Annotated in this window: 53 protein-coding genes and 1 tRNA gene (2 of these 54 running past the window's edge); 36 read left to right on the forward strand and 18 right to left on the reverse strand. The window is 59.2% G+C overall.

All coding sequences use genetic code 11. From position 1 onward, the window contains the following. Window positions 1–1,776, forward strand: partial view of a DNA topoisomerase I gene (locus tag DW029_RS05385; protein WP_118345490.1) — the 3' portion only. 819 nt of this gene lie to the left of the window's left edge; only the last 1,776 of its 2,595 coding nucleotides appear in the window; the start codon falls outside the window, past its left edge; it ends in the stop codon at window positions 1,774–1,776. A 144-nt stretch (window positions 1,777–1,920) separates the two neighbouring features. On the opposite strand, the gene DW029_RS05390 is transcribed toward DW029_RS05385, so the two are convergent. After that, window positions 1,921–2,904, reverse strand: coding sequence for a zinc-ribbon domain-containing protein (locus DW029_RS05390; RefSeq protein ID WP_118345491.1), 984 nt, complete (start codon window positions 2,902–2,904; stop codon window positions 1,921–1,923). Window positions 2,905–3,117: 213 nt separating this feature from the next. Between DW029_RS05390 and tmk the strand changes: the two genes are divergently transcribed. From tmk to DW029_RS05455, 13 genes are all read left to right on the forward strand, one after another. Further along, a complete protein-coding gene (gene tmk / locus DW029_RS05395; RefSeq protein ID WP_118345492.1) occupies window positions 3,118–3,801 on the forward strand; it encodes a dTMP kinase in 684 nt (227 codons plus the stop codon). A 1-nt stretch (window position 3,802) separates the two neighbouring features. After that, window positions 3,803–4,930, forward strand: a complete 1,128-nt coding sequence (locus DW029_RS05400) for an ATP-binding protein (protein WP_117735508.1) — start codon at window positions 3,803–3,805, stop codon at window positions 4,928–4,930. Next, complete coding sequence (locus tag DW029_RS05405; protein ID WP_118345493.1) at window positions 4,921–6,621, forward strand: regulatory iron-sulfur-containing complex subunit RicT; 1,701 nt, start codon at window positions 4,921–4,923, stop codon at window positions 6,619–6,621. Before DW029_RS05400 ends, DW029_RS05405 begins: the two co-directional genes overlap by 10 nt. A 102-nt stretch (window positions 6,622–6,723) precedes the next feature. Beyond that, complete coding sequence (locus tag DW029_RS05410) at window positions 6,724–7,530, forward strand: ComF family protein (protein WP_233543811.1); 807 nt, start codon at window positions 6,724–6,726, stop codon at window positions 7,528–7,530. 10 nt (window positions 7,531–7,540) lie between these two features. Further along, window positions 7,541–8,650 (forward strand): hypothetical protein, encoded by a 1,110-nt coding sequence (locus tag DW029_RS05415; RefSeq protein WP_118345494.1) that lies wholly within the window; start codon window positions 7,541–7,543, stop codon window positions 8,648–8,650. Between the two features lie 731 nt (window positions 8,651–9,381). After that, the gene (locus DW029_RS05420; RefSeq protein ID WP_233543814.1) at window positions 9,382–10,407 is read left to right on the forward strand and encodes an ABC transporter substrate-binding protein; all 1,026 of its coding nucleotides are present in this window, start codon (window positions 9,382–9,384) and stop codon (window positions 10,405–10,407) included. Between the two features lie 317 nt (window positions 10,408–10,724). Then, on the forward strand, window positions 10,725–11,309 hold the full coding sequence (gene hpf, locus DW029_RS05425; RefSeq protein ID WP_035137685.1) for a ribosome hibernation-promoting factor, HPF/YfiA family: 585 nt from the start codon (window positions 10,725–10,727) through the stop codon (window positions 11,307–11,309). An 80-nt stretch (window positions 11,310–11,389) separates the two neighbouring features. Continuing rightward, a complete protein-coding gene (locus tag DW029_RS05430) occupies window positions 11,390–12,343 on the forward strand; it encodes a DegV family protein (RefSeq protein ID WP_117763426.1) in 954 nt (317 codons plus the stop codon). Between the two features lie 98 nt (window positions 12,344–12,441). Continuing rightward, the gene (locus tag DW029_RS05435) at window positions 12,442–13,521 is read left to right on the forward strand and encodes an NAD(P)-dependent oxidoreductase (RefSeq protein ID WP_118273001.1); all 1,080 of its coding nucleotides are present in this window, start codon (window positions 12,442–12,444) and stop codon (window positions 13,519–13,521) included. Between the two features lie 5 nt (window positions 13,522–13,526). Then, window positions 13,527–13,955 (forward strand): hypothetical protein, encoded by a 429-nt coding sequence (locus DW029_RS05440; RefSeq protein WP_118206488.1) that lies wholly within the window; start codon window positions 13,527–13,529, stop codon window positions 13,953–13,955. 15 nt (window positions 13,956–13,970) lie between these two features. Then, complete coding sequence (locus DW029_RS05445; protein WP_118273000.1) at window positions 13,971–14,669, forward strand: hypothetical protein; 699 nt, start codon at window positions 13,971–13,973, stop codon at window positions 14,667–14,669. Between the two features lie 6 nt (window positions 14,670–14,675). After that, complete coding sequence (locus tag DW029_RS05450; RefSeq protein ID WP_118272999.1) at window positions 14,676–15,761, forward strand: isocitrate/isopropylmalate dehydrogenase family protein; 1,086 nt, start codon at window positions 14,676–14,678, stop codon at window positions 15,759–15,761. Between the two features lie 126 nt (window positions 15,762–15,887). After that, on the forward strand, window positions 15,888–16,982 hold the full coding sequence (locus DW029_RS05455; RefSeq protein ID WP_118272998.1) for a hypothetical protein: 1,095 nt from the start codon (window positions 15,888–15,890) through the stop codon (window positions 16,980–16,982). A 112-nt stretch (window positions 16,983–17,094) separates the two neighbouring features. Here the strand turns inward: DW029_RS05455 and DW029_RS05460 are convergent, their stop codons facing one another. Together DW029_RS05460 and DW029_RS05465 are read right to left on the reverse strand one after the other, a co-directional pair. Then, window positions 17,095–17,331, reverse strand: a complete 237-nt coding sequence (locus DW029_RS05460; RefSeq protein WP_118272997.1) for a helix-turn-helix transcriptional regulator — start codon at window positions 17,329–17,331, stop codon at window positions 17,095–17,097. A 9-nt stretch (window positions 17,332–17,340) separates the two neighbouring features. Next, a complete protein-coding gene (locus DW029_RS05465; RefSeq protein WP_118272996.1) occupies window positions 17,341–17,979 on the reverse strand; it encodes a DUF2975 domain-containing protein in 639 nt (212 codons plus the stop codon). A gap of 703 nt (window positions 17,980–18,682) precedes the next feature. On the opposite strand from DW029_RS05465, the gene DW029_RS05470 reads away from it, so the two are divergent. From DW029_RS05470 to nagA, 8 genes are all read left to right on the forward strand, one after another. Beyond that, complete coding sequence (locus DW029_RS05470; protein WP_117735498.1) at window positions 18,683–19,126, forward strand: PTS fructose transporter subunit IIA; 444 nt, start codon at window positions 18,683–18,685, stop codon at window positions 19,124–19,126. Beyond that, window positions 19,126–19,407 (forward strand): preprotein translocase subunit YajC, encoded by a 282-nt coding sequence (gene yajC, locus DW029_RS05475; protein WP_117735497.1) that lies wholly within the window; start codon window positions 19,126–19,128, stop codon window positions 19,405–19,407. The genes DW029_RS05470 and yajC overlap by 1 nt, the downstream gene beginning before the upstream one ends. Before the next feature lie 36 nt (window positions 19,408–19,443). Continuing rightward, window positions 19,444–19,926: a PTS N-acetylgalactosamine transporter subunit IIB gene (agaV, locus tag DW029_RS05480; protein WP_089572404.1), complete on the forward strand. Its 483-nt coding sequence runs from the start codon at window positions 19,444–19,446 to the stop codon at window positions 19,924–19,926. A gap of 90 nt (window positions 19,927–20,016) precedes the next feature. Next, window positions 20,017–20,817 carry a PTS sugar transporter subunit IIC gene (locus tag DW029_RS05485; RefSeq protein ID WP_117735496.1) on the forward strand — a complete coding sequence of 267 codons (801 nt, stop codon included), beginning with the start codon at window positions 20,017–20,019 and terminating at the stop codon, window positions 20,815–20,817. After that, complete coding sequence (locus DW029_RS05490) at window positions 20,807–21,889, forward strand: PTS system mannose/fructose/sorbose family transporter subunit IID (RefSeq protein WP_055251210.1); 1,083 nt, start codon at window positions 20,807–20,809, stop codon at window positions 21,887–21,889. The genes DW029_RS05485 and DW029_RS05490 overlap by 11 nt, the downstream gene beginning before the upstream one ends. Before the next feature lie 185 nt (window positions 21,890–22,074). Beyond that, window positions 22,075–22,806 carry a GntR family transcriptional regulator gene (locus tag DW029_RS05495; RefSeq protein ID WP_022094608.1) on the forward strand — a complete coding sequence of 244 codons (732 nt, stop codon included), beginning with the start codon at window positions 22,075–22,077 and terminating at the stop codon, window positions 22,804–22,806. A 114-nt stretch (window positions 22,807–22,920) separates the two neighbouring features. Continuing rightward, entirely contained in the window at window positions 22,921–24,087 is a 1,167-nt protein-coding gene (locus tag DW029_RS05500) for an SIS domain-containing protein (RefSeq protein ID WP_117743270.1), read from the forward strand. Between the two features lie 119 nt (window positions 24,088–24,206). Next, window positions 24,207–25,376 carry an N-acetylglucosamine-6-phosphate deacetylase gene (nagA, locus tag DW029_RS05505; RefSeq protein WP_117735494.1) on the forward strand — a complete coding sequence of 390 codons (1,170 nt, stop codon included), beginning with the start codon at window positions 24,207–24,209 and terminating at the stop codon, window positions 25,374–25,376. Window positions 25,377–25,451: 75 nt separating this feature from the next. On the opposite strand, the gene DW029_RS05510 is transcribed toward nagA, so the two are convergent. Further along, window positions 25,452–26,036, reverse strand: coding sequence for a flavodoxin domain-containing protein (locus tag DW029_RS05510; RefSeq protein ID WP_233505087.1), 585 nt, complete (start codon window positions 26,034–26,036; stop codon window positions 25,452–25,454). A 156-nt stretch (window positions 26,037–26,192) separates the two neighbouring features. Between DW029_RS05510 and DW029_RS05515 the strand changes: the two genes are divergently transcribed. The 3 genes from DW029_RS05515 (at window position 26,193) to DW029_RS05530 (ending at window position 28,740) form a co-directional block, all read left to right on the forward strand. Then, a complete protein-coding gene (locus tag DW029_RS05515; protein ID WP_118345496.1) occupies window positions 26,193–27,074 on the forward strand; it encodes an aldose 1-epimerase family protein in 882 nt (293 codons plus the stop codon). A 59-nt stretch (window positions 27,075–27,133) separates the two neighbouring features. Then, window positions 27,134–28,069, forward strand: coding sequence for a hexose kinase (locus tag DW029_RS05520; protein WP_118345497.1), 936 nt, complete (start codon window positions 27,134–27,136; stop codon window positions 28,067–28,069). A gap of 197 nt (window positions 28,070–28,266) precedes the next feature. Continuing rightward, window positions 28,267–28,740, forward strand: a complete 474-nt coding sequence (locus DW029_RS05530; protein WP_117716293.1) for a YhcH/YjgK/YiaL family protein — start codon at window positions 28,267–28,269, stop codon at window positions 28,738–28,740. 196 nt (window positions 28,741–28,936) lie between these two features. Here DW029_RS05530 and DW029_RS05535 read toward each other — a convergent pair. Next, window positions 28,937–29,012: transfer RNA gene (locus DW029_RS05535), tRNA-Thr, on the reverse strand. 157 nt (window positions 29,013–29,169) lie between these two features. Here DW029_RS05535 and DW029_RS05540 point away from each other — a divergent pair. Then, a complete protein-coding gene (locus DW029_RS05540; protein WP_118345498.1) occupies window positions 29,170–29,652 on the forward strand; it encodes a PTS sugar transporter subunit IIB in 483 nt (160 codons plus the stop codon). Between the two features lie 308 nt (window positions 29,653–29,960). On the opposite strand, the gene DW029_RS05545 is transcribed toward DW029_RS05540, so the two are convergent. The 4 genes from DW029_RS05545 to DW029_RS05560 form a co-directional block, all read right to left on the reverse strand. Beyond that, window positions 29,961–31,013 (reverse strand): aldose epimerase family protein, encoded by a 1,053-nt coding sequence (locus DW029_RS05545; protein WP_118345499.1) that lies wholly within the window; start codon window positions 31,011–31,013, stop codon window positions 29,961–29,963. Between the two features lie 182 nt (window positions 31,014–31,195). Further along, window positions 31,196–32,719 (reverse strand): PTS transporter subunit IIC, encoded by a 1,524-nt coding sequence (locus tag DW029_RS05550; protein WP_118345500.1) that lies wholly within the window; start codon window positions 32,717–32,719, stop codon window positions 31,196–31,198. Window positions 32,720–32,840: 121 nt separating this feature from the next. After that, window positions 32,841–33,146: a PTS sugar transporter subunit IIB gene (locus DW029_RS05555; RefSeq protein WP_117716300.1), complete on the reverse strand. Its 306-nt coding sequence runs from the start codon at window positions 33,144–33,146 to the stop codon at window positions 32,841–32,843. Between the two features lie 53 nt (window positions 33,147–33,199). Further along, window positions 33,200–33,691, reverse strand: a complete 492-nt coding sequence (locus DW029_RS05560; protein ID WP_118345501.1) for a PTS sugar transporter subunit IIA — start codon at window positions 33,689–33,691, stop codon at window positions 33,200–33,202. Between the two features lie 336 nt (window positions 33,692–34,027). On the opposite strand from DW029_RS05560, the gene DW029_RS05565 reads away from it, so the two are divergent. After that, complete coding sequence (locus tag DW029_RS05565; protein ID WP_118345502.1) at window positions 34,028–34,792, forward strand: DeoR/GlpR family DNA-binding transcription regulator; 765 nt, start codon at window positions 34,028–34,030, stop codon at window positions 34,790–34,792. Window positions 34,793–34,902: 110 nt separating this feature from the next. On the opposite strand, the gene DW029_RS05570 is transcribed toward DW029_RS05565, so the two are convergent. The 4 genes from DW029_RS05570 to DW029_RS05585 form a co-directional block, all read right to left on the reverse strand. Then, window positions 34,903–35,208: a type II toxin-antitoxin system RelE/ParE family toxin gene (locus DW029_RS05570; protein ID WP_117583553.1), complete on the reverse strand. Its 306-nt coding sequence runs from the start codon at window positions 35,206–35,208 to the stop codon at window positions 34,903–34,905. Next, on the reverse strand, window positions 35,198–35,464 hold the full coding sequence (locus DW029_RS05575; RefSeq protein ID WP_117735487.1) for a type II toxin-antitoxin system Phd/YefM family antitoxin: 267 nt from the start codon (window positions 35,462–35,464) through the stop codon (window positions 35,198–35,200). The genes DW029_RS05570 and DW029_RS05575 overlap by 11 nt, the downstream gene beginning before the upstream one ends. A 293-nt stretch (window positions 35,465–35,757) precedes the next feature. Then, on the reverse strand, window positions 35,758–37,179 hold the full coding sequence (gene lacG, locus DW029_RS05580) for a 6-phospho-beta-galactosidase (RefSeq protein ID WP_199582551.1): 1,422 nt from the start codon (window positions 37,177–37,179) through the stop codon (window positions 35,758–35,760). 76 nt (window positions 37,180–37,255) lie between these two features. Continuing rightward, complete coding sequence (locus tag DW029_RS05585) at window positions 37,256–39,040, reverse strand: PTS lactose transporter subunit IIBC (RefSeq protein WP_118345503.1); 1,785 nt, start codon at window positions 39,038–39,040, stop codon at window positions 37,256–37,258. Window positions 39,041–39,324: 284 nt separating this feature from the next. On the opposite strand from DW029_RS05585, the gene DW029_RS05590 reads away from it, so the two are divergent. Then, window positions 39,325–40,326, forward strand: coding sequence for a LacI family DNA-binding transcriptional regulator (locus tag DW029_RS05590; RefSeq protein WP_147351878.1), 1,002 nt, complete (start codon window positions 39,325–39,327; stop codon window positions 40,324–40,326). A gap of 337 nt (window positions 40,327–40,663) precedes the next feature. On the opposite strand, the gene DW029_RS05595 is transcribed toward DW029_RS05590, so the two are convergent. Further along, entirely contained in the window at window positions 40,664–42,424 is a 1,761-nt protein-coding gene (locus tag DW029_RS05595) for a PTS lactose transporter subunit IIBC (protein ID WP_022094682.1), read from the reverse strand. A 176-nt stretch (window positions 42,425–42,600) separates the two neighbouring features. Next, window positions 42,601–44,049: a 6-phospho-beta-galactosidase gene (gene lacG / locus DW029_RS05600; RefSeq protein WP_006234822.1), complete on the reverse strand. Its 1,449-nt coding sequence runs from the start codon at window positions 44,047–44,049 to the stop codon at window positions 42,601–42,603. Window positions 44,050–44,393: 344 nt separating this feature from the next. On the opposite strand from lacG (DW029_RS05600), the gene DW029_RS05605 reads away from it, so the two are divergent. Beyond that, on the forward strand, window positions 44,394–45,422 hold the full coding sequence (locus tag DW029_RS05605; protein ID WP_233539395.1) for a LacI family DNA-binding transcriptional regulator: 1,029 nt from the start codon (window positions 44,394–44,396) through the stop codon (window positions 45,420–45,422). A 270-nt stretch (window positions 45,423–45,692) separates the two neighbouring features. Here DW029_RS05605 and lacG (DW029_RS05610) read toward each other — a convergent pair whose 3' ends face one another. Both lacG (DW029_RS05610) and DW029_RS05615 read right to left on the reverse strand, forming a co-directional pair. Further along, on the reverse strand, window positions 45,693–47,132 hold the full coding sequence (gene lacG / locus DW029_RS05610; protein ID WP_022094685.1) for a 6-phospho-beta-galactosidase: 1,440 nt from the start codon (window positions 47,130–47,132) through the stop codon (window positions 45,693–45,695). Between the two features lie 66 nt (window positions 47,133–47,198). After that, window positions 47,199–48,965, reverse strand: a complete 1,767-nt coding sequence (locus tag DW029_RS05615; RefSeq protein ID WP_118345505.1) for a PTS transporter subunit EIIC — start codon at window positions 48,963–48,965, stop codon at window positions 47,199–47,201. Window positions 48,966–49,322: 357 nt separating this feature from the next. Here DW029_RS05615 and DW029_RS05620 point away from each other — a divergent pair, with 357 nt between their 5' ends. The 7 genes from DW029_RS05620 to DW029_RS05650 all read left to right on the forward strand — a co-directional run bounded on the left by DW029_RS05620 (window position 49,323) and on the right by DW029_RS05650 (window position 55,493). Then, window positions 49,323–50,327 carry a LacI family DNA-binding transcriptional regulator gene (locus DW029_RS05620; RefSeq protein ID WP_006234826.1) on the forward strand — a complete coding sequence of 335 codons (1,005 nt, stop codon included), beginning with the start codon at window positions 49,323–49,325 and terminating at the stop codon, window positions 50,325–50,327. 214 nt (window positions 50,328–50,541) lie between these two features. Next, window positions 50,542–50,880, forward strand: coding sequence for a PTS lactose/cellobiose transporter subunit IIA (locus tag DW029_RS05625; RefSeq protein WP_055252615.1), 339 nt, complete (start codon window positions 50,542–50,544; stop codon window positions 50,878–50,880). Between the two features lie 285 nt (window positions 50,881–51,165). Beyond that, entirely contained in the window at window positions 51,166–52,179 is a 1,014-nt protein-coding gene (locus tag DW029_RS05630; protein ID WP_118345506.1) for a hypothetical protein, read from the forward strand. A gap of 307 nt (window positions 52,180–52,486) precedes the next feature. After that, a complete protein-coding gene (lacA, locus tag DW029_RS05635; protein ID WP_006234830.1) occupies window positions 52,487–52,915 on the forward strand; it encodes a galactose-6-phosphate isomerase subunit LacA in 429 nt (142 codons plus the stop codon). A gap of 63 nt (window positions 52,916–52,978) precedes the next feature. Further along, complete coding sequence (gene lacB, locus DW029_RS05640) at window positions 52,979–53,503, forward strand: galactose-6-phosphate isomerase subunit LacB (RefSeq protein WP_117583544.1); 525 nt, start codon at window positions 52,979–52,981, stop codon at window positions 53,501–53,503. 119 nt (window positions 53,504–53,622) lie between these two features. Next, entirely contained in the window at window positions 53,623–54,504 is an 882-nt protein-coding gene (locus DW029_RS05645; RefSeq protein WP_118345507.1) for an aldose 1-epimerase family protein, read from the forward strand. A gap of 53 nt (window positions 54,505–54,557) precedes the next feature. After that, window positions 54,558–55,493 carry a hexose kinase gene (locus DW029_RS05650; RefSeq protein ID WP_118273032.1) on the forward strand — a complete coding sequence of 312 codons (936 nt, stop codon included), beginning with the start codon at window positions 54,558–54,560 and terminating at the stop codon, window positions 55,491–55,493. Window positions 55,494–55,734: 241 nt separating this feature from the next. Here the strand turns inward: DW029_RS05650 and DW029_RS05655 are convergent, their stop codons facing one another. Next, window positions 55,735–56,248, reverse strand: partial view of a UDP-glucose--hexose-1-phosphate uridylyltransferase gene (locus DW029_RS05655; RefSeq protein WP_199582553.1) — the final stretch only. Its footprint extends 1,115 nt past the window's final position; the window shows 514 of its 1,629 coding nt (coding positions 1,116–1,629); its start codon lies beyond the right edge, outside the window — the gene reads right to left on this strand; its stop codon occupies window positions 55,735–55,737.

Raw genomic sequence — 56,248 nt, forward strand, 5'->3', positions numbered from 1 at the left:
GCGCAGGGCACTGCCGAGGACGATCGCTTTAAGATCGCGCACAAGACAGCGCGCTTTACCGACAAGGATGCTGCCGAGACGGCGTATGGTCACGTCGACGGCGTCAAGACGGCGACCGTCGCCGCGGTGACCAAGCGCTCGCGCAAGCAGCAGCCGCCCACGCCGTTCGCTACGACCTCGCTACAGGCTGCCGCTGCGGCCGAGGGCATCTCGCCTGCGCGTACCATGCGCATCGCCGAGTCCCTCTACATGGCGGGCCTCATCAGCTACCCGCGCGTCGACAATACCGTGTACCCCGCGACGCTCGATTTGGGTGCTGTGGTGAGCGATCTGGCAAAGATCAACCCGGCGCTGGCGCCTGTGTGCAAAAAGGTGCTTGCCGGACCTATGAAGCCCACGCGTGGCAAGGTCGAGACCACCGACCACCCGCCAATCTATCCTACGGGCGAAGGCGACCCGTCCACGCTCGACGGCGGGCAGCGCAAACTCTACGACCTCATCGCCCGCCGTTTCCTGGCGACGCTCATGGGTCCCGCGACCATCGAGAACACCAAGCTCGAGCTCGATGTGAACGGCGAGCCGTTCGTGGCTTCGGGCGATGTGCTCGTGACCCCGGGTTTCCGCGAGGCGTACCCGTATGGACTCAAGCGCGACGAGCAGATGCCGCCGCTGGAGCAGGGCGATACGGTCGACGTGTTCGACATTAAGCTCGAGGCCAAGCAGACCGAGCCGCCCGCGCGCTACAGCCAGGGCAAGCTCGTACAGGAGATGGAGAAGCGCGGCCTGGGCACCAAGTCCACGCGTGCGAGCATCATCGAGCGCCTGTACGCCGTGCGCTACCTCAAAAACGATCCCGTGGAGCCGAGCCAGCTGGGCATCGCCATCATCGATGCGCTGTCGCAGTTCGCCCCGCGCATCACGAGCCCCGATATGACCAGCGAGCTCGACGGCGACATGACCCGCGTGGAGCGCGGCGAGGACACCGAAGAGCATGTCGTGACGCACTCGCGCGCGCTGCTGGCCGGCGTGCTCGACGAGCTGCTCAAGCATACGCAGGAGCTGGGCGACGCCATCAGCGACGCCGTCACGGCTGATGCGCGCGTGGGCGCCTGCCCCAAGTGTGGCAAGGACCTGGTTATGAAGACGAGTGCCAAGACTCGCGGCAGCTTTATCGGCTGCATGGGATGGCCCGACTGCGACGTGACCTATCCGGTGCCGAGTGGCGTCAAGGTGAGTCCGCTCGAGGGCGAGGCCGCCGTGTGCCCCGAGTGCGGTGCGCCGCGCATTAAGTGTCAGCCGTTCCGCCAGAAGGCCTTCGAGATTTGCGTGAATCCGACGTGTCCCACCAACTACGAGCCCGACCTTAAGGTGGGCGAGTGCAAGGTGTGCGCGGAGGCCGGGCGTCACGGCGACCTGATTGCGCACAAGAGCGAGAAAAGCGGCAAGCGCTTTATCCGCTGCACCAACTACGACGACTGTGGCGTGAGCTATCCGCTGCCGGCGCGTGGCAAGCTTGAGGCGACGGGCGAGACCTGCCCCGAGTGCGGCGCTCCCATCGTGGTGGTCAACACGGCGCGCGGCCCGTGGCGCATCTGCGTGAACATGGACTGCCCGACCAAGGAGAAGAAGCCCGCCCGCGGCCGCAAGACTGCGACCAAGGCGAGCACGGCAAAGAAGACCACGGCAGCAAAGAAGACTTCGACCGCCAAGAAGTCGACTGCCAAGAAGGCTGCCGCGAAAAAGACGACCACCAAGAAGCCAGCTACCGACAAGTAGCGGTGCAGCCGAAACATTACCCAAACCAAAAACGAGCGAGGGTCTCATGATCCTCGCTCGTTATTTATCCGGCAGTTAGGGACGTTCCTTTTCTGCCGGCAGTTTAGGAACGTCCCTAACTGCCGACTCGGGAACGACAAAGCTCTAGTTCACTTCGACGGGTTTGGCGCCGGGATAGCGCTCCTCAAAGTCTAGGCGGTACTTATTGTCATTGGTGCCCGCCACGTTGTCGTGTGACAGCGGCGCCACGATCTCATTCTTATGGTCCGCAGGCTTGGCGTATTTCAGGCTGATCTCCCAGGCATCACAGATTGCGTCGATGCGGTGATCCAGGTCGTCGTACAGGGCAACGATGTCCTTCCAGGAGCTGTAGTTCCTGGAGCTCGTCGGGACGTCCAGATCCTCGACGATGTCGTAATACTGCTCGATGGTGTCCTCCGTGCGCTCGGCGACGTCGGCGAGATTTTGGCGGGCGGTGCGATCTTCTTCCAGATAGCTACCATTGAAGGCCTGCGCGCAGGCGCGGACCTGGCTGTCGAGGTCTTCGAGCAGGTCGTAGTATTCGCTCAGTCGGCGGTAGAGGTTCTGCTCGGAGAGCGTTGCTTCGCCGCCATCCTCGTCATCATCGTCATCATCGTCGTACAGGCTGTTGGGATCGCCGAGGGGCTTTAGGTCATCGTCGTCGACGTCATGGTGCAGCTTAGCTACCTCGGCAGTCGTCTGCGTGGCGGCGTTGTCGAACGGTCTGATTGCAAAGAAGATGACCAGAGCGATGATGATCGCCACCAGCACAACGATAACGGCGATAAGCGGCCCGGTGCCGCTCTTTTTGGGAGCGGGGGTCTGTGGCGAAGCGGGCGCGTATGAGGGAGTCGGCTGCTGTTGGGGCGAGCCGCTCGCGACGGGTATGCGCTGCGTGGTCTCGACGGCCGCGGGGCTTGCGGCGGGGTCGGGGCGATAGGCGAGGGGGTCGTCTGCCTTGGCTTGCGGCATATCAAGGGAGCCGGTCTGCTCAAAAGCGGGCTGGCTATCGCTCGCGGCTGTTTGCTCAACGGGTGCACCGCACGAGGTGCAGAACTTGGCATTATCTGCAAGAAGCTTGCCGCACGAGGCGCAGTACCGAGACATTGCCACTCCTTTCGCCACATTTCAATGCAATACGACGATTATACCCATCGTCCAAAATTCCCCATCATGACAGTTGGGGACGTTCCTTTTCGGCCGGCAGTTTGGGAACGTCCCTAACTGCCGCCTGGTGGTTGGGGCGCGCCTGCCCCTGGGGTATCATGGCTTGGTTGCTATAACTTGCATTTTCGCGCCTTGTAGGAAGGGGCTGCGCCCATGGCTTTTGAGCCCGCTCAACATAGCTTTATCACGCTCGAGGGCGTCGACGGCGCCGGCAAGTCCACGCAGGCGCGCCTGCTTGCCCGTGCGCTCGATCTTGCCGGCTACCAGGTGGTGAGTCTGCGCGAGCCGGGCGGTACCGCCATCAGCGAAAAGATTCGCGCCCTGCTGCTCGACCCCGCCAACACGGCGATGGGCGATACCTGCGAGCTGTTGCTCTACGAGGCTGCGCGTGCCCAGCTGGTGCACGAGGTCATAGCCCCCGCTCTCGCGGCCGGTAAGGTGGTCCTGTGCGACCGCTTCTACGATTCCACGACCTGCTACCAAGCGTTTGCCGACGGCCTCGATCGCCAGATGGTACGCGATGCCAATAACCTCGCCGTCGCGGGAACGCATCCGGCGCTCACGCTCGTCTACCACATCACACCCGAGCAGGCGGCGCTGCGTATGGCCGCCCGTGGCGCGGCAGATCGCATGGAGGCAAAGGGCATGGCGTTCCAAGAGCGCGTTTACCAGGGATTTTGCAGCATTGCCGCCGAGGAACCCGCCCGCGTAAAGCTCATCGACGCCACCGCGCCCATCGAGGAAGTCTTTGCGAAGACGGTCGAGCAGGTCCGCGCGCACGGTCTCGATATCTCCCAAGACGCCGTTGCCGCCGCGCTTGCCCAGGAGGCCGAGTAACATGGCCCCCGCTCAGACAAGCCTGTTGGCCAAGCTCGACACCCAAGAGCGCGTGCGCGACTTTTTGACCAATGCCGTCGCCGGCGGCCGCGCATCGCACGCTTACCTGTTTTTGGGTGCTCCCGGCGCCGGCAAGCTCGACGCTGCATGGGCGCTCGCCCAGGCCTTCCTGTGCGAGCAGGATGGCTGCGGCGCATGCGACAGCTGCGTGCGCGTTGCTCGGCATACGCATCCCGACGTGCACTATTACACGCCCGAGAGCGCCACGGGCTACCTCATTGCCCAGACCCGCGAGTTGCTCGATGACGTGCCGCTGGCGCCCATCCGCGCCAAGGCCAAGGTCTACATCATCGACCGCGCCGAGCAGCTGCGCGCCAACACCGCCAACGCGCTGCTCAAAACACTCGAGGAGCCGCCCGAGGGCGTTATGTTCATTTTGCTGGGCACCTCGGCAGACGTGATGCTGCCCACCATCGTGAGCCGCTGTCAGTGCGTGCCGTTTCGGCTGGTGTCGCCCGCCGTGGCCGCGCAGGCCGTGAGCCGCGCCACCGGCCAGGACCTCGCGCGTTGTCGCATGGCGGTCGCCGTGGCGGGGAGCCCCACGCGCGGCATCGAGTTCCTTAAGAGCGCCGAGCGCCAGGACGCTCGCCGCCAGATGGTTCGCGCCATCGATTCGCTTATCGCCGCCGACGAGGCTGATGTGCTCAGCCTCGCCAAGTCACTCATCGTCGCCGTTAAGGCGCCGCTCGCCGAGGTCAAGTCCACGCAGGAAAAGGTGCTTGAGCAAAACGCCGACTACCTGTCGCGTGGAGCATTGAAGCAGCTTGAGGACCGCAACAAGCGCGAACTCAACGCGCGCGAGCGTTCGGGTATCATGGAAGCGCTGGCGAGCGCGCGGACGCTCATGCGCGATGTGCTGTTGACGCTTCAGGATGAGGCGGCCGACGTGGTGAACGAAGACGTGCGCGACACGATCGGTCGGCTTGCCGCCGCGACCAATGTTGCGGGTGCCACCCAGGCGCTCGAGGCGGTCGCAACCGCCGAGCGCAACATCGCCAGAAACGTTACTCCCCAGCTGGCCATCGAGGTCATGCTGTTCGATATCAGGAAGGCACTGAAATGCCGTTAGTCGTACCCGTTAAGTTTACCTACGCCTCGCGCGACCTGTGGTTCGATCCGCAGGATCTGGATATCCTCGAGGCCGATTACGCCATTTGCTCGACCGAGCGCGGAACCGAGATTGGCCTGGTCACGGCCGACCCCTTCGAGGTGCCGCAAGACGAGATCGGTCAGCCACTCAAACCCGTGCTGCGCGTGGCGAGCGACATCGACCTGCAGCTTGCCGACGACCTGGCTATCCAGGGCGACGAGGCCATGGTTGATTTCCGCCGTCTGGTCAAGGAACTCGACCTCGAGATGAAGCCGGTCGGCGTCGAGTACCTGTTTGGCGGCGAGAAGGCCGTGTTCTACTTTGCGGCCGAGGAGCGCGTCGATTTTCGCCAGCTCGTCAAGGACCTGTCCTCGACGCTGCACATTCGCGTCGACATGCGCCAAATCGGCGTGCGCGACGAGACCCGCCTGGTGGGCGGCTATGCCCAGTGCGGACAGGAACTCTGCTGCACGCGTTTTGGCGGACAGTTTGAGCCCGTCTCGATTCGCATGGCAAAAGAGCAGGACCTGCCGCTCAACTCGTCCAAGATTAGCGGTGTTTGCGGCCGCCTGATGTGCTGCCTGCGCTATGAGTTCGAGGCGTACAAGGACTTTAAGAGCCGCGCGCCCAAAAAGAAGACGCTTATCGACACGCCGCTCGGCAAGGCGCGCATCCAGGAATATGACACGCCGCGCGAGCAGCTTGTGCTGCGTCTGGAGAACGGCAAGGTCTTCAAGGTCAATCTGGCCGACATGACGTGCTCGGAGGGCTGCAAAAAGAAGGCCGCCGAGCAGGGCTGCAACTGTCGCCCCGACTGCGTGACGCGCGACGTGCTCGAGCGCATCGAGTCGCCTGAGATGCGCCTGGCGCTCATGGAGCTCGACCGTGAGAACGGCGTCGACGTGGGTGATGGTCTGTCGAGTGCCGACCGTCTGGCCGGTACGTCGATGCCCAAGCGCCGTCGTCGCGATGCTGAATCCGATGCTCGCGCCGGTCAAGGCCAGGGCGAGGGTCGTGGCCGCGGAAAGGGTCGCGGCAAGGCCGAGGCACCCGAGGTCGAGGAGGCGGCCGGCGGCCGTCGCCGCCGCAAGCGCGCAGGCTCGGGCGATGCCGCCGAGGCCGCAGCCGCAGGCAAGAACGCTTCACGCGAGCGCGAGGCTCAGCAGCCCCAGCAGCAAAACCGCGGCGGTGGCATGAACCCCACGCGCCGTCGCCGTCGTCACCTGTCGAGCGAGGAGCGCGAGGACGCCTTCCGCGCCGCAGCTGCTCGCGAGGCTGGTGCCGCTTCCAAGGGCCCCTCGACCTCCGATACGCCTGCCGACAAGGGTGGCAAGCAACGTAACGATGACGAGCGCGCGCCGCGTCCGCGCCGTCGCCATTCCTCGGGCGCGCAACAGAAGCCCTCAGTGCCCTCCGTGGCCGATCAGGTCTCGGATGGCGAGGTCAAGGTCACGCGCCGTCGTCCCGGAGATGGCGGGGGAGCGGCTGCCAAGGCTTCGCGTGGCGCCGCTCGCGACGAGCGCGAGCTGCGCGAGGATCGCGGTGGCGAGGGCTCGGCCGACCAGGGTCAAAAGCGCCGTCGCCGTCGCCGTTCCCGCAAGCCGCGCCAGGATGGTGGCGAGGGCTCGACCCCGTCTTCGTCTGCACCACAACCGCCCGCCGGCGAATAACGCCTGCGAGCGGATTTAGCCCGCCTTGACCCGAGCGCATCGGGGTATCATAGCGCTGAATCAACAACCCTCCCTGCGACCGAACGTAGGGAGGGTTGTGTCTTGAAGAGCCATCTGAACATATTGAGCCGTCTGCAGGGAGCCGGCGCCCTACCGTTTGCGGACGAATTGCGACCGTTTGCCGAGCGGGCGGCACGCGAGGCGCTTGAGGCATTGTCGCCAACACGATGTGCCGGCTGCGAGCGCGCCGGTACGCTTATTTGCCAAGACTGCCTGGCTGCGCTCACGCTTATCGACCCATGTCATAGCTGCACCCGATGCGGCGCCCCGTTTGGGGATTTGCTGTGCACTGAGTGTTCGGTCGAGGGCACGTCCTCGGCAATGTCGGAGGCGCTCGACCGCTGCCTGGCGTGCGCCGTCTATGCGCATCCGCTGCCGCGCATCATTAAAGCTTACAAGGACGCGGGCGAGCGACGTCTGGCTCCGTATCTGGCGGAGTTGCTCTACGACACCGCCCTGCATGCCCAGATCGTAGCGCCCGAACGCTTAGGAGGCGTGCTGTCCGGTGCGGATGCGGTGGTGTTTGTGCCTGCGACGGCGGCAGCGTTTCGGCGGCGCGGTTTCGATCATATGGAGGCCATTGCGCGCCCATTTTGCGAGCTGTCGGGTGTCCCTCTGCTCGATGCCCTCGTCAAGTACGGCCATGGCGACCAGCGCGAACTCGGTCGTGAGGAGCGCCGCGAGCGTGCCCAAGGCATGTACGAGACGGTTGAGGACGTGTACGGCCGCCGCCTGCTGCTTATCGATGACGTTATCACTACGGGCGCGACGATGGCCGCGGCTTCGGCGGAACTCAAGCGCGCCGGCGCTGCGGCAGTCGATGGCCTTGCTATCGCACGTGTTTGGTAGGGGTGGTTTTGTGGCAGTAAAGATTGAGCGGCGCAACGAGCCGACAGGCGAACAGCTAGCGGCTTCCGTAATCCTAACAGGCGCCTCGGCGCTGCGCACGATGCGCGCCGAGCGCCGGCAGATGGGCTATATCAGCTGGAAGGACCTTGATCCCGATGAGGAGCGCCGTGTGCTGCGCACGTCGTCGCCCTCGACCGAGGACATCTATCTTCCCGACTTGGTGCGGATTGGGGCCGCAAGCGGCGAGGTGCAAGAGAATTTGTGTTTGCTGGTAGGGTCTGCAGCGCAGCGCCGCCGCATTCTTGGCGTGAGTTGGTCCGTATGCTCCGAGTTGCCTGCCGGCTCGATTCTAGAGGTGGAACCGGGGGTGTACGGCCTATCTCCCGAGGCCCTTTGTGTTGCCGTTGCACGCGAGGTTGGCTGCATCCAGGCGTTTGCCCTAACCCAGGAACTGTGCTCTAAGATTTCACTGAGCGACCGCGGGAAGTATCTGCCTCCCTACACCTCGCCCGTTGCGAACAAACTTGCAAAGGACAAGGACCAACCGACAGACGTGGGCTACTTTGAAGTCGAGCCAGTGCTGACGCTCGATCGCTTGGCAGATTACCTCGCGGTATGCAAGGGAAACGCGGCCAAACAATTGCAGCGTCTGTGTCCCTACTTGTCAGAAAACCTGCGCTCGCCCATGGAGTGCATCATGCTCGCCCTGTTTTCGCTTCCGTTTTCCTATGGAGGATTTGCCTGCGGTCCCTTTAAGACCGACTACAAGATCGAGTTCGATGATCGCGCGCAGGCAATCTCGGGGATGCCCCATGCAGTTTGCGATGCATATCAGGAGGCAGCCCGGTTTGACCTGGAATACAACGGTGAGCTGGGCCATTCCTCCCGGAGGGGACGTACCCATGATGAAAAACGCAACACGGGCTTGATTACTATGGGAATCGAGGTCGCAACGGTCAACAACGAAATGCTTTGCGACATGGAAGCGATGGAAGCGCTCGCATGGCGCATCCACCAGCGTATGCGAAAGCGGTACCGGAATCGTGTCGATGCCCGCAGAAAGAAGCAAGAGGCGTTGCTTAACACGCTGCGGGTGTGTTTTGGGCTTAAGCCGGTCTAATTCGCGTCGAAAATAGGGGGTTAATCATATGCCCTGGCCAAAATATGGCAAATATGAGTACTGTCACTAAATCAGTAACAGCAAAATCAAAGAATTTAGGACTCGGAGGCGGCGTAAAGTAAGAAGATAATAAACAAATGTAGAATAACTAAGCATCAGGTTGGCGACACTGAGCGCGAAATCTGTCCGAGAGGCCAAAACTGCCTGTTACTAAATTGGTGACAGTACTCATATTTGCCATTTTTTGGTCACGGCACCCTAAGAAGGGTGCCCCGGAGCTCCCCACAGGGGAGCTTCGGGCTTCATAGGGGCACGAATAGCCCACTCCGACCTGCAAATCTGTACTCGCGATGCGAATGACGCCCCTAACCTTAAACTTTAGCTTGAACTTAGCTATAATGCACTTCGTTCCTACCAGGCTGTGGTTGCGGACGGACGAAATGCCCGTCCTAGTCCAAGACAGACGCGGTCAAAGGGATCCACGTAAGCGACCGCGTGCGCGCGGCGCGATCATGGCGCGTCCTAGATGTAAGCCGCACCGTCCGTTCTACTTTCTTTGGGGCAATACCGCCTCGCGGGCGAGCGGGTCAGTCGTGAAGGTGGCTGCGGCCTCCCGAGCAAACACCCCGGTGCGCAAGTGTGGGGTCAAATACCAGGTCAGCTGGTGGGAACAACCTGGTATTCCGCGCAACGCACGGATCGTATACGACACAGAAGGCAGGGTAGTGGACATGGTGAGGGGCAGCTTGATGCACACGGCTCGGTTAGGTGCTGGGACTGCAGCGGTCATCGCCGTTTTGGGCCTGAGCGGATGCGCGTTCAACCCGCTGTCTACGTTCACGACTCCCACGATCGACCAGATCGAGTACGAGACCGTCACGCCGGCGGTGTCGGATGATGCCCTGGTCACTCCCGGAACCCTGACGGTCGCCCTCGATACTTCCGATGCGCCACAGGCAATGCAGGGCGCCGACGGCGAGCTCACGGGGTATGCAGTCGACGCTGCCCGCGCCCTCGCAAGCCGCATGGGCCTTAAGGTCGCCTTTGTCGATGCGTCCTCGGCAGGTTCCGCGCTTGGCGACAAAAAGGCCGATATTTTTATCGGCGAGATCAACTCCACGGACGGGGACATTAGCTCGCTCGGCACCTGCCTGTACGATGCCGCTTCTGTGTTCGGTAAAACTAGCGATGGTGGGTCGCTCAGCGTTTCCACCGATACCCTTAACACGTCCACCCTGGGCGTTCAGATGTCCTCGGCCTCGCAGGAGGCGCTTGCTAAGCAGAGCATCACCGCCAACCAAAAGACCTATTCCAACATCAACGAGTGCTTTGAGGCCCTCGAGTCCGGCGAGGTCGACTATGTGATCTGCGACTCTACGGCCGGCGGCTACCTTGCACGCCTGATGAGCGAGGTCTCCTATGTCGGTTCGCTCGAGGCGTCCTCGACGCTTAGTGTTGCGGGCCTCTCGTCCAATGACGAACTGTGCCATGCCGTGAGCGATGCCCTCGACGGTATTACGGCCGACGGCACGCTCGAGGCGGTCCACTGCGTCTGGTACGGCACGATGCCCTACGACCTCACCACTAAGACGGTTTCGGGCGCTAACGTGCAGCTGGGCGATTCTGAGTCCAGTGAGACCATGTCCTCCGGCAGCGAGTCCTCCGATTCCAACAATGCGACCGCATCCTCCGAGGACAAATCGTCCAGTCAGGAAGGCGCCATCACCGACGACGACATTAACAAACTCAATAGCTAGTTATTGCTAGGGGTGGTGTCTCCTATACGTTGGAAAGGACACCTCTTCACGGTTTCAACACGCACCGCCGGGCTTCCCCAATAGGGAAGCCCGGCTTTTTTGTTTCCGTAAAACCAGCAGGTCAAGGGCAATTTCCAGGAGAAAAACCAACTCAGCCGACGCTTTCCTATAGCGCACTTTGCCACGGAAAAGTGCGAGACTTCGGTATGCGGTATCAAGCAATCGTTATTCGGGTCTTTGGGAATTCGGGTGATTAAATGCACGGCAGTGGGTACATAGCCAGTACAGTAAGTCCCCGAGGCAGATTGGAGCCACGTATGGATATCAAGGTTTCTGGACGCAAGACGACGGTAACCGATGCTCTGCGTGCGCATGTGGATGAGAAGATCGGCGAGGCGCTCAAGGTTTTCGATATCGAGCCCATGACGGTCGACGTTGTGCTTCGCTATGAGAAGAACCCCTCGAACCCCAACCCGGCAATCGTCGAGGTTACGGTTCGTGCCCGCGGTTCGGTGATTCGCGTTGCCGAGCATGGCGCAGATATGTACGCCGCCATCGACCTCTCCGCCGATAAGGTCACCCGCCAGCTGCGCAAGTTTAAGACCAAGGTCGTGGACAACCGCCAGGGCGGTGCCAGCGCAGCGGATGTCGCACCGGTCGAGCGCGTCGAGGATCTGGCCGACCTGCTGCTGCCCGAGGAGGAAGACGATCTGCTCGTCCGCGAGAAGGTCATCGATGTCACCCCGATGACTGAGGAGCAGGCGCTGGTACAGACCGATCTGCTCGGCCACGACTTCTACGTGTTCGAGAACGCGACGACTGGCCTCATCAATGTGGTGTATCACCGTAAGAATGGTGGATATGGCATCATCAAGCCCCGCATCGAAACACTTGACGAGTAAAATACGTTAACTTGCATGAGTTAACGGCCGGCGGTCATCCCATGCGGATGGCCGCCTTTTTTACGTAAGGAGTCGCTTTGATGGACAAGGCTGCATCTACCGGCCATTCTGACCGCTGCCGCATCGTCGTCGATACCTGCTGCGACTTTAGCCCCGAGGTCGCTGCGAACCTCGATGTCGATATCTTGGGCTTCCCCTTTATCATCGATGGCGAGGAGCGCACGGACGATATCTGGTCGAGCATGAGCCCCAAGGAGTTCTACGACCGCATGCGCGCCGGCGCTCGCGTGTCTACCTCCGCCGTGTCACTCGGTCGCTATATCGAGTTCTTTACCGAGTGCGCCAAAGAGGGTACGCCCACGGTCTACCTGTGCTTTACCTCGGCGCTGTCGTCGAGCTACAACTCCGCGTGCCAGGCGGCAGATGCCGTGCGCGCCGAGTATCCCGATTTTGAGCTCTACGTGGTCGACAACGCTCTGCCCTGCGCGACCGGCGAGCTCTTGGCGCTCGAGGCCGTGCGCCAGCGTTCGGCGGGACTGACTGCCAAGCAGCTGGTCGACTGGGCAAACGAGGCCAAGACCTATGTCCACGGCTACTTTACGCTCGAGAGCTTCGATGCGCTGGCTGCCGGCGGCCGCATTCCGCCCGCAGCGGCACAGCTCACGGCAAAGCTCGATGTCAAACCCGAGCTGTCTTACGACCTGGCCGGCTCGCTGTCGCTGATCGGCGTCAACCGCGGTCGCAAGAAGGCGCTCAAGTCCATCCTCAAGTCGTTTCGCGAGAACTACGTGCCCGACCGCACCATGCCCATCGCCATTATGACGGCCGATGCCGAGAAGGACGGTGACTGGCTCGAGGCCGCCATCCGCAAGGAGGAGGGCTGCGCCGACGTCACGATTATCCGCAGCTCCGTGGGCCCCACCATCGGCTCGCACGTGGGTCCTGGCATGGTGGCCTGCGCGTTTTGGGGCAAGAACCGCGCCGACAAGGCGTCGCTTTCCGACCGCATCGCCCGCCGTGTGCGCGGCCAGTAGACAGGCGCTGCGGCCGTAATCGCCCTCAACTCACAGCCCAAACGATGGCACCGAGTATTCAACCTGGTAATAACACCCAACCCAAAAGGAAAGGTTTCATGGCAAACAAGCTCTCTGTCGCATTTATTGGCACCGGAATTATGGGTGCCCCCATCGCCGGCCACATTCTGGACGCCGGCTATCCCGTCACGGTCAACAACCGTACCAAGTCCAAGGCCGCGGCGCTTATCGAGCGCGGCGCTGTCTGGGCCGATACGCCGGCCGATGCCGTGGCGAACGCCGACGTCGTCTTTACCATGGTGGGTTATCCCTCCGAGGTCGAGGAGCTCTACCTGGCGGGCGACGGCCTGCTCGCGTGCACCAAGCCCGGCGCGGTCCTGATCGACCTCACCACGAGCTCGCCCGAGCTCGCGCGCGATATTGCCGAGGCCGCCCAGGTTTCCGGCCGCATGGCGTTTGACTGCCCCGTCACCGGCGGCGAGTCCGGTGCTATCGCCGGCACGCTCACGGCCATCGTGGGCGCCACCGAGAACGACATCGCCCCGGTCCGCGACATCCTTTCCACCTTTGCGGCAACTATCTGCTGCTTCGATGGCGCCGGCAAGGGTCAGGCTGCCAAGCTCGCCAACCAGGTGTCGCTGGGCGCCTGCATGGTCGGCATGGCCGATGCGCTGGCGTTTGCCGAGCTGAGCGGCCTTGATCTTGAGAAGACCCGTCAGATGATCCTGGGCGGCACCGGCAAGTCCGGCGCCATGGAGAGCCTGGCGCCCAAGGCGCTCGACGGCGACTACAAGCCCGGCTTTATGGTCGAGCACTTCATTAAGGACCTGCGTTTGGCGCTCGCCTATGCCGACGATCGCGAGCTTGCGCTGCCCGGCGCCGACGTGGCCTTTACGCTCTACGACATGCTCGACGCCATCGGCGGCGCCAAGCTGGGCACCCAGGCCATCACGGTACTCTACAAGGAGGAGGCCGACGCCATCGCCGCCGGACTGGACTGGTCGCAGTATCGTCCCGAGGAGCATGGTGCTCACGAGGAGGGCTGCGGTTGCGGCGAGCACGGCGACGAGCATGAGTGCGGTTGTGGCCACCACCACGGCGAGGACCACGAGTGCTGCGGCGGTCACGGTCACGATGACGGCCATGAGTGCTGCTGCGGCCACCATCACGAGGAGTAGCGCCCATGAGCTGGACGTTCGTGGTGCTTGCGTTGGTGCTCTTTATCTTTGCGATCTACATTGGCTTTTTGTGCGGCCAGTGGGCCTGCGAAAAGCGCGTCATCACCAAGCGCGACTACTGGATTGCCAACTTTGCAGGAGCGGCGGCAGTCGTCCTGCTGACCTGGGTGTTCTCACTGTTCCCGCTGGTGCAGTTTGCGCCGATCGGCTGGCTCGGCGGTTTTATCGCCGGTCTTAAGATGAGCTTTGGCGAGTCCGTCGGTCCGTGGCGCAAGCACGACGAGGTCTTTAACGTCAACAAGGCCCATCGCGCCGCCGCCGACGCGGGTGACGCCGAGGAGCGCCGCCGTGCGCGTCGCAATGGTGCGGCCGACCGACAGCTCATCTCGGTCACCGATGACAGCAAGGGTGCTGGCAAGCACGCAAAGAAATAGTAAGAAGAGGTAACTATGGCAGAAAACAAAGACGAACAGCTCACCGACGAGGAGCTGGCACAGCTTCAGCTGGCAGAGGAGAACGAGAACGCCGTCGACCGACTGGTCCAGGAGCTCGGCTGCCCCACGCGCCGCATGCGCCAGTTTGCCGCCCGCGTGCTGCACCTGCTTGCCGAGCGCGATCCGCAGCGCGTCGTGCCCTGCGTGCCCGCGTTGATCGAGGCGCTCGACCGCCCCGAGGCGCAGACCCGCTGGGAGGCTCTCGATGCCCTGGCGGCGCTCGCCACCACCTGCCCCGAGCAGCTGGGCGATGCCTTTGAGGGTGCCGAGACCGCGCTGTTCGACGAGATTTCCTCCACGCTGCGCTATGCCGCCTTCCGCCTGCTGTGCGTATGGGGCGCCACGAGCGTCGAGCGTTCGCGCGAGGCTTGGCCCATCCTGGACGAGGCCATCCAGTGCTATCACGGCGACCTCGAGTATCGCGACATGCTCGGCTGCCTGTACGAGTTCGGCCAGGGCGAGATCGACGCCGAGGTCGCCGACAAGCTCGCACTGCGCCTTAAGTTCGATGCCGAGAACGGCAAGGGCAGCTATCTCAAGGCCCGTTCGAGCGAGATTTGCGAAATGCTTGTTAAACGTTTTGGCCTGGAACTCTCCAAAAAGAAGAAGCGTGCTAGCGTTAAAAAATCTGACGACGCCGAAGACGAGGAGTAACAGATTATGGCGCACGATGTAGTCCTGATTCCCGGTGACGGTATCGGTCCCGAGATTACGCAGGCCACGCGCCGCGTGGTCGAGGCCACCGGTGTCCAGATCAACTGGAACGTCCAGGAGGCCGGCGCCGGCGTCATGGACGAGTTTGGCACGCCGCTGCCCCAGCATGTGCTCGATGCGGTTGCCGAGACTAAGGTTGCCATCAAGGGCCCCATCACCACACCGGTCGGCACGGGCTTCCGCAGCGTCAACGTGGCCCTGCGCAAGCACTTCGACCTGTACGCCTGCGTGCGCCCCTGCCTGTCGCAGCCGGGCGACGGCTCGCGCTTCCGCGACGTCGATCTGGTCATCGTGCGCGAGAACACCGAGGACCTTTACGCCGGTATCGAGTTCGATGAGGGTGCTGCCGAGGTCGAGGAACTCTCGCAGCTCGTCGAGCGTTCGGGCCAAAAGACCTTCGCCGCTGATTCCGCCATCTCGATCAAGCCCATCTCCATCGCCAAGAGCCGCCGCATTGTGGAATACGCCTTTGAGTACGCCCGCCGCTGCGGCCGCAAAAAGGTGACGGCCGTGCACAAGGCCAACATCATGAAGGCGACCGACGGCCTGTTCCTGCGCGTTGCGCGCGAGGTGGCCGCCAACTATCCCGACATCGAGTTCAACGACAAGATCGTCGACGCCACCTGCATGGGCCTGGTCCAGAACCCCAACGACTTCGATGTCCTGGTGCTGCCCAACCTGTACGGCGACATCGTGAGCGACCTGTGCGCCGGCCTGGTGGGCGGCCTGGGTATGGCCCCCGGCTCCAACATCGGTGCCGACTGCGCCATCTTCGAGGCAACGCACGGCTCCGCGCCCGATATCGCCGGCCAGGATATCGCTAACCCCACGGCAGAAATTCTCTCTGCTGCCATGATGCTCGATCATCTGGGCGAGAACGATGCGGCCAATCGCATTCGTGCCGCCGTATCTGCCACGCTCGACGAGGGCGAGCAAGTTACCGGTGACGTGCGTCGTGCCCAGACCGGTTCCGTCGAGGGTGCGGTGGGTACGCAGGCCTTCGCCGATGCCGTTATCGCGCACCTGGTCTAAGGCATGCAGGCTGCAAACGCCTAAATAGTACTTAAGTGTTTGCGTATAACCTAAGAATCAATACGCCCGGCGCTCCGTCGGGCGTATTCTATTGGGGACTATGTTTCCTAACAAGGAGTAACCGATATGGGTTTGATTCAAAAGAAAGACGAGAAGGACGAGATCGACGGCATCCAGATCATCGAGCGCGGCGAAGGCCCCAATGGTGACGAGGACGAGAAGATCGATCTGGTCGCCGGTACGTCTGCCGAGCACATTGCCGCCGGTACGACGGCCGAGGAGGAGGACGCCCGTCTGGAGGCTCAGATCGCCGCAGATGCCGCTGACGAGAATCTGATGCCCGAGGCCCAGGACAAGGATGACGATATTCTGGGTTCCGAGGAAGACGACCATGCATCCAAGCACAAGAAGACGATGATCGCCGCCTTCGTGGTTACAGTTGTGATCGCTGCCGTGGTCGGCTTCTTTATTGGCAATGGCGGCTTTGGCGGCAAGGGTGTCGGTTCGGCGACCCTGACCGAGGACCAGCTCGATTCGACCGTGGCAAGCTATAGCTACAACGGCAAGAAGAGTGACATCACCGCGCGCGAGGCCATCGAGAGCCAGTACAGCCTCGACACCGTCAAGGACGGCGACGGCAACTACACGGCTCCTTCTGCCGACGTCATCCTGTCCTACGTGCGCAACAAGATTTTGCTCGATGCTGCCGAGGACGAGGGTATTACCGTCTCTTCTAAGGAAATGAAGAAGTACGCCGAGGATTCTATCGGCACCTCGGACTACGACACCATGGCCAAGCAGTATGGCGTGTCCAAGGACCAGGCCAAGCAGATCGTTCGTCAGTCCGCGACGCTGCAGAAGCTCTACAAGAAGAAGGTGGGCGACAGCTCCGCAAGCATGCCGACCGCCCCGACCGAGCCTGCTGACGGCAACGAGGAGACCGCGAGCAAGGACTACGCCGACTACATCATCAACCTTGCCGGCGACGAGTGGGATAGCTCAAAGGGCACCTGGAAGGACGCCGATAGCACCTACGCTAAGGCCTTTGCCGACGATGCCTTTACGGCCGATAGCGCTACCTATAAGCAGGCCATGACCGCCTATTACACCGCCTACCAGCAGTACTCCTCGCAGGCTTCGAGCGCCAGCTCCAAGTGGACCGAGTATGCTAACGGCCTCTACGCCAAGGCCAACATCAGCATCTACGGCCTGTTCGCATAAGATCTGCCTGAGCTACCGAGCGCGTAGCCGATATAACTGATTAAGCCCGCTAGAACGGACATCGTTCTAGCGGGCTTTTTGCGTTTGGGCGCTGGTGGTTACATTATGCCTATTAAGCTTGAAGTCCAAAGAGGTTATCGGCTTCATCGTCAGGCATATATTCCAGCACATCGCCCGGTTGGCAGTCGAGTGCCCGGCATATCGCGTCAAGAGTTGAAAAGCGCACGGCAGAAACCTTGCCCGTCTTGATACGCGACATATTGACCTGGGAGATACCCACGCGTTCCGCAAGTTCTTTGGATGAGATCTTGCGTTCGGCGAGCATGCGGTCGAGCCGCAGAATAATCATGGATTCCCCCTAGAGCAACTCGTCATCTTGTATTTGCAGGATACACCCGTACTGGAAGACGCTGGCAATCAGGCTAATAATCAGGCCTGCAAAGAGCATAGAGGCGTCGAGCAGCTGGCCGCCAAGCGCATCCGTAAAGCTGCCGCCAAATCCTGAGAGTATTAGCCCCGTGACTATGGCACCAAAAAGTTTCACGGCGGCGCCGCCGATAAGGAACAAATGTCCTATTTGACGTAGTATGCGGAGGCATTCGAGGTCAAAGGGCCTGCCCGCCTTTTCAATGGCGGAGAAAAACCTGTATGCGCTTAGCACGATGGCAAACGCAAGGCATGTCATCATGGCGGTCCCTATGACAGTATGACCGTCGTGCCCGACAAGCATAAGAGGGGTCTGTTCATTGGCGCCGACGGGAGCGAGAATTGGCCCTTCGCCAGCCTCAAGCTCTACGGATTGGAGACAAAACCCTTGGGAGAGGCTAGGCAATATGAGTAGAAGTTCGATTGCAATGACTGCGAGGAGTGCCAGAGCGAGCGCCACGATGGTGCAGATTGTGCCCCATTTGCAGTAGCGAGTGAGCTTCCTCAGCTTGGCGATTGCCTGTTCACGGTCGATGGCTTCATTCGATTTGGATACGTTCCAGCGGACCATAGCTCCTCCAACCAATGTCTTGGATGATACTTGTATCTTATATCATACTTAATGATAAACGATAAACAATTACAGATTAGAGTAAGTAATGTTTGTGAGACGAATAGTGAGAGCTATGGCATATTCAGGGAATGGGAGTTTGGAATGCGGGGGGGGTGGACAAAGAACGATATTTCCTGCAATCGCGCAAATGCTTCATCGGGTCTCCCTAATTCATATGGGAAAACGGCTGCAAACGATTGCAAATAACCGGTGAACGGTCAAAAACTACCGTTCACCGATAATTTCTAAACTGGTTCTAACTGGTATTAAGTCAAAAAGACCAATTCACAAATCTTCACAATGACCTGCATTTTTCCTACACGCTATATTTAGCCGCCCTACGTTGTTTAGACACAGAAAAAGATCCGATCTTTTGCCAACGCATTTCGAAACGGTTTCAAAACCGCAGGTAGAAGTGTTAACGAGCGGTAAACGGTCGATTTATCACCGTGAACGGTGCAAAAACGTTTTACTGTATGAATCAACGAAAGCGACCTCTTCTGTGGTGATATAGTGACAACAACACGTCACGTGGTTACTACCAGTTGAGAGACCACTGGTCTTCAAAGAACGCTTTCTAAGAAGCTTTAAGGGCGAGCGCCCGCTGGCTTCCGAACATCATCGGACTCAGATCGTACACACCTTCGGAAGGGAAATTTGAATGGTTGGCTTTATTCTTACCGGTCATGGACAGTTCGCACCCGGCCTTGCAAGTGCTATCGCTATGGTTGCCGGCGACCAGCCCGCTTTTACCGTCGTTCCTTTTGAGGGCGACCAGGCTGCTTCCTACGGTGAGGATCTCCGCGCCGCTATTACCGCCATGCGCGAGGAGTGCGATGGCGTGCTCGTCTTTACCGACCTGCTCGGTGGTACTCCGTTCAATCAGTCGATGATGATTGCCCAGGATGTCGACAACGTCGAGGTTCTGACTGGCGCCAACCTTCCCATGGTTATTGAGCTTCTGTTCCTCCGCGGTAACGCCACGCTCGCCGAGCTTGGCGAGCAGGCCGTGACTGTTGGCCAGACGGGCATCACCGCCCAGACGGTCGCATCCGTTGCCGGCTCCGATGAAGAGGATATCTTCGGCGACGAGGACGGCATCTAATGGCCGATTTCGGAGCCAGTGTTCTGAGTTCCTCGGTAGCTCTTTTGGGCCTGCTTGCCATCATGGGTGTGATTTACACCATCTGGTCGCAAATCAACATGAAGAAGAAGCAGAAGTACTTCAAGGAGCTGCACACCGAGCTCAAGCCGGGTCAGGAGGTTCTTTTCGCCGGCGGTATCTACGGAACCGTCAAGGGCATCGAAGGCGAAAAGGTCCAGATCAAAGTCCGATCCGGTGCCGTCGTAGATGTTTCGCGTTACGCGATTCAGGAGATCAAGTAACTGTCGTCAGCAAATAACGAAAGGAAGCTGATCAACATGGCAGAACCCAACATTCTTCTTACCCGCATCGATAACCGACTGGTCCATGGTCAGGTCGCTACCCAGTGGAACTCCACCCTGGGCTCCAACCTCATCCTCGTCGCCAACGACGATGTGTCGACCAACACCATGCGCCAGAACCTCATGAAGATGGCCGCTCCCGCCGGCGTCGCTACGCGTTTCTTCTCCCTGCAGAAGACCATCGACGTCATTGGCAAGGCGAGCCCGCGCCAGAAGATCTTCATCGTGGCCGAAACACCGGAAGACGTGCTTACGCTCGTCAAGGGCGGTGTGCCTATAAAGAAGGTAAACATCGGCAACATGCACATGTCGGAAGGAAAGCGCCAAGTCGCCACCTCCGTCGCAGTTAACGACGAGGATGTCGCTGCGTTTAAAGAGCTGCAGGAATTGGGGGTGGAGTTGGAGATCAGGCGCGTTCCGAGCACGCCTGTTGAGGACACGAGCAAGCTCTTCTCGTAATCCTCGTGATCCACGTTGTCAGGATTGAAACCCTGACGTTCTGTACGTGAAATCCAAAGTGCGTACATACATTTTGAAAGGAGGAGCAAGATGGAATTCTCGATCATTCAGGTCGCCTTGGTCTTCGTTGTTACGTTCATCGCGGCAATCGACCAGTTTGACTTCCTCGAGTCTCTCTATCAGCCCATCGTCACCGGCGCCGTCATCGGTCTTATCCTTGGCGACCTCAACACCGGTCTTCTCGTGGGTGGTACCTATCAGCTCATGACGATTGGCAACATGCCGATCGGAGGCGCTCAGCCGCCTAACGCCGTCATTGGCGGCATCATGGCAGCCATTCTCGCTATCGCCACGGGCCTCGAGCCCAACGCGGCAGTCGGCCTTGCCATTCCGTTCGCTCTGCTTGGTCAGCTCGGCGTTACCCTGGTCTTCACGCTTATGTCCCCGCTTATGTCCACGGCCGATAACATGGCTCATAACGCGGACACCAAGGGCATCGAGCGCCTGAACTACTTCGCCATGGCTCTGCTCGGCCTGATCTTCGCTGTCGTCGTCACCCTGTTCTTCATCGCTGGCGCTACCATTGGTCAGACCATCGCTTCCGCCATCCCGACTTGGCTGCAGACCGGTCTGTCCGCTGCAGGCGGCATGATGCGCTTCGTCGGCTTCGCCGTCCTGCTCAAGGTTATGATGAACCGCGATATGTGGGGCTTCTTCCTCATGGGCTTTGGCCTCGCGCTCATCACCGTTGCCAACGATTCGCTGGCAACCCCTGCTCTGCTCATCCTCGCTCTCATCGGCTTCGGCATCGCTTTCTGGGACTTCCAGCAGCAGACCGAGCTGAAGGGTGCAGCTGTTTCTGACGGAGGTGACTTCGAAGATGGCATCTAATGAGTATGTGATCCCGGAGCACTACGAGGATCTCACTCCTGCTCCGCAGCTCGACCAGAAGACCCTCAACAAGATGGCTTGGCGCTCCTGCTTCCTGCAGGCATCGTTCAACTACGAGCGCATGCAGGCTGCTGGCTGGCTTTACTCCATCATCCCCGGTCTGGAGAAGATCCACACCAACAAGAACGACCTCGCGGCTTCCATGAGCCACAACCTGGAGTTCTTCAACACCCACCCGTTCCTCGTCACCTTTGTTATGGGTATCGTGCTTTCGCTCGAGCAGAACAAGGTTGACATCCCCACGATCCGCGCCGTCCGCGTCGCCGCAATGGGCCCGCTCGGTGGTATCGGTGACGCCCTGTTCTGGCTGACGCTCGTGCCTATCACGGCCGGCATCACCTCCAACATGGCCATCAACGGCAACGCCGCTGCGCCGATCATCTTCCTGGTGATCTTCAACGTCGTCCAGTTCGCTCTGCGCTTCTGGCTCATGAACTGGTCCTACAAGCTTGGCACCAGCGCTATTGACGCTCTGACTGCCAACATGCAGGCCTTCACGCGTGCCGCTTCCATCATGGGCGTCTTCGTCGTCGGTTGCCTGGTCGTCACCATGGGTGGCACCCAGATCAACCTCCAGATCCCCAACGGCACCACCCGCGGCCTCTCCGCTACTACCGTGATTGTCTCCGAGAAGGAGGCCGAGAACTTCACCGGTATGGAGGGCATCGATACCGAGACCGCTGAGGCCGGTACCATCGCCATGACCGATAAGGACGGCAACGCCCTTACCGCTTCCGATGCCGACGGCAACGCTGTCGAGTGCGGCGTCACCGATCTGGGCAACGGCATGGAGTCCGTGACCTACGGCACCGTTACCGAGGATCCGGTCAACTTCTCTGTTGCCGACACCCTCAACACCATCGTCCCGAAGCTCGTCCCGCTTATGCTTACGCTGCTGCTTTACTACATGTTTGCTAAGCACAGCTGGACCCCGACCAAGGGCATTCTCCTGCTCTTCGTCCTTGGCATCCTGGGCGCTGGCCCGCTTGGTCTCTGGCCGAGCATCTGGTAAGGCTCTAGCTTGAGGGGTGTGTCCCTACGCGGCTCACACCCCGACCCCTTAAGCCATGTGTATGTTAAAAGCCGCGTGCTCGAAAGAGCGCGCGGCTTTTGTTTTCTTAATGATTCGGGTGTGGCAGACAGATAATGCATAACACCCTAGGTAGTTAGCCGAATTCGAGCAAAAGGGAGGATAGGATGGCGATCGGAGCGCGTAAGCAACCGCTGTACGATCAGCTGGTCGATATTCTGACCGAAAAGATTGACCATGAATATCGCGCCGGTGACATGATTCCTTCCGAGCGCGAACTTTCGGAGCGCTATGGTCTCTCGCGCACAACGGTACGCCTGGCTCTGCAGGAACTGGAGCGTTTAGGACTGGTGGTTCGGCAGCACGGTCGCGGTACCTTTGTGACCGACCGTTCGGCAAAGGCAACCAATCTTATGCAGTCCTACAGCTTTACCGAGCAGATGCGCGCGATGGGTCGAGAACCCGAGACCACGATTCTCGAGTTTTGCGAGATGGAGGCCGATAAGAATCTGGCCGAGCATATGGGATTGCGCATCGGTGATCGCATTTTTAAGCTCAAGCGCCTTCGTTCTGCCGACAACATGCCCATGATGGTCGAACGCAGCTATCTACCGGTTCGTCAATTTCTGTCCCTAAAGCGACCGCTGCTGGAGCGTAAGCCGCTTTACGATGTGATTGAGCAGGACTTTCAGCAAAAGATTCGCGTGGCCGAAGAGGAGTTCTATGCGAGCATAGCCCGTCCCACCGATGCCCACCTTTTGGGAATTGTCGAGGGCTCGCCTGTGCTCGATTTGGTCAGGACTACGTATAACGAGTCAAACGAGGTAGTGGAGTACACACTCTCGGTTGCTCGTGCCGATCAGTTTAAATACAAGGTTTACCACCAGCGCAGTAACTAGTGCTCGCATCGTTTCCATATGGTGATTCTTTGCATTTAACTGGTTACTACCAGATAACCAACCGAAGTGTATAATTGCACGTCAGAGGATTACTTCTAGAGAGAGGTATTAGAAATGTTCGAGAAGAGTGTCGAGGAGCTCACCGAGCTCGGCGCCCAGATCACCACGGCCGAGATTGCTCAGCAGCCCGAGCTTTGGCGTGATACGCTCAACATCTATCGCGAGAACAAGGAGGCCATCGAGGCCTTCCTGGCCGAGGCTCGCGCTATGGGCGAGGGGCGTCTGTCCGTTGTCTTCACCGGTGCCGGTACGTCCGACTACGTTGGCGATACCTGCGCCCCGTACCTGCGTCACGCTGGCAACACTGATCTCTACGACTTTAAGCCCATCGCCACGACCGACATCGTGAGCGCCCCGCGCGACTTCCTGCGCGCCGAGGATCCCACGCTCGTGGTTTCCTTTGCCCGCTCTGGCAACAGCCCCGAGAGCCTTGCCGCCGTTGCCGTTGCCAAGGAGCTCGTCCACAACGTCAAGTTCCTCAACATCACCTGCGCTCCCGAGGGCAAGCTCGCCGTCGAGTCCGCTGATGATCCCAATGCGCTGACGCTGCTCATCCCGCGCGCCAACGACAAGGGCTTCGCCATGACCGGTTCTTACACCTGCATGACCCTGCTCTCTACCCTCATCTTTGACGAGGCTTCCGACGAGCAGAAGGCCGAGTGGGTCGAGACCATCGCCAAGATGGGCGAGGAGGTCATCGATCGTGAGCCCGAGGTCGCCGATTACCTGGCTGGCGACTTCAACCGCGTGACCTACTTGGGTTCCGGCTCCTTCGGTGGCCTTGCCCAGGAGAGCCAGCTCAAGATCCTCGAGCTCGCTCACGGTCTGGTCGCTACTTCCTACGACACCTCCATGGGTTATCGTCACGGACCCAAGTCCTTCGTCGACGACAAGACCCTCGTGTTCGTGTTCGTCAACAACGATGCCTACACCCGTCAGTACGATATCGACATCCTCAACGAGATCGGTGGCGACGAGATCGCTCAGCACACCGTTGCCGTTCAGCAGGATGGTGCTACCGTCTACGAGGGCGAGTCCTTCACCTTTAAGGGCTATGAGGCACTCCCCGAGGGCTACCTTGCCCTGCCGTTCGTGATGTTTGCCCAGGCCATCAGCCTGCTCAACTCCGTGCGCGTGGGCAACACGCCCGATACGCCGAGCCCCACTGGCACGGTCAACCGCGTGGTTAAGGGCGTGACGATTCACCCCTTCACCGCTTAATCGCGTCCCCCCTGTAAGGGCGCCCGTCCGCTCATAACGGCGGGCGGGCGCTTTCTGTTTTTACTAGGACCGGGTATAAGCATCACCACAGTCAACTGCTTTAGAAGCAAGGAGTGCATATGAGCACGTACGCAATTAAGGCTGACAAGTTCTTCTTGCCGGCAGGTCCGCAGCTGGGCGGCTATCTTATGGTCGAGGATGGCGTCTTTGGCGCCTGGCAGGCCGACAAGCCCTCTTGCGAGATTAAGGACTACACGGGATCGTGGATCGCACCGGGTATGGTCGATACCCACATCCATGGCTTCTACAACCACTCAACTACTGACAACGATCCCGAGGGTATCGATATCAGCTCGACCGAGCTCGCCCGTCGCGGTACCACCAGCTGGCTGCCCACGACGTTCACCGATGGCGTCGAGCAGATCAAGGACGCCTGTGCCGCTATTGCCCAGGCTGACGAGGGCCGCGGCCCCGACTTCTGCGGTGCTCGCATTCAGGGCATCTACCTGGAGGGCCCCTTCTTTACCATGAAGCACGTGGGCGCACAGAACCCCGCTTACCTGATCGACCCCTCCGAGGAGGTCTTCGACCAGTGGCAGGAGGCTGCCGGCGGACGTATCGTTAAGAGCGCCATGGCCGCCGAGCGCGATGGTGCTGCTGCCTATGCTGCCGCCCTGAACGCTAAGGGTGTCGTGACCAGCATCGGTCACTCTGATGCCACGTATGACGAGTGCGTCGCCGCCATCAATGCCGGTGCTAGCTGCTTTACGCACACCTATAACGGCCAGCGCGGTCTGCATCACCGCGAGCCCGGTGTTGTGGGCGCTGCTATGACCACCCCCGAGACCTACGCCGAGATTATCTGCGACGGCAAGCATGTGAACCCCGCCGCTATCAAGGCACTGCTGCAGGCTAAGGGCTGGCAGCATACGGTGCTCATCACCGACTGCTTGGGCTGCGGCGGCATGCCCGAGGGCAGCTACACCAGTGGCGGTATGGACGTTATCATGAAGGACAACCTGTGCTGGCTCGCCGACGGCAAGAGCATTGCCGGCTCGGTGCTCACGCTTGCCCAGGGCGTCAAGAACATTGTCGACTGGGGCATTGCCAGCGCCGATATCGCCATTCGCATGGCAACCGAGGTGCCGGCTCGCTCCGCGCACATCGAGGATAAGTGCGGCAGCATTATGCCGGGTCGCGATGCCGACTTTGTCGTATTCGACCACGAGCTCACCCTCGTCGAGACGTATGTTGGCGGCCAGAGCGTCGGCAACGCCTTTACCGAGTAACGATAGAAAAAGACGGCGGGCCCGAATCTGCTCGGACCCGCCGTATGGGTTAAACGCTCAAAAGCACCTTCACAGTTACAGCTTGTTAGCGATCTTCTTTGCTGTGCGCTTGACGCCGGCCACAAGACCTCCCGCAGGATGCTCCTTTTCGTAGGCTAGACGCTTCTCGCGCTTGGCATACTCTTCGACGATGATATCGCCGTACTCGTCTTCGATTTTGTCGAAGAAATCGACGGCGCCCTTAATTTCCTCGGCGGTTGGGTGTCCCTTTTGGACGCCGCCGGTAATCTTGAACGGTCCCCACGTGTCAAAACCGGGACAGCCGTAGACGCCCATAAATATGGCCTGTCTCATGCGGCAGATGCCATCGATATCCTTGCCGTACCACTTGTTTTTGCCACCGTAGGTCATAAGGCCAAACACCTTGTCCTGCGGCTGCAGCACGTTGGTGAGCACGCGTGCCATATCTTTGTCGATCTCGGAGTAATAAATGCCCGTAGCGACACCGATTAGATGATATTCGTGCAGGTCGGGATACTCGTTTTTTCCGAGCGTTTTTACATCGAGGGTATCGATCTCGGGGTGCGCCTCAACGATGGCGTCCACGAGCTTTTTCGTATTGCCGTGGTGACGCGAGGCGTAGAGGATGATGGTTCGCATAAGAAGGCCTTTCAGCTGTAATGACGTCAATGTCTGTATGGTACCCCGTTGCATGGCTGGGATACCGGACGCATCGATGAACATGCGGGTTTGTCCTTTGGTTAGGGCCGAGACGGGTACTTGCGAGCAAAAAGCAGTTGTTCGAAAGGATGGGCAATGGAATACGCTCTCTCCAACGATTCGATTTCTATTAAGGTGTCCACGGCTGGCGGTTCGTTTACCTCGATTGAGGCCGACGGTCGCGAGTATTTGTGGCAGGGTGATCCCGCAGTGTGGTCCGGCCAGGCGCCGATCTGCTTCCCGATTTGCGGAGGCCTGCGCGATGGCAACGCCATGACGTTTGCCGGGCATCATGTAAAGCTCGCTCGCCACGGGTTTGCGCGCAAACAGGAGTGGAAGCTGCTGAGCCAAAGCGCAAACGAGCTGGCGATGTGCCTGGCATCCGAGGATAACGCTGCATTGCTGAGAGATTATCCGTATCCGTTCAAGCTCGTCGCCCGCTATGCGCTTGGGGACGCTGCCGTGCGTGTCTCCTATGAGGTCACCAATGAGGGCACCGAGGACATGCCGTTCTTTATCGGTGGACATCCTGGCTTTAGGTGCCCACTCGACGAGGGTGAGGCCTATACGGACTACGAGCTGCGCTTTGAGAAGGACGAGGCTGCGGAACTCTGCACCGCCGTTCCCTCGACTGGATTGATCGATGTGGACAGGCGTTCCAAGAATCCCATGGTGGGAAAGGCGCTGCCTCTGTCGCATGAGCTCTTCGATTTTGCGGAGACCATCTTTGACGTGCTCGAGAGCCGTCAGGTCACGCTTTCCAAGAAGGGCGAGGACAAGGGTGTTCGCCTGAGCTTTGAGGGCTTCCCGTATCTTATTGTGTGGAGTAAGCCCGAGGGTGATTTTGTGGCAGTTGAGCCCTGGGGTGGCCTTTCGACCTGTTCCGATGAGGACGACGTGCTTGAGCATAAGCGCGGCTGCCTTATCGCCATGCCCAAGGAGACCGTCGTTCGCTCGTTCACGATTGAGATTCTGTAATTCCGTTTTGTCGACTCGTATCGCGAGGCACAAGGAGCCTGCGAGATAAGGAGCTAAAAATGATCCTCACCGTTACGATGAACCCGTCTGTCGATACGCGCTATCAGCTCGATGAGCTCGTTATTGACGACGTCAACCGTGTGACGCCCGAAAAGACCGCCGGCGGCAAGGGCCTCAACGTGGCCCGTGTGCTGGGTCAGCTGGGCGACGACGTTGTGGCAACCGGTCTGCTCGGCGGCCACATGGGCGCCTATATGGCGGAACTCATGGATGCCAACGGTATTAAGAATGATTTTGTGCCCATCAAGGGCGAGACTCGCATTTGCCTCAACATCCTCCACGCCGGCAACCAGACCGAGCTACTCGAGAGCGGCCCGACGATTGCCCCCGAGGAGCTTGATGCCTTTACCGCCAAGTTCGCCGAGCTTGCGAGCAAGGCCGCTGTCGTTACCATCTCGGGTTCGCTGCCCCGTGGTGTCGAGGCGGACTACTACGCCAAGATCACGGGCATTGCCGAGAACGCCGGCGCCAAGGTGCTGCTCGATACCTCGGGTGCCTCGCTTGAGGCTGCGCTCAAGTCCGAGGTCAAGCCTGAGCTGGTTAAGCCTAACCTGACCGAAATTAACGGCCTTCTGGGCACGAGCTTTACCACCGACGATGTGGACGAGCTTCGCGCCGCGCTCGCCTCGGACGCCCGCTTCTCCGATATCCCCTGGGTCGTCGTGTCCATGGGTGCCGCCGGTTCTGTGGGCTTCCATAACGGCCGCGCGTTCCGCGCCAAGACCCCCGATATCCCCGCCGTTAACGCTACGGGCTCTGGCGATTCGACCATTGCCGGCTTCGCGCACGCCATCGCAGCCGGCGCGGATGATGAGACGGTGCTGCGTACCGCCAACACCTGCGGCAAGCTCAACGCCATGGATCCCATGACTGGCCACTTGGTTATGGATCGTTGGGACGAGGTCTACAACGGCGTTGTCGTGACCGAGCTGTAAAAGCCTGGGCGTCGGCCCCGGCATTGCTTGTTAGCTCATGTCGACGACAAGTGCGGTAGCATTATGCTGGGGCGCGACGCCGAGTTTGTCGTGTTCAATCCCGACCTTACCCTGGTCGAGGCGTATGTGGGTGGCAACAGCGTCGGTAACGCGTTTGCCGAGTAGCCGCCAAAGAAGCGATCCGAGAGGGGATTTAGATGATTTACGGTGCATTGGGCGATATCGAGGAGTACCGCGGAATGCTCAAGGGCCTCGACGTGCTGATTGACTGGCTCGAGGAGAACGACCCAGCAGAGCTCGAGGTCGGCAGCCATCCGATTCTGGGCGACAAGGTCTATGCGAACGTCATGGCTCCCACGACGCGTCCCGAGGCCGAGGCTCACTATGAGACGCATCAGCGCTATCACGACCTGCAGATCGATGTCGAGGGTCGCGAGGCCTTTAAGGTTGCCACGGGCAGCCTGACGCTGGTTCAGGAGTTTGACGAGAAGGACGACTACGATCTGGTCGATTCCGACGCTTCGATCGCCGGCGATCTTGCCGACGACAAGTTCGCGCTGTTTGTTGCCGGCGAGCCTCACATGCCCACGCTCGAGTTTCCGGGCGATGGCGCACAGCCGGTCAAAAAGATTTGCTTTAAGCTGCTTGCAGATGCTTACTGGGAGGAGTAGCGAGCTGCTCGTGAACTAGCGTGATTCCCCTTGGGGAGCGCGTTTGAGCCCCGCTGATCGCGGTCCCCTTGGGGATTGCGGTTGGCGGGGCTTGTTGTTGAGTAGGGGAGTTACCAGCGGCGTTGTGCTTGGGCTGGCGGATGTTCGCCAGAAATCGGCAACAAAAAAGCCGCCCGAAGGCGGCTATCTTGTGCAATGGAGCCAGCGACCGGGCTCGAACCGGTGACCCCCGCTTTACGAGAGCGGTGCTCTACCAACTGAGCTACGCTGGCGGCCATGTGGTGACGCAACTGAGGCGTCAACGGCTGTCTATGATACGGGACATCGCACATCCGCGCAAGTGTTCTGACGGCTTTTCTCACTTTAAATGCACTAATATTGGAGACGCGATGTCTTGCTCTTGCGGGTCTCAAACAGAATGGGGCAGCGATGGCTCAACCCAAGATTCTTCTCACACGCATCGATGACCGGTTTATTTACGGGCAAGACATTGAGCTGTGGAACGAGGCGACTGGTTCCAACCTCGTCCTAATCGTCAACGATGAGATCGCGGCGGATTCGCGCCAATGGGCACCCATGAGGGTGGCGGCGCCAGAAGGCGTTTGGACACGGTTTTTCTCGGTGCAAAGGACCATCGATATCATTCATACCGCAACGCCGCGTCAATGGATTCTCATCATGGTGGCGTCGCCCGCGGATGCGCTCGCGCTGGTCAAGGGCGGTGTGCCCATTACCAAGATCAGCATCGGTCACATGCAAGCAGGGGAGGGCAAGCGCCTCATAACGCCCGCGGTTGCCGTAGACGACACAGACGTCGCTGCTCTCAGAGAGCTGCAAAAGCTCGGCATTGAACTAGAAATCCGCTATCTCCCCAGTTCCGCCCCCGACCCCATCGAAGCCTTGCTCAATTGAACCCTTGGGGACGGAGGGAAAAGAATCATATTACCTTCGTAGGGGGTCTGTGTAGCGCCGTCTGCCAAAACTATGCCGGTTTACTACGATGAATTGCTTATCGCCGAGCATGTCAAATTTGCGGAGAATAAAACCGCAGGTAGACGAGTTGCTAATTTTTCATAAACCAGCGCGTGGACGGACATCGTGGGTTCATCGTAGTAATTCGGCATAGTTTTGTTATGTCACCAATTCGGTGGCATCGAAAAAAAGATTTAGGCATGAAACAGCGCCCGCCGGCGGTGGTGCCGGCGGGCGCTGTTGTGGGCTTAGTGCCTCATAAAGTGGTATTCGATCACATTGCTGTAGGGGTGACCCGGGCCCACAATGCCCTGCGGGAACAGCGGCTGGTGCGGCGTGTCGGGGTACATCTCTGCCTCGAGGGCAAAGCCGGCGCCCCAACCATAGTTGGCATCGTCCTTGGCGTGCTCGTCGCCCAGCCAGTTACCGGTGTAGAGCTGAACGCCCGGTGCGGTGGTGTAGTAATTCAGCTCGCGGCCGGTCCACATCTCCTCGACATGCAGGGCGCGACGCAGGTTGCGGCCGTACTGATAGCCATCGATGCACAGGCAGTGGTCGTAGCCGCGTGCCTGCTTAATCTGCGGGTCGTCGGCTTCCATGCCGGGCGCGACGGGGCGCAGCTCACGGAAATCAAACGGCGTGCCCTCGACCGGAGTGATCTCGCCGGTGGGGATGTTCTGCTCGTTGATGGGCAGGTAGTTGGCAGCGTTGGCAACAAAGAAGTGCTCACAGTCCATGCCGGCGTTATGGCCGGCAAGGTTAAAGTACGTGTGGTTGGTCATGGACACGTAGGTGGCGCGGTCGCTCTCGCAGCCATACTCGATGCGAAAGACGCCGGTGCGTGTAACGGTAAACACGGCCGTAAAGGTTCGGTTGCCGGGCAGGCCAAGCTCGCCATCCTTAAGCGAGGTGGTCATGCGCACAGCATTGTGGACCTCGTCGAGTTCAACATCCCATACGCGCTTGTGCAGGCCGTGCTCAAGATCGCTGTGCAGGTTGTTGATGCCTTCGTTGGTGGGCATATGCCAGTCCGTGCCGGCGATGGTGATCGTGGCGCCCGCGGTGCGGTTGGCCACGGGGCCGATGGTCGCGCCAAAGCAGGCGGGGTTGTCAAAGTAATCCTCGAGCTTATCGAAGCCCAGCACCACATCGCGCACGTTGCCGGGAATGTCGGGCACATCGATACCCAGCACGGTGGCGCCATAGTCCATAATGCGAACGCAGATCTCGGGCCCGTTGAGGGTGTAACGATGAACGGGGGTACCGCACGGCGCGGTGCCGAAAAGCTCGGAAGTGATCATTTGGTTCCTAACATCGAGATATTTCGGACAAACTGTAGCGCGAACAGGTGAGATTATCACTACACCCCACTAAAGCAGGGAGTATTTTCTCAAAAAAGTGATGATTGACTTACTGCGGACAAACAAAAAGAAACCCGCCGGGATGCGACGGGTTTCTTCCACAGGGGATATGTGGCAATTGGTTAGGCGTTTGCCTTTGCGGACTCGGCTTCCTTGGCAGCCTTGAGGTCCTCTTCGGTAAACTTGCCGGTGGTGAGCGGCGAGAGGGTGCACTTATCCTGCTTCGCGTACTCGATGTTACGAGCGATCATCTGCTTGCGATACCAAGCGAAGAGCGCGACGTACACGACGATGGCAACGACAGTGGCGATGATCATGGTCACATCGCCCGTGGTCGCCTTGCCCACGAAGAAGGCCAGGAACTTCTCGACAGGTCCTTCCATGGTGGTCTGAGAGATCAGGCCGGTAACGCCGTCGGGGAAAGCGCCGACAGTCTTAGCGGTAAAGGTGACGAAGTCGGCGACAAGGGTGCCAGCGCCCAGGAAGACGGGCAGCAGGACGGCACCGATAACGACCATGCGAATCACGCGGCCGCGGGTAACGACGAGCAGTGCCGGCGTCAGACCCATGGCGATGATGCCGCCGAGCGGCAGCAGGCCGTTCCAAGTACCAGTCGGGGAGAGGGGGCAGGGAACGTTGGCGAGCAGCAGAGCCTCACCCAACATGATGGGGGCAAGGATGTTAGCAGCAGCCCAGATCTCGGCGCGGCCGGCGATGAAGGGCCAGTCGAGGCCGACGTTGAGGGTGCGACCCTGGAGCCACTTGCTGTTGTTGGCAAAGTCGGAGATGCCCTGAGACAGCGGCTCAACGGCTGCGATGAACCAAGAACCGATCATCGAGAACAGCTCAAGGCAGGTTGCGGCGGTAAAGGCGAGCGTGCAGATCTGCTGCGGGGTCTGGTGCGAAAGAAGGCCGACGAAGACACCCAGGTAGATACCAATAGCAAACTTGGAGCCCCAGAAGCCGATCATGTTGTTGAGCTTGGCAGCATCGAAGTCGTACTTATCGAGGAAGGGGAGCACCTTGTCGATGATCTTGTTGAGCAGCATGGCCAGCGGGTTCATCATGTAGTTCATGTGAGTCGTGGTCATGGGGTTCTCCTCGGGAGCACCCAGAAGGTCGTTGAACGTGGGTTTCATGAGGTCGGAGTTCATGATCTTCATAACGCCGACGAAGACAACGAGCAGCGTGGCGACGACAATGTTGGCGCCAAAGTAGATGCAGGCAAGGCCGACAAAGGCGAGGTGCCAAACGTCAAAGATGTCGACGTCGATGGTGTTGGTCTTGGCGAGCACGATCATCACGATGTTGACGATGACAAGGACCATCAGGAAGTACAGCGTGTAGGGAGAGCCCCAGGTGATGGTGGCCAGCGGTGCCCAACCCACGTCGGTAACGGTGAGCTGAAGGCCGGTGGACTCAACGAACGTCGTCATGGCGCTCGAGAAGGCCGTCGTCAGAATGTTGATGATGGCGCCGATGCCGGTAATGGCGATACCGAGCTTAAGACCGCCCTCGAGGGCCTTGGTAAACTTAACTTTGAAGAGAAGGGCAATAACCGTCAAAACGATGGTCATCATAGGGGCTGCGCCAAGGTCGATCAGCGGCTGAAAGACGGCGTTAGCAAACCCGATAACTGCGTCCATGTCTCCCTCTTTCCGATAAGAGAATTTCCTTTTCCGTATGTTGCTTTAAAAAAGGAAGATGCCGTTCCCGGTCGTCATCTTCCTAAAAGCCAAAGATTGTGCAGAGCGAAGCTGCATAAGATTAGTTGAGACCCTTTTCCTTGATAATGGCCTCAATCTTGTCGTAAACCGGCTTAGCCATGGCAGGCATGCGATAGAGAATCGGGCCGGCGTCGACGATCGGGGTCTTAACCTCAAAGCCAAAGTCGGTCTTGGCGATCTGTGCGAAGATGTCGTACTGAGAGAGCATCTCCTCGTTGACGTCCTTGATCATCACGGCGTCGCAGTGCAGGTTGTAGCCGCGATTCTTGAACTCGGACTCGATGGCGTCCTTGATCTGGTGGCTGGAGTTAACACCGGCGCCACAAGCTGCGAGAACCTTAATCATGATAAATTCCTTTCTCTATGCGGGGTGTCCCGCGGATTCCTAAAAGTGATTGGCTAGTCGGCAGGGAAGTTGTCGACCAAGAATTGATAGATGGCCTTGGTGTCGGTCATGGAGAACAGCTCCTTGACGCGATCGGTGCCAAGAGCGTTAACGAAGTCCATGATCTTGGCGAGGATGCCCACCTGGGCCTCCTTGTCGTCGTTGAGAATCATGAAGAGGAACGAGACGGGGAAGGTCTGCGAAGGGTCGATCATGGAGTGCCACTCGACGGGGGTCGTCAGCTTGACGGGGACGATGCGACGGGTGTGAACGAACTCGACCTCGGTGTGAGGAACGGCAAAACTGGGCAACTCGGGGTCGACGATAGACATATCCATGCCGGTGGGGTAGCCCTTTTCACGCTCGATGATGTTCTCGAGAAACGCGGGTGCAACATAGTTTTTGAGTGACAGCTTATTGGCGATCTCGGTAAAGACCTCTTCTTGCGTGGTGCGGTCGCAAACAAACACGGTGTCTTCGAAGAACAGATTGCTCTTTGCGGACATGTCTGCAACTCCTTCCGTTTCATGCAGATCGAATGTGTTCGAATCTGTTTGTTTAAGTTGCCTGTTATTTAAGTTCAAGAGAATTAGTGTGTCAATCTGTTTTCTATTGTTCGGGAAAGTTCAATTTGCTTTATTGAGGTGCATTGGATTGAGATGATCTTAAAATTGCAGCTTTTTGCCTATGTATAGCTGAAGTTGTGACGTCGAAGCATTTCGTTATTCAACGTTTGGCGTTTACTATCCTACCGTTCACCGGGAAAAACCGACCGTTTAGAGTGAGTGAGCATAACTGTTCGATTACTATAAATGTGAACAAAACCACTCAAAGGAGTAAAAATGATCAAGGCGGAGCGTCAGGATAAGGTTCGTCAGCTGCTCGAGGAGCAGGGTACGGTCTCGGTCAAGGAGATTTCGGATGTGCTGGGCGTTTCGGACATGACGATTCGCCGCGACCTCGAAGAACTTGCGAGTCTGGGCGAGATCGAGCGCGTGCACGGCGGTGCCCGCAGTGCACAGGGTCGTCCCCACGCTATGTTGCGCCATGAGTATTCGCACAGCGAAAAGCGCACTAAGCATGCCGAGGAAAAGCTGCAGATTGCGCGCCGTGCTGTGGAGCTTATCGAGGAAGGCTCGACCATCTTTTTGGGCACGGGCACCACGGTTGAGCAGATGGCCTCGATGCTGCCGACGTTTCGCCTGCGCATTGTGACCAATTCGCTTTCGGTGTTTAACCTGCTCGAGGCGCGCGAGGACTGCGACTTGTGCCTCGTGGGCGGTATGTACCGTCGCCGCACCGCCGCTTTTGTGGGACCAACGGCCGAGGATACCCTGCGCGCGCTGGGCATCGATGCGGCGTTTATCGGCGCCAACGGCATTCTGGATGGCGACGTGTCTACGTCCAACATGGACGAGGGCCGTATCCAGCAGCTCGCCTTTAGCAAGGCGGACTCGCGCTATCTGATCGCCGACTCCAGCAAAATCGGCAAGCGCGACTTCTACACCTTCTGCCGCCTGGACAATTTGGACGCCGTGGTGTGCGAGCCGGGTATTACCGCCGAGGACCGCACTGCCATCGAGGAGCACACGCAGGTCATTTGCTAGCTAACGCTGCAGGCGATACTTCTGCCCTCTGCCGGCGCGGGGATTATCGCTTCACAATGACGCGCAGAATGACATGCATATGCGCTCGGGCCAAGTATTCAGCTTGTGGGCTAGACCAGGCGGGCGTAGTCCTGTGACTGATGAAAGATGTGGGCGATATAGATTGTTTCGTGCTCAAACTTGTATAGACACACGTAGTTGTTGACGGGAAACGATCGGTAATTACGTGCCGCCAGCTCTTGCATGTGCGAGAGGGGACGTAAAAGCGGCTGCTCGCGAAGCAGATCAAGCTGATATTCAAACTCAGCGACAAAATTGCCTGCTGCACGCGGATTCTTGAGGATTTGAGCAAGGTATCCGACAATACTCTCGTACTCATATCGCGCGCTTTTGAGGATTACGACGTTATAGGTCATATTTGTCTCGTATCGAAGCCGCGAAGGATTCGTAATCGCTGTAGTCGCCTTGCGATATTTCGTCTTCTGCCAACATCATACGAGACAGCAGTTTTGCCTTGGCGATTTCTTCTTGCATGAGGCGATACTGGTCGCTGCTGATGCAGTGCATGGCCTCGTAGCCGTTCTTGGTTACGGTAACGTCGCGCTCAGACTCAACAAGTGCGGTGAATGTGGCGGTGTCCTTCATGTCTCGGACGGGCACACAAGCGGACATGGGTACCTCCTTTGCGTTGGGACACAATTGTACCACGGTATAATAAAACATCGGCTTCGTCGAATTATCTCAATCTATAACAGTTGGAAGTAGAAAACCGGGTTAGATGTTACAGATCGAGATATTCTGCTTCGGGCTACCCGTTTGTCTCGATCTGTAACAGGTAGGGCCGGAATACTCGGTTACGTGTTACAGATCGAGATCTTCAAGTTCGGGCCGCTCAAAACGAAAAAGGCCGCATGCGAACCCGTGGAGGGATTCGCATGCGGCCGACAGGGGGTACGCGGCTTAAACTAGGCCATGAGCAGGCCGGTCTCCGCGACGTTCTTGTACCAGTACGCGCTCGCCTTGGGATAGCGCTTCTGGGTCTCAAAGTCGACGTAGAACAGGCCATAGCGCTTGTTATAGCCGTTGGTCCAGGAGAACTGGTCCTGCAGCGACCACACAAAGTAGCCGTCGACGTTCACGCCGCCGTCAATCGCCTTGAGGATCCATGCGAGATGCTGGCGCATATAGTCGATGCGAGGGGCGTCGTCGATAAAGCCATCCTCGAAGTCGTCCTTATAGCCCATGCCGTTCTCGGTGATGTAGATCTTCTTGTAGTTGGGGTAATCGTTCTTAATACGCAGCAGCAGGTCGTAGAGGCCCTCGGGATAGATGATCCAGTCCCAATCGGTGGTGGGTACGCCTTCGCGCACGCATGACTCGCCCACGCCCTTGAGGAACCAGCGCGAGGAGCCCTTGTCACCGGTGCCATTGTGGTTGATGTCATTTTCGCCCTCGGCGGCACGCAGGAACTGGCACTTGTAGGTGTTGACGCCCAGGCAATCGTTGTAGGGGAGCGCGGCGGTCAGCGCGGCGATGTCCTCGTCGCGGACGTCGAGCTCGCCGCCGGCGATATGGGACAGCTTGGTCGCAGCCTCCATCGTGTCGGCGGCATAGTGGCCGCGGAAGGTGGCGTCGAGTACCCAGCGGTTGTTGATGACGTCGGCCATGCGAGCTGCCTCGCAGTCGGCGGCGTTGTTGGGGTCGAGGGGATACTTGGGCTCCAGGTTCTGGACAATGCCGATCTCGCCCTCAAAGCCACCCTCATGGAAGGCGACGACGGCCTTGGCGTGGGCCACCATCATGTTGTGCATGAGCTGGAAGGCCTTGTCCAGGCGATACTTCTCGCCGTGCGGCCAGTTGCCGACGATAAAGCTGCCCTCGGCGGTCGCGGGAATCTCGTTAAAGGTAAACCAGTGCTTGACCTCGGTGAACTCGGCAAAGCAGAACTTGGCGTACTCGACAAAGGCGTCGATCGTCGTGCGCGTCAGGAAGCCCTCGCCGCCGTTCTGGTAAAAGGCCTCGGGCGTATCAAAGTGATCGAGCGTGACATAGGGGATAACGCCGGCTTTATTGCAGGTGGCAAAGAGCTCGTGATAGAAGGCAACACCCTCGGGGTTAATCTCACCAGTGCCGCTGGGGAAGATACGGCTCCAAGCGATGGAGACACGAATGCCGTTGATGCCGAAGCGCTGGCACAGGTCGATATCGACCGGGTACTTGTTGTAGAAGTCGCTTGCGGGATCGGGAGAGAAGCGACCCTGGGCTGCCAGGAAATCGTCCCAGGGCACTTTGCCCTTGCCGTGCGTACGGGTCTCGCCCTCAACCTGGTAAGCAGCGGTGGCGCCGCCAAACACAAAGCCGTCGGGGAACTGCATGGGGTTGGTCATGAGTCATCCTTTCTGTGGGATTCGAATAGGGAGAGGTGCCCGAACTGGGGATCCGGGCACCAACAGAGGGAGGAACCTAGTCGAGGTTCTCGCGGAGCCACTTAATGGCGCCGGCGGGGTCGCGAGTAAGGTCGATATATTCCTTACCGCGCGGGGCGAGCAGCTTGATGCCCAGACGATCGGTGTCGGCCTTCATGTCGTTGTAGTAGCTACGAACCTGCGGGGCAAGCACGATAACGTCGTACTGGTCCATGATGGCAGTGTGCTGGCCATAGGCGCCTGCAGAGGAAGCGATGTTCTCTCCGGTTTGTGCGGCACCTTCCTTGATGGCGTTGGCGAGCATGGCAGAGGTGCCGGCGCCGGCGCACAGGACGAGGACCTTCAGGCCATCGACATCCTTCTTGGCGGATGCATCGGCAGCGGGCTCGGGCTCGGGCTGATCGGCGACAGGCTTGCTGTCGGCGGCGGCAACAGTCGTCTCGACGGAAGCGGTAGCCTGCTCGACAGCGGGCGCAGAGGGCTTGGCGGCGATGGCAGCGGCACCATTGGACTCGAGACCCAGCTCGGCGGCGCGCTCGGCCTCCTGGTCGCAGAGCAGCTTATCGTATGCCTTCAAGAACGGCAGGTAGATGATGGCGTCCAGCAAGATGATAATCGCGACAAATACCAGGGCGATAAGCTGGAAGTTCGTGGTGATGAAGATGCCGATGGGGGCGGGGGTAGCCCAAGGCACCACGAAGGAGAAGCCGTTCATGCCCACGTTATCGATAAAGAACTTGGCAACACTCACGTTGACGCAACCGGCGGCAACAAAGGGGATGAGCATGTAGGGGTTAAGGATCATCGGCGCGCCAAAGAGCAGCGGCTCGTTGACGGCGAAGGCAACAGGAACAATCGAGGCCTTACCGACGGCTTTGAGCTGCTTGGACTTCATAAAGAGAATCAGCAGAAGCGGCACGATGAACGTGGCGCCGGTGCCGCCGAACTCACCCACGAGCGACATGTTAAAGGTGAGGGAGTGGGCGGGGTGACCGCCTGCCAGCAGAACCTGCAGGTTCTCGGCCTGGTTGGCAAGACGGATGGGGTCGATGCCCGGCTGGACGATCGAGGGGCCGTGGACGCCGATGAACCAGAAGAACGCGGTGGCTGCCTGGATAAGGATAAGGCCAGGATAGGTTTCTGCGGCGGTAAAGAGCGGGGAGAGCAGTTTGATAAGCAGCTCGGAGAACGGAACGCCCATGAGGTTGCGCACGACGACATCGATGATGCCGCAGATGATGACGGCGCCGCCAAAGGGGATGATGTCGCGGAAGTTCTGAGCGATGGCCCCCGGGACCTCCTTGGGTAGCTTAATAGTCAAATCGCGCGAGACACAGAATTTGTAGACCCACACGGTAATGAACGCGGCGATATAGGCCGAGAACAGACCGCGCGTGCCCATGCTGGTGCAATCGAAGACCGAAAGTTCGGAGCCGTTGAACTTGGTGGTGAACTGCGTGACTGCGAGCAGCAGCATGCTGCACTGGGCGGCCACCATGGTGGAACCGTCGTTGAGCACTTTGCCGGCGGGCATACGACGGTTCATGGAAGCCGTAAAGTTCTTGGCAGTGGTGCCGGCGACCATGATGCCCATAACGCCCATGGTGAAGTTGTACAGCTTGTTGCACCAGTCGATGAGCGGTTGGGGCAGCGTGATGCCAACTACGCCAGGAAGGGTGGCGATCAACAGAAAGATCGAAGAGGTGAGGACGATGGGCATGCACCCAAGGAATCCGTCCTTAATGGCCTGGAGATAGATGTTCCTCGAGATCTTCTCAAAGAACGGCTGATGCTTTTCGAGCATCTTTACGATGGCGTCCATAGAGCTCCTTTGCTGCTTGATGCGCGATGCATGTGGATGGAACTGGTCGTCGATGGATGGTCAGGACTGCCCGGAAACCTTCCTGCTTAAGGAAGGCATTGCGAAATGACAACGTTGTCATTTCGTTAATGACAACGTAAGACATTTTTGGAAGAGCAACAAGGATTTACGGGTGAGTGGTCGATATTGTCCGGTAAACGGTTGATTTATCAGTCAAGCAGGTAGTGTATGCTAGAACGCAAAAAACAAGCGATGCAAGACCGACTGGAGAAGTAGTGGCAACGATGGACAAGAAAAATGTCTCAATGAATGATGTGGCAGTTGCCGCGGGTGTTTCTCTCAAGACGGTTTCGCGTGTGATCAACGAGCCCGATAGCGTGCGAGAGTCGACACGCGATAAGGTTCATTCGGCCATGGAGGCGCTCGGGTTTCGAACCAACTTTGCCGCGCGTTCGCTCAAGTTGGGCCGTTACGGGTGCATCGGCGTCGTGCTGTTTCACTTGTCGGGCGGTGCCGTGGACATGATTGACGGTATCGCCGATGCCGCCGAAGAACGCGGCTTTGCGCTCACGATGATCAAAAAGCGGGCAGGGGAGAAGATGACCCTTGCCGATGCGGCGCGTAGGATGTCGCAGCTGCCTGTTGATGGCATGATCTTCAACCTGCGTCAGATGGTCGATGACTTTGATACCTTTGAGGCACCGAAAGACCTCAAGACGGTGATTATCACGCCGATGGAGCATCCTACCTGCTCTACCGTTAGTGACGATCAAGAGGGTGGCGCGCGCATGGCGTGCGAGTACTTCTTGAATCGTGGGCACAAGAACGTGTACTTCGTCTCTGGTAAGAAAGAGTCGCTGTCGAGCCAGTGTCGTATGAAAGGTTGGCGTGCGGCACTCGAGGCGCGTGGCATTGAGCCGCCCGAGCCTCTGCAAGGCGATTGGAATGCGGATAGTGGCTATGCCGCGGGCCTTGTGCTTGCCGATAAACCCGATTGCACGGCGGTCCTCGCTGCTAACGACTGCATGGCAAACGGCGTGATGATGGCTCTACGTGATAAGGGTCTGAGTGTGCCCGACGACGTGTCCGTGATCGGCTTCGACGATGAGCTCTACAAGACGATTCCCAACTCGATTCTGACGTCGGTGAAGTTTCGCCACCGCGAGCTGGGCATCCGTGCGCTTAACGAGGTCGTCGCAGGTCTGGAAGCCCCGAGCTCCAGAAGCCGTACGCTCGTCTCGGGCGTGTTGGTCGAGCGTTCCAGCGTAAAGGACTTGCGGGCGTAGACGTGCTCGGCCTATTCCGTTTGTCTCAATCTGTAACAGCTAGGACCCAAAAACTCGGCTAGATGTTACGGATCGAGATTTTTGGCCCGGCTTATTTCGTTTGTCTCGATCTGTAACAACTAGACGGTCAAAAGTGGTCTACGTGTTACAGATTGAGATTTTCGGCTTGGCCTGTGCGTTCATCTCGATCTGTAACAGATAGGACCGAAAAACTCGGCTAGATGTTACAGATTGAGATGAACAGGAGGACGGGTGCGGTCTAAACAAAATGGCCCGCGCATCACACATCGATGCACGGGCCATTTATTGTCTGCAAGCGGCAGGTGGTGTCAGCGTCTTATGCCTCGAGGTTTTCCTCGATCCAGGCGACGGCGCCCTTGGGATCCTTAGTGAGGTCGATGTACTGTTTGCCCTTGGGCGACAGCAGCGTGATGCCCAGGCGGTCGGTGTCGGCCTTCATCTCGTTGTAATAGGTGCGAACCTGCGGAGCCAGGACGATGACGTTGTACTGGTCCATGATGGCGTAGTGGCTGCCGTAGGCACCGGCGTTGGCGGTAATGTCGATGCCCAGCTCGTCGGCGCCTTCCTTAAGCGCGTTGGCGAGCAGTGCAGAGGTGCCGGCGCCAGCGCACAGAACCAGAACCCTCAGATCCTTGCCCTTAAGGGCGGACGGAGCTGCGGAGGCCTCGGTGGCAGAAGCGGTCTCGACAACAGGAGCCTCAACGGCGGGGGCGGCAGCGGTCTTGACGGCCTTGGTCTCCTCGGCCTCTTCTTCGGCCAGGGTCTCGGCCTCCTGCTTGCACAGGACGTTGTCGTAGGCCTTGCAGAACGGGTAGTAGATCAAGAAGTCAACGACCAGCAGGACGACAACCAGGACCAGAGAGATCGGCTGGAAGTTGGTGTCGATGAAGGTGCCGATCGGTCCGGGGAGTGCCCACGGCATGGCATAGATAAAGCCGTTCATGCCCAAAAAGTCGATGAAGAACTTACCAATGAGGACGTTGGCCACGGGGGCAAACAGGAACGGGATCAGGAAGTACGGGTTGAGGATGATGGGCGCGGCGAACAGCAGCGGCTCGTTGACGGCGAACATCACGGGTACGACAGAGGCTTTGCCGACGGCCTTGAGCTGCTTGGAGCGCATAAAGAGCAGGAAGATGATCGGGACAATGAACGTGGCGCCGGTGCCGCCGAGTTCGCCGATGTAGTTACCGAAGTTTTCGGTCAGGGCGAGGGCGGGGTGACCGCCGGCCTGCAGCGTGGCGAGGTTGGTGGTGATGTTGCCAAACAGCGCGGCGTTGAGGGCAGGCTTAACGACCGAGGGGCCGTGGATGCCCATGAACCAGAACAGCGGGATCATGAACCAGATGAGGGCGAGGCCGGCATAGGAATCGGCAGCGGCGAACAGCGGGCTCACCAGCGTGGAGATGACGTTGGCAAACGGGACGGCCAAGCAGGTGCGGCAGATAACGTCGATGACGGCGACAAACAGGATGGAGAAGCTGAAGGCGAAGATGTCGCGGAAGTTCTGGGCGATGGCGCCGGGGACTTCTTTGGGCAGCTTGATGGTGATGTCTCGCTTAATGCAGAAGGCATAGATGTTGACCGTGGCAAATGCGGCGACAAAGGAGCTCAGCAGGCCCTTGGTGCCCATGTTGTCGGTAAAGAACACCGAGACATCGGCGCCGTCGATCTTGGCACTCGTCTGGGTAACGGCCAAGATGAGCATAGCGCACATGGCGGCGACCATGGTGCTCGTGGCGTTGATGGCCTTGCCGGCAGGCATGCGGCGGTTCTTGGAGCCGGTCAGCGCGCTTGCGGTGGTGCCGGCGACCATGATGCCCACGACGCCCATCGTGAAGTTGTAAACCTTGTTGCAGAAGTTCACGACGTCGACGTTCCACCAGTCGGGCAGCGTAAAGCCGCCGACCGTGGCGACAACGCCCGGCAGGGTCGAAATAAGCAGGAAGACAGAAGAAGACAGGATGATGGGCATTGCTGCCAAAAAGCCGTCTTTAATGGCCTGAAGGTAGATGTTCTTAGAGACCTTGTCGAAGTACGGCTGACCTTTCTCCAAGAACTTAACGATCGATTCCATAGTTCACGCTCCTCTTTGCATGAAATCTTAATGGCATGGACGTTGAAAACCTATATGGTCTCCCGCTTGCTAAAAGCCCGGGTGCAGGCGGGGTCGGTCCCAGGGGGAGAGAGGGGAGCGGCTGGGTTTGTATCGCATAGGGCCGCTCCCTTCTCGGGGGAAAGCGAGGCGATGCGCTACTGCGCGTCCGCCATAGTGTCGGCGAGCTCCTTGTACCAGAGTGCCGACTGCTTGATGTAACGTTTTTGCGTGTCGAAGTCGATGTAGAACAGGCCGTAGCGCTTGTTATAGCCATTGGCCCACGAGAACTGGTCCTGCAGGCTCCAGATAAAGTAGCCCTGGACGTCGACGCCCTCGGCGCGCGCCTGGAGCACCTTCTCCATGTGCTGGTCGACAAAGTCGATGCGCTCGGGATCGGCGACGATGCCGTTTGCGTCGGGCTCGGGGTCCTTGTGGCCCAGGCCGTTTTCGGTGATATAGATGACGGGGAGGTTGGGATAGGTGGCGCTGATGTGCTTGAGCGTGTCGTAGAGGCCTTGCGGGTAGATGAGCCAATCCCAGTCGGTGGTGGGGATACCCGGCATATCGACCTGCTGCCCGACGCCCTTAAACTTAAAGCACGAGGTGCCCTTGTCTCCGGTGCCGTTAAAGCTGTTGGTGGACTCGCCATCGTAGGCGGCGATAAACGCCGACTGATAGTAGTTGAGGCCGAACATATCGTTGCGGGGCGCCGCCTTGGCGAGCTCCTCCATGTCGCTGTCCTCAACCGTAAGCGTGGCGTTGTTGGCACGCAGAATCTCGTTGATGAGTGAGAGGGTGCGCGCGGAGTAGTGGCCCAGGAAGGCGCCGTCCATGATGAAGTCGGTGTAGAAGGCGTTGTACAGGTCGGCGGCGTGCTGGTCGGCGGGCGAGTCGGTGGCAGGATATGCCGGCGTCAGGACGTTGACCATGCCAATGCGGCCGCCCAGGTGCTCGGTCTCGTCAAGATCCTTATACAGGTTGACGGCGCGGGCGTGGGCAACGAGCTCGTTGTGCTGGCTCTGGATGCCGCTCGTCACATCAAAGTGATGGTTGGGCGGGAAGTTGCCTTGGATGTATTGGGAGTGCGAGAGGCTGATGAGCTCGTTGATGGTGAACCAATTCTTGACCTCGCGGAACTCGCGGAAGCAGAACTCGGCATAGCGCACATAGGCGTCGACGGTCTTGCGGTTGAGCCAGTCGCCCTGGTTGAACAGGGCGGCGGGGGAGTCAAAGTGATGCAGGGACACATAGGGCTCGACGCCATACTTTTTGCAGCAGGCGAACAGCTCGTGGTAGTGCTTAACGCCCTCGGCGAGGGGCTCGGCATCGTCGCCGTTGGGGAAGATGCGGGTCCAGGCGATGGACACACGGATGGCGTTGAGCCCATGCTCGGCAGAAAGGCGGATATCCTCCTCGTAGCGGTTGTAGAAATCACTGGCCGGGTCGGGCAAAAAGCGACCCTGGGCGACAAGGTAATCGTCCCACATGGTCTTACCCTTGCCTGCCACCTTCGTGGAACCTTCCGTTTGGTACGCGGCGGTTGCGGCGCCCCAAACAAAGCCCTTCGGCAGCTGCTGTACGCGGTTTAGCAAAGACATATGCATACACCCTCTCGTCTCGCTGTTCGATATTGTGCGTTTGTGCTCAGGAGGCTCCCTGGTTAGCGTTCAGCGGTGAAAAAGCCCGATAAACACTATCTTAAAATGATTAGAACCAAAATGAGCACGTGAACATTTGACAATGAGCACGTTAACATCCGGCTGGGATGTATAGAAACAAAACAACTTCAAACAGCCGCGAACGGTTGTATTTGTTCGGTAAGCGGTTTTGATTGACAGAAGTTTTCATGTTGTGGTATATGGCTCGGGTATCATGAGCACGTTATCAATGTATGTACGATGCGCCATGGGCGCGGGGAATAGTTGGGAAGCAGGTTAGCGTGGAAGGCATGGCTCAGCGGACAAGGAATGGTCGTTCGGCGAGCGCGGCAGAGGTTGCGGCGCTCGCTGGCGTGAGCCGCCAGACTGTGTCTCGCGTGGTCAACGGTATGCCCAACGTGACGGAAAAGACGCGCAAGCGTGTGCTGGCCGCCATGGAAGAGCTGGGCTTTCGTCCCAATTTTGCTGGAACGGCGTTGCGCGGCGGGTCGTATCGTTCTATTGGCCTGTGCATGTACAACATCACACGTGTCGGTAACCTGGCGACGCTCGAGGGTATCATGCAAGCGGCGCGCGAGCACGATTTTGCCGTCACTATGATCGAGATGGGCGGCGACAAGCCCTATGCACTTGCCGATGCCTCGCGCCGCATGGTCGAGCGACCCGTCGACGGCATGATTCTCAACATGAACCGCATGGCTCCCGATTTTGAGGAGTTTGTTCCCCAGCCGGGAGTGCGAACGGTCATCCTGTCCATGTATGCGCATCCGCGCTGCACGACGATCGACTCCGACCAGTATGGTTCGTGCGAGCTGTTGACCAATTATCTGCTGGAACATGGTCACTCGAATATGCGGTTTGTGGCGGGTCCGGAAAACTCGATTTCCTCGCGTTTTCGTGAGGCCGGTTGGCGCGATACGCTGGGTCGTGCTCATGTCGATGCCGCTCCGATGCTGCGTGGCGATTGGAGTGCGGACAGTGGGTACGCCATGGGCGAGCGGATTGCGGCCGAGGTGCTTGCCGGCGGGTCGCAGACGCCGACTGCCGTGCTTGCGGCAAATGACCAGATGGCGCTGGGCGTTATCGCCGCGCTCGAGAACGCGGGCCTGTCCGTGCCCGACGACGTGAGCGTGGTTGGTATCGACGACGCACTCGAGGGACTTGTTCCTCACAATCGGCTGACGACGCTGCGATTTGATTTGCGCGGTGTCGGTAAGCTTGCGTTTGAGGCGGCGATTGGAGAGAGCTCGTCTATCGAGGCGATTCATGTGCCGAGCACGCTGGTCGAACGCTCGACTGTTAGGGACATACGGGGTTAGGTCCTACTCCGTCTGTCTCGATTTGTAACAGGTAGACGGTCAAAAGCGGGCTACGTGTTACAGATTTAGATTTTTCGGAAAGAGCAATCCTGTTCGTCTCAATCTGTAACAGCTAGGACCCAAAAACTCGGCTAGATGTTACAGATTGAGACAAACGGCTTCCGACCTGCACAAAAAGGCCGGGGGGCGGCGCGCCGTGTGACGTGCCGCCCCCGGCTGAGAAATGGGGACAAGTTATGTGAGCGGGGCAATGCCGCTCGTCGCGAGCCGCTAGTCCAGACGGCGGGTCTGCGCTACGTGCTTGTACCAGTAGGCGCTTGCCTTGGGCGTGCGCTTCTGGGTTTCAAAGTCAACGTAGAAGAAGCCGTAACGCTTGTTGTAACCATTGGTCCAGGAGAACTGATCCTGCAGACTCCACAGGAAGTAGCCGCCCACGTTGACGCCCACCTCCATGGCCTTGAGCAACCAGCGCAAGTGCTGCTCGATGTAGTCGATGCGCGGCTGATCGTCCACAAAACCGTCCTTGTAGGGGTCCTTGTAGCCCATGCCGTTTTCGGTAATGAAGATCTGCTTATAGTTGGGGTAGCGCTGCTTAATGTAGACGAGCAGATCGAACAGGCCCTCGGGATAGATGATCCAGTCCCAGTCGGTGGTGGGGATGCCAGGCTTGTTCACATGCTCGCCAATACCCTTAACGCGCCAGCGGCCGGTGCCCTTCTCGCCCGTACCGTTGTGGTGCAGGTCGTTCTCGCCATCGTAAGCCTTCAAGAAGCGGCACTGGTAGTTGTTAACGCCCAGGTAGTCGTTGTAGAGCGCGGCCTCGCGCATAATCTCGAGGTCCTCGTCCAGGATCTCGATGGTGCCGCCCGAGACGGCAGCCAGGCGGTTGGCGCACTCGAGGGTGTCGGGGGCATAGTCGCCGCGGAAGGTGGCGTCGAGCAGAAACTGGTTCTGCAGCACGTGCTCGTTGTTGGCGGCTTTGATGTCGGCGGGGTCGTTCTCGTTGAGCGGATACTTAAACTCCAGCGACTGAATGACGCCGATCTTGCCCTTAAAGCCGCCGTTGTGGAAGGCCAGCACGGCCTTGGCGTGGGCGAGCATCATGTTGTGCTCGCACTGGAAGGCCTCGGCCAGATGCGCCTTGACGCCACCGGGGAAGGTGCCCTCGATGTAGGTGTTGGAGGCGTCGGCCCAGATCTCGTTAAAGGTGAACCAGTAGGTCACCTGGTCGGCGTACTCCTTAAAGCAGAAGGTGGCAAAGTCCACAAAGGCGTCGATGGTCTCGCGGTTGAGGAAATCGCCCTTCTCAAAGAGGGGCAGCGGCGTGTCAAAGTGATGCAGCGTGACGAACGGCTCAACGTGGTGCTTATGGCACTCGGCGAAGAGATCGTGATAGAACTGGACACCCTCGGGGTTGATTTCGCCGGTACCGTTGGGAAAGATGCGGCTCCAGGCGATGGAGAGGCGAATGCCGTTGATGCCGAACTCCTCGCACAGCTCCAAATCGACGGGGTACTGGTTGTAGAAGTCGGAAGCGGGATCGGGGGAGAAGCGCCCCTGGGCCTCCAGGAAGTCGTCCCAGGCAACCTTGCCCTTACCGTGGGTACGGGTCTCGCCCTCTACCTGGTAGGCAGCGGTGGCGCCGCCAAAGACAAAGTCCTCGGGAAACTGCGCAGGCGGGTTGGTGACGCTAGCAGGGTTAACGGACATGATGATCCAATCGTCTAAATCGAAGGGCCAGCCGGCTGCTGATGGTCGACTGGCCCTGAGCATTACTTACTTCGACAGCTGCTCGGAGACGAAGGCGAGAGACTTGTCGCCGTTCTGGGAGAGCTCGATGTACTGCTTACCGCGGCAGGCGACGCACTTGTTGCCCACGCGCTCGCAGTCCTTCTGCAGGTCGGCCAGGTAGCTTGCGGCCTGCGGGGCCAGGACGACCAGGTCAAAGTCGGGGAGCATGTCAACGTGGTTGCCATAGGCCTCGGCAGCGGTCTCAAGATTGATGCCGCGCTCTTTGGCAGCCTTGGCCAGCGCGTTGGCGAGAAGGCCCGAGGTACCGCCGCCCTGGCAGAGCACGAGCACGCGCTTGCCGTTGAGGTCGCTGGCGGCCGTTGTCTCAGTGGCGACAACGGCGGGAGCGTCGGCCTTCACGGCCTCGACAGCAGCGCCGGCGGCAACGCTCTTGGCGTCAGCCTTGCCCTGGAAGGCATCGTTGAGCTTAGCGGCCTTCTCCGCGTTCTTGGCGGCGAGCTCCTCCTGGGAGATCTCGGCCTCCTCGGCGCACTTCTGGGCGTCATAGGCACGGAAGAAAGGGTAGTACAGGGCAAAGTCGACGACCAGGATAAGGGCGAGCATCACAAAGGCGAGCGGCTGGAAGCCCAGGCCCATGATGGTGCCAATGGGGCCGGGGACGGTCCAAGGCAGGGTGTACATAAAGCCGTTCATGCCCAAGAAGTCGATAAAGACCTTGAGGATCCAGATGTTGGCGATCGGGGCAAAGACAAACGGGACAAAGAAGACGGGGTTGAGCACGATGGGCGCGGCGAACAGCAGCGGCTCGTTGACGGCAAAGCACACGGGGACGATGGCGGCCTTACCGACGGCGCGCATCTCCTGGGACTTGGCCAGGAAGCAGAACATAAAGACCAGGACGAGCGTGGCGCCGGTACCGCCCATGCAGACGACGAAGTACTGGGCACCCTGGGTCAGGACAGCGGAAGCGTGCTGGCCAGCCTGGAACGCAGCCAGGTTGTCGGTCATGTTGGCAACGAGCGCGGCGGCGATGGCGGGCTCGACGATCGAGGGGCCGTGGACGCCCACGAACCAGAACAGGCTCATGGCGCCGTAGATCACAGCGAGGCCGATGTAGCCATCGGCAGCGGTGAACAGGGGCTGGAACACCTGGATGACGCCCTGGGCAAAGCAGAAGCCAAAAGCAGCGCGGAAGACGATGTCAAAAACCCAAAAGACGGTGATGCAGACGGAGAAGGGGATGATGTCCTTGAAGGTCTGCGAGATGTTGGGCGGAACCTGCTCGGGCATCTTGACGGTGATGTTGCGCTTAATGAAGAACTTGTAGATGATGCCGGTCACAAACGCAGCGATGAAAGCGGTCAGCAGGCCCTTGGAACCAAGGTAGGTCGTGTTGAAGCCGCTGGCGGCGTCCGTGGCGATCGTGTCGCTCGAAAGGAGCAAGAAGCCGATGATGGCCGCGCACATGCACGAGATGAAGTTGATCTGGTTGTTCTTGGGCAGATCGCGGTTTTGAGCGTCGGCGAAGTGCTTGGCCGTGGTGGCGGCGCAGGCGATGGCCAGGATGCCCATGGAGTAGTTGTAGCACTTCCACAGGGCGTTGTTGATGTCATCGGGCCAGTAGAAACCCCAGATGTTGGGGACCGAGGCTACTAGGCAGAAGATGGACGAGAAGATGATGATGGGGATGACGGAGATAAAGCCGTCGCGGATCGCCTTGAGGTACTTGTTGCGGGCGATCGCGTTGAAAAAGGGCTGGCCCTTTTCGATGATGGCGATGAGTTGCTCCATGCAATGCTCCTAAGAGTCGGTGGGTTAGCAACGATGGTAGCTTTTGACTTTCGGTTGCCAAAATGTTGACGTTGCCATTTTGTGACACAAAAAAAGAAGTGAACCGGTGGTTCCTGTGCCTGCGAACCGTCGATTTCTTACGCGTAAACGTTTGAGCCGCCCGGTGGCTCTGTGTTTGCACAATGGCAACGTTAACATTTGGGCGACAAAAGCCGTTCGGGGAAGCAAAAATGTCGGTGAACGGTAGGTTTTGGGTGGTGAGCGTATGGTGGGGGAGGCGTTGGATATACTTGAAGGCGTTAAAAATGACTGCGCAAGGTGCCACCAATGGCATCGTTGACATAGAAAGATCGACCTATGGCCGCTGTTAAAAAATCGGTATCCGTCAAAGACGTAGCGCGCCTCGCGGGCGTCTCGGAGCAGACGGTCTCGCGCACCGTGCACGATTCGCCCAGCGTGCGCCCCGAGACCAAGGAACGCGTGCGTGCCGCCATGCGCGAGCTGGGGTATCGCCCCAATTTTGCCGGTCGATCGCTGCGCCGCGGTAAGTTTAAGACCGTCGGCGTCGCCATGTTCAACATTACCGGCACCGGCAATCTCGACCGTATGGAGGGCTTTGCCGCCGCGGCCGATAAGCACGGCTATGCCATCACCCTCACTAAAGTAGACGGGCATCCGTATACCCTCGAGAGCGCATCGTCGCGCATGAGCGCACTGCCAGTGGACGGTATGGTTGTGATCATGAATCGCATGCCGGCAGACTTTGGCACCTTCGAGCCGCTGCCCGGCATGCAGACGGTGCTCGTTACGATGTTGGAGCACCCGCTCTGTTCAACGGTCGATAACGACCAGTTCGATTGCTCGCGCCAGGTGGTCGAGTACTTGCTGGAGCGGGGGCACAAGACCGTGCACTTTATCTCGTGTCCCGAGCGCTCGCTTTCGGGCATGCGGCGCGAGGAAGGCTGGCGCGAGACATTGCGTGCGCATGGCATTGAGCCACCGCGACTTATCCGTGGCGATTGGACGGCGCAGAGCGGATATGCCGCAGGTCAGGCCCTGGCGGATGATCCGACCTGCACGGCCATTTATGCCTCCAACGATGCCATGGCCTACGGCTGCATTCGCGGGCTCGAGTCGCGCGGAAAGCGCGTGCCCGAGGACGTGAGTGTGGTGGGTGTTGATGACAGCCTGGGCGATATCGTGCCCGACCGTCGCCTGACCACGGTGCGCTTTGACAACAAGCGCGTCGGCATGTGGGCGGTCGACAAGATTGCCGGCGCCGAGGGCGTTGCGCCCGGTGTGGAGCACATGCTGTTTCCGGGCGTGCTCGTCGAGGGCGATACGGTGCGCGATGTACGCTAGGGCGCAGGTCTGTTTGGGTTGCCGCTAATTGTGTTCGATATTGTTCAGATTGGTTTAAAAACCGTTCACGGGCGAAAAGCGACCGTTCATAGCTCGAAATCACGTTTTGCGCTGTTCTTTTTTGTTTGAATGTTATTGTTTCTGTCATACACAACGCAGCGCGTATGCCCGGACGCGATGCTCTCCATTGGTTCATATGTGAAAGGAACGCAATATGGCAACCAAAGAAGAAATCTCGATGGTTGGATTCGAGATTGTCGCATACGCAGGTGACGCCCAGACCGATCTGCTTGCAGCGCTCGATGCTGCTCGCGAGGGTGACTTTGAGAAGGCCGAACAGCTGCACAAGGATGCCAGCGATGCACTTATCGGCGCCCACGACACGCAGACCAAGCTGCTTTCGCAGGAGGCCGGCGGTGGCGAGATGGAGATGACCTTCATCATGGCTCACGCTCAGGACACTCTCATGACCACTATGATCCTGGAGAAGCAGGCCCGCTTTACCATCGATGCCTACAAGCGCATCGCCGAGCTCGAGGCCAAGCTCGCCTAACGAGCCCTCACAACCAAGTCCCCTTCCAAAAGCTCTGCCGCTACCCGCGGCAGGGCTTTTTTGTCCTCCTCCAAGTTGCGGTGAAATGGGGACTGAATAGGGGCCGGCGGGCGCAAAACAATCCCTATTCCACCGCAACTCATCCCGAGACAGTCATTGGGGACGTTCTTAAACGACTAGTCGTTGGGGGGCAGTCTTGGTGCGCTCCGTTCGTCCTCCCGTTCGATTTTTGCTCGGTGGGTATACTTCCTTTCGCATTAAACGCCGGACTGAGGAGGTATCCAAATGCCGGATAACGGGTCAATACAAAAAAGAGACGCGCACGAGGTAGCTCATGGGCGTTCTGTCCAGATAACCGAGCACACGACAGTAACCGAGCTGCAGCCCAGCCTGTCCGATGTCGTGTGCGCAAACAAAAAGCTGCAGATTGGCTTTATCGTTGCGCTCGTGGTACTGGCGCTGCTGTCGGGCTTTGTAGCTCGTCCGCATTTCGCCGATACCAAAACTTGGGACTCCACCATCGAGGTTATCGATCAAAAGAAGGGCAACGTTTTGGCGCTCACGACCTCGTGCGTGGCGCTGTCTGCGGGCATCACGGCGCTGCCGGGCGATACGGGAACGCCGGTCGCCGAGCAGCTCGCCCAGCTTTCGGGCAACTTGGGCATTGTGCTTGCCGTGCTCTACCTCGAGAAATATCTGCTGACCATCTTGTGGTCGGTGGGCCTGGGCATCCTGATCCCGTTTGCTCTGGTGCTCTTTGCGGTCTCGCTTGGCATTCACGGACGCTGGAGCACGAGTGCCGTCCTGCGCCGCGTGGCGACCCGCGTGCTGGTAGTCGCCATGATCGGCATGGCGTTGGTGCCTGCAAGCGTGTGGGTATCGCAAAAGGTCGACGAAACGTATCGAGTGAGCATCGAGGCGACCGAGCAAAAGGCGGCCGACGCTGCGAGTGCGGCAGATAGCGACAGCTCCAAAGCAAGCAAGAAAAAGACCGAGTCTACAGAGTCCAAGAATGTGCTTGAGCAGCTTGCCGACGGCGCCTCGGGTCTCGTCACATCGGTGACCAGTGGAGCCAAGCAGATGACCGATGGGATTGTGCAGCAGGTGACTGATCTGATCGAAGGCGTTATCGTGATGATCGTGACCTCGTGTGTTATTCCGTTGCTGGTGCTCGCGGCGTTTCTGTGGTTGGGGCACACACTGCTGGGGATCGATATTTCCGGTCCGGCGAACTACTTAACGGGGCGCTTTCTGAGCGCTCCGTCCAAGCATGCCAAGAAGGGCGGGCAGTCCGTGTAGCTAAAACAGCTGTATATACCGGGGCATACTGCCGAAGGGCGGCCGAGACACGTTCTCGGCCGCCCTTTTGTTTGTTGAACACATGGTCGCTGCGTCCGCGCCAGACCCAAACGGTCAGCAATCACCCGTGAATGGTATTTGTTCAAAAAAGAACAAAGACAAACAAATAGTTGTTGCAGTTAATGTTCGAATGTGTTCAAATAAACATGAACAGTGAAGAACCGCACATTCAGATGCCCGGACCTGAACGCGATTCAACACTTCCAAACAGAAACTACGCACCTGCGTATCTCTCAAGGAGGATGTCATGAGGGTTGTAATCGCTTCCGATGCCGACGGTATGTCGATGAAGGAGTCCATCAAGGAGATGCTCATCGCCGACGGTCACGAAGTCGTTGACTATTCCGAGACCCCTGCCGCGGACTTTGTCGATTCCGCGACCGCCGTTGCCAAGGACCTGCTGGAGCACAAGGATTCCCAGGGCTTCGCATTCGATAAGTACGGCGTCGGCTCCTATATGGCTGCCGTCAAGATCAAGGGCATGGTCGTCGCCAACATTTCCGACGAGCGTTCCGCTTACATGACCCGCGAGCACAACGGCTCGCGCATGGTCACCATGGGCCCGGGCGTCGTGGGCACCGAGGTCGCCAAGAAGATCGCCCGCGAGTTCCTGCGCGCCCAGTACGCCGGCGGCCGTCACCAGATCCGTGTCGACATGCTCAACAAGATGGCCTAACGAGAGCCACCGAGAACTCGAACTTCTATCTCAACTTGTGAATTCAGACGAAAGGACGTTCTGATGAAGAAGACCATCGCAATCGGTTGCGACCATATCGTTACGGACGAGAAGATCTATCTGGCCGACCGCCTGGAGCAGGCTGGCTACAAGGTGCTCGACTGCGGCACCTACAGCCACACCCGTACGCATTACCCCATCTACGGCAAGGCCGTGGGCGAGGCTGTTGCCAGCGGCAAGGCCGACTTCGGCGTGGCACTGTGCGGCACTGGCATCGGTATCACCAACGCTGTCAACAAGGTTCCCGGCGCCCGCTGCGCCCTGGTTCGCGACATGACCTCTGCCCTGTATGCCCGTCGCGAGCTCAACGCCAACATCGTGGGCTTTGGCGGCAAGATCACCGGCGAGTTCCTGATGGCCGATATCATGCTTGCTTTCCTGGAGGAGCCCTACGACAAGACTCCCGAGCACGATGCCCTGATTGCCAAGATCGACGCCTGCAACAAGGCCGACGCCGAGGCTCAGGCCGACCCGCACTTCTTTGACGAGTTCCTCGAGAAGTGGGACCGCGGCGAATACCATGACTAGCGGGTATCCGGCGTAATTTACTAGTCCGTTGACGGCTCGCGTTTCTGTGATGAGGCGCGGGCCGGTTTTCTATCAGCCCTATTGACTTGGCGGGCTGTCGTAAGAAAGGGAAGGCTCCTATGGAGTTTGTTCTTGATAACGGCTTGATTCGTGTGGCGTTGAGCACGGCGGGTGGGTCGTTCACTTCTATTGCGGCCAACGGCCGTGAGTACCTGTGGCAGGGTGACCCGGCGGTCTGGTCGGGCCAGGCACCCATTTGCTTCCCGATCTGCGGCGGCCTTCGTGACGGTCGCGCGATGACCATGGGCGGCCGCGAGGTAAACCTCGACCGCCACGGCTTTGCGCGCAAACAGGAGTGGAAGCTCGAGGAGCAGAGCGACAACATGGCTGCGCTGAGCCTAAGCTCTGCCGACCATGCCGAGTTGCTCGAGCAGTACCCGTATCCGTTCAAGATCGTTGCTCGTTACACGATCGATTCGGAAAAGGTGGCCGTGTCGTACGAGGTGACCAATGAGGGCACCGAGGACATGCCGTTCTTTGTGGGCGGTCACCCCGGCTTTAAGTGCCCGCTCGACGAGGGCGAGTCCTACGACGATTACGAGCTCCGTTTTGAGCAGCGTGAGGCCGCCGAGCTCTGTACTGCCGTTCCCTCGACGGGCCTGATTGATGTTGAGCATCGCAGCAAGAACCCCATGATCGGCCAGAACCTGCCGCTTACCCACGAACTCTTCGACTTCGCGGAGACCATCTTCGACGTGCTCGAGAGCCGCGTGGTTACGCTGACCAAGAAAACCGAGGACAAGGGCGTGCGCCTGACGTTCCCCGATATGCCGTACCTGATTGTGTGGAGCAAGCCCGAGGGCGACTTTGTGGCAGTTGAACCGTGGGGCGGCCTGTCCACCTGCTCCGACGAGGACGATATTCTGGAGCACAAGCGTGGCTGCTTGGTGGCCAAGCCGGGAGAGACCGTCACCCGCGGCTTTGAGATTGAGATCCTTTAACGAGCTATCGTATGTTTGGGGTGGGTCATGCCGCCCCGGAACAGGAGTTCAATATGATTCTGACCGTTACCATGAACCCGTCGATTGATACGCGCTATCAGCTCGACAAGCTGATCATCGACGATGTTAACCGCGTGACGCCCGAAAAGACCGCTGGCGGCAAGGGCCTCAACGTGAGCCGTGTGCTGCTGCAGTTGGGCGACGATGTGCTCGCGACCGGTCTGCTTGGCGGCCACATGGGTGCCTATATGGCCGAGCTCATGGATGCCGACGGCGTCAAGAACGACTTTGTGCCCATCGCCGGTGAGACGCGCATTTGCCTGAATATTCTGCACGAGGGTAATCAGACCGAGCTGCTGGAGAGCGGCCCGCAGATCGCTCCGGCCGAGCTCGAGGCCTTTACGGCCAAGTTCGCCGAGCTCGCTGCGAAGGCTGACGTCGTGACGCTTTCGGGCTCGCTGCCGCGTGGCGTCGATGCCGGCTACTATGCCGAGCTCGTCAAGATCGCCGAGGAGGCGGGCGCCAAGGTGCTGCTCGATACCTCGGGTGCATCGCTGGAGGCCGCGCTGGAGTCCGACGCTAAGCCCGAGCTTGTGAAGCCCAATCTGACCGAGATCAACGGTCTGCTGAGCACGTCCTTCACGACCGATGATGTCGATGCTCTGCGCGAGGCGCTTGCCGCCGATGACCGTTTTGCCGGTATCCCCTGGGTTGTCGTTTCGATGGGCGCTGCCGGTTCGGTGGGCTTCCATGAGGGCCGCGCGTTCCGCGCCAAGACGCCCGCGATTGCGGCTGTGAACGCGACGGGTTCCGGCGACTCGACCATCGCCGGCTTTGCGCATGCCATTGCTGCTGGTGCCGACGACGTCACGGTGCTCAAGACTGCCAATACCTGCGGCAAGCTCAACGCCATGGACCCCAAGACCGGCCACCTGGTCATGGACCGCTGGGACGAGGTCTACAACAGCGTTGAGGTCGTAGAGTTGTAGCGGTTGCGACTCCTAATAGAATGAGCGTGGATAATCTCCTGCTTTTGGTGCCCATACGAGCTCAAAGTGGGAGATTTTCCACGCTCGAGTCATTAGTCGTTGGGGACGTTCTTGTTTGACTAGTCGTTTAAGAGCGTCCCCAATGACTACACGCAAAAATGGCGCCCGCCGGCGATGTTGCCGGCGGGCGCCGTTGTCTTGAAGACGAAATGATCCGTTTTCCTTCGTCCGAAAGGGATCATTACAGTGAGTCGATAAAGCGCTGCTGGGCGGCGCGGCCGGCTTCATCCCATTTAAATACGCCGGCGTTGTCGAGCACGTGGCCAAACACCACGCCGACCTCCTCGTGCAGGATATCGATGGCGTTGTCCGCCGTAAGCTCGTCGGCGCGGCGGGCATAGACATCCTCGGCCCATGCGGCGTGGCTGCGGCAAAGACTATCGCCCTCGAGCACGCCGGCAAGGTCGTAGCTGGCATCGGCCTTGGCCGCCAGCAGGTGCTCGCGGACAGCACCGAGCTCGGGAACCAGGCGCGGCGGCAAAATGGCCAGGCCCATGACCTCGATCAGGCCGATGTTCTCCTTCTTAATGTGGTGATACTCGGCATGCGGGTGGAACACGCCCAACGGATGCTCGTCGGTCGTGATGTTGCAGCGAAGCGCCAGGTAGGCCTCGTAGATTTTGCCGCCGGCATTGCCGCGGGAGTCGACGCGGCGGATGACGGGTGTCACGGTGTTGTGCGCCATGCCATCGGCT

The organism is Collinsella sp. AF38-3AC (genome assembly GCF_003474365.1).
Taxonomy (GTDB): domain Bacteria; phylum Actinomycetota; class Coriobacteriia; order Coriobacteriales; family Coriobacteriaceae; genus Collinsella.

What these genes read in the sequence shown, in the direction of transcription:
- DW029_RS05390 (WP_118345491.1), bottom strand. Translation starts at nt 2,904, where the DNA reads ATGTCTCGGTACTGCGCCTCGTGCGGCAAGCTTCTTGCAGATAATGCC.
- tmk (WP_118345492.1), top strand. Translation starts at nt 3,118, where the DNA reads ATGGCTTTTGAGCCCGCTCAACATAGCTTTATCACGCTCGAGGGCGTC.
- DW029_RS05400 (WP_117735508.1), top strand. Translation starts at nt 3,803, where the DNA reads ATGGCCCCCGCTCAGACAAGCCTGTTGGCCAAGCTCGACACCCAAGAG.
- DW029_RS05405 (WP_118345493.1), top strand. Translation starts at nt 4,921, where the DNA reads ATGCCGTTAGTCGTACCCGTTAAGTTTACCTACGCCTCGCGCGACCTG.
- DW029_RS05420 (WP_233543814.1), top strand. Translation starts at nt 9,382, where the DNA reads ATGGTGAGGGGCAGCTTGATGCACACGGCTCGGTTAGGTGCTGGGACT.
- hpf (WP_035137685.1), top strand. Translation starts at nt 10,725, where the DNA reads ATGGATATCAAGGTTTCTGGACGCAAGACGACGGTAACCGATGCTCTG.
- DW029_RS05430 (WP_117763426.1), top strand. Translation starts at nt 11,390, where the DNA reads ATGGACAAGGCTGCATCTACCGGCCATTCTGACCGCTGCCGCATCGTC.
- DW029_RS05435 (WP_118273001.1), top strand. Translation starts at nt 12,442, where the DNA reads ATGGCAAACAAGCTCTCTGTCGCATTTATTGGCACCGGAATTATGGGT.
- DW029_RS05440 (WP_118206488.1), top strand. Translation starts at nt 13,527, where the DNA reads ATGAGCTGGACGTTCGTGGTGCTTGCGTTGGTGCTCTTTATCTTTGCG.
- DW029_RS05445 (WP_118273000.1), top strand. Translation starts at nt 13,971, where the DNA reads ATGGCAGAAAACAAAGACGAACAGCTCACCGACGAGGAGCTGGCACAG.
- DW029_RS05450 (WP_118272999.1), top strand. Translation starts at nt 14,676, where the DNA reads ATGGCGCACGATGTAGTCCTGATTCCCGGTGACGGTATCGGTCCCGAG.
- DW029_RS05455 (WP_118272998.1), top strand. Translation starts at nt 15,888, where the DNA reads ATGGGTTTGATTCAAAAGAAAGACGAGAAGGACGAGATCGACGGCATC.
- DW029_RS05460 (WP_118272997.1), bottom strand. Translation starts at nt 17,331, where the DNA reads ATGATTATTCTGCGGCTCGACCGCATGCTCGCCGAACGCAAGATCTCA.
- DW029_RS05465 (WP_118272996.1), bottom strand. Translation starts at nt 17,979, where the DNA reads ATGGTCCGCTGGAACGTATCCAAATCGAATGAAGCCATCGACCGTGAA.
- DW029_RS05470 (WP_117735498.1), top strand. Translation starts at nt 18,683, where the DNA reads ATGGTTGGCTTTATTCTTACCGGTCATGGACAGTTCGCACCCGGCCTT.
- yajC (WP_117735497.1), top strand. Translation starts at nt 19,126, where the DNA reads ATGGCCGATTTCGGAGCCAGTGTTCTGAGTTCCTCGGTAGCTCTTTTG.
- agaV (WP_089572404.1), top strand. Translation starts at nt 19,444, where the DNA reads ATGGCAGAACCCAACATTCTTCTTACCCGCATCGATAACCGACTGGTC.
- DW029_RS05485 (WP_117735496.1), top strand. Translation starts at nt 20,017, where the DNA reads ATGGAATTCTCGATCATTCAGGTCGCCTTGGTCTTCGTTGTTACGTTC.
- DW029_RS05490 (WP_055251210.1), top strand. Translation starts at nt 20,807, where the DNA reads ATGGCATCTAATGAGTATGTGATCCCGGAGCACTACGAGGATCTCACT.
- DW029_RS05495 (WP_022094608.1), top strand. Translation starts at nt 22,075, where the DNA reads ATGGCGATCGGAGCGCGTAAGCAACCGCTGTACGATCAGCTGGTCGAT.
- DW029_RS05500 (WP_117743270.1), top strand. Translation starts at nt 22,921, where the DNA reads ATGTTCGAGAAGAGTGTCGAGGAGCTCACCGAGCTCGGCGCCCAGATC.
- nagA (WP_117735494.1), top strand. Translation starts at nt 24,207, where the DNA reads ATGAGCACGTACGCAATTAAGGCTGACAAGTTCTTCTTGCCGGCAGGT.
- DW029_RS05510 (WP_233505087.1), bottom strand. Translation starts at nt 26,036, where the DNA reads ATGCGAACCATCATCCTCTACGCCTCGCGTCACCACGGCAATACGAAA.
- DW029_RS05515 (WP_118345496.1), top strand. Translation starts at nt 26,193, where the DNA reads ATGGAATACGCTCTCTCCAACGATTCGATTTCTATTAAGGTGTCCACG.
- DW029_RS05520 (WP_118345497.1), top strand. Translation starts at nt 27,134, where the DNA reads ATGATCCTCACCGTTACGATGAACCCGTCTGTCGATACGCGCTATCAG.
- DW029_RS05530 (WP_117716293.1), top strand. Translation starts at nt 28,267, where the DNA reads ATGATTTACGGTGCATTGGGCGATATCGAGGAGTACCGCGGAATGCTC.
- DW029_RS05540 (WP_118345498.1), top strand. Translation starts at nt 29,170, where the DNA reads ATGGCTCAACCCAAGATTCTTCTCACACGCATCGATGACCGGTTTATT.
- DW029_RS05545 (WP_118345499.1), bottom strand. Translation starts at nt 31,013, where the DNA reads ATGATCACTTCCGAGCTTTTCGGCACCGCGCCGTGCGGTACCCCCGTT.
- DW029_RS05550 (WP_118345500.1), bottom strand. Translation starts at nt 32,719, where the DNA reads ATGGACGCAGTTATCGGGTTTGCTAACGCCGTCTTTCAGCCGCTGATC.
- DW029_RS05555 (WP_117716300.1), bottom strand. Translation starts at nt 33,146, where the DNA reads ATGATTAAGGTTCTCGCAGCTTGTGGCGCCGGTGTTAACTCCAGCCAC.
- DW029_RS05560 (WP_118345501.1), bottom strand. Translation starts at nt 33,691, where the DNA reads ATGTCCGCAAAGAGCAATCTGTTCTTCGAAGACACCGTGTTTGTTTGC.
- DW029_RS05565 (WP_118345502.1), top strand. Translation starts at nt 34,028, where the DNA reads ATGATCAAGGCGGAGCGTCAGGATAAGGTTCGTCAGCTGCTCGAGGAG.
- DW029_RS05570 (WP_117583553.1), bottom strand. Translation starts at nt 35,208, where the DNA reads ATGACCTATAACGTCGTAATCCTCAAAAGCGCGCGATATGAGTACGAG.
- DW029_RS05575 (WP_117735487.1), bottom strand. Translation starts at nt 35,464, where the DNA reads ATGTCCGCTTGTGTGCCCGTCCGAGACATGAAGGACACCGCCACATTC.
- lacG (WP_199582551.1), bottom strand. Translation starts at nt 37,179, where the DNA reads ATGACCAACCCCATGCAGTTCCCCGACGGCTTTGTGTTTGGCGGCGCC.
- DW029_RS05585 (WP_118345503.1), bottom strand. Translation starts at nt 39,040, where the DNA reads ATGGACGCCATCGTAAAGATGCTCGAAAAGCATCAGCCGTTCTTTGAG.
- DW029_RS05590 (WP_147351878.1), top strand. Translation starts at nt 39,325, where the DNA reads ATGGACAAGAAAAATGTCTCAATGAATGATGTGGCAGTTGCCGCGGGT.
- DW029_RS05595 (WP_022094682.1), bottom strand. Translation starts at nt 42,424, where the DNA reads ATGGAATCGATCGTTAAGTTCTTGGAGAAAGGTCAGCCGTACTTCGAC.
- lacG (WP_006234822.1), bottom strand. Translation starts at nt 44,049, where the DNA reads ATGCATATGTCTTTGCTAAACCGCGTACAGCAGCTGCCGAAGGGCTTT.
- DW029_RS05605 (WP_233539395.1), top strand. Translation starts at nt 44,394, where the DNA reads ATGGCTCAGCGGACAAGGAATGGTCGTTCGGCGAGCGCGGCAGAGGTT.
- lacG (WP_022094685.1), bottom strand. Translation starts at nt 47,132, where the DNA reads ATGTCCGTTAACCCTGCTAGCGTCACCAACCCGCCTGCGCAGTTTCCC.
- DW029_RS05615 (WP_118345505.1), bottom strand. Translation starts at nt 48,965, where the DNA reads ATGGAGCAACTCATCGCCATCATCGAAAAGGGCCAGCCCTTTTTCAAC.
- DW029_RS05620 (WP_006234826.1), top strand. Translation starts at nt 49,323, where the DNA reads ATGGCCGCTGTTAAAAAATCGGTATCCGTCAAAGACGTAGCGCGCCTC.
- DW029_RS05625 (WP_055252615.1), top strand. Translation starts at nt 50,542, where the DNA reads ATGGCAACCAAAGAAGAAATCTCGATGGTTGGATTCGAGATTGTCGCA.
- DW029_RS05630 (WP_118345506.1), top strand. Translation starts at nt 51,166, where the DNA reads ATGCCGGATAACGGGTCAATACAAAAAAGAGACGCGCACGAGGTAGCT.
- lacA (WP_006234830.1), top strand. Translation starts at nt 52,487, where the DNA reads ATGAGGGTTGTAATCGCTTCCGATGCCGACGGTATGTCGATGAAGGAG.
- lacB (WP_117583544.1), top strand. Translation starts at nt 52,979, where the DNA reads ATGAAGAAGACCATCGCAATCGGTTGCGACCATATCGTTACGGACGAG.
- DW029_RS05645 (WP_118345507.1), top strand. Translation starts at nt 53,623, where the DNA reads ATGGAGTTTGTTCTTGATAACGGCTTGATTCGTGTGGCGTTGAGCACG.
- DW029_RS05650 (WP_118273032.1), top strand. Translation starts at nt 54,558, where the DNA reads ATGATTCTGACCGTTACCATGAACCCGTCGATTGATACGCGCTATCAG.